This window comes from Hamadaea sp. (assembly GCF_013362815.1).
GTDB lineage: Bacteria > Actinomycetota > Actinomycetes > Mycobacteriales > Micromonosporaceae > Hamadaea.
Genome location: NZ_JABFVK010000061.1, coordinates 1 through 57,671 on the forward strand (window position 1 = coordinate 1; position 57,671 = coordinate 57,671).

Genomic DNA, 57,671 nt, shown 5'->3' on the forward strand with positions numbered 1-57,671 from the left:
CGCACGGCCCGCGCCGCACCGCGCTAGCACCAGATCCCTGATCTGCCCGGAAACAGTCCGGCACAGTACGGGCTATTGACATATGTCTTCGTAGGGACTTTTCTATCTCCATTCCATGACAACGTTGTCTGAAAGGAGTGGATCATGTCCCGCGGACCCCTCCCACGGTTCGGGCGTGTGTTCACCGCTTTCCTCGCCATCGTGACCGGAACGGTCGCAGCCGGTGTCGCGTACGCGCCAACGCCGGCGCACGCGGCCCTCAACCTCACCCAGTACGTGAACCCGTTCATCGGGACCGACGACAGCAACTCGCCCAACCCCGTCCCCGGCGGCGCCGGTGGCAGCACCGTGCCCGGTCCGGTCGCTCCGTTCGGGATGGTGCAGTTCAGCCCGGACACGCCGACTGCGTCCCCCTCCGGCTACCGGTTCTCCGACACCCAGATCCAGGAGTACGCCCTGACCCATTTCAACGGGGCGGGCTGCTCGAACAACGAGGACATCGGAATCCTCCCGATCACCGGCGCGATCGGATCGTCGCCGGGCACCAACTGGACGGCGTACCAGGCGACACAGGTAAAGGGCAGTGAAGTCGCCCAGGCCGGTTACTACAAGTCGGTGCTGTCCACCTACGGGAACACGCAGGTCGAGTTGTCCGCGACGAAGCGTACGGCGATCATGCGGCTCGCGTACCCGGCCACGGCGTCGGCTCGCGTACTGCTGAACACGAGCAAGAGCGCGACCGGCAGCCGCAGCGGCTCCATCTCGATCAGCGGTGCGACCGTGAGCGGCTCGGTCACCGGCGGCGGCTTCTGCGGGTCGTCGAAGACCTACCAGATCTACTACTACGGCCAGTTCGACCGTACGCCGACTTCGGTCGGCACCTGGCTCGGCAGCACGGTGAGCGCCGGTTCGACGAGCACGAGTGGCGCCAACTCGGGCGGCTACGTCACCTTCGACACCAGCAGCAATCCGGCGGTGAATTTCAAGATCGGAATCTCCTTCGTCAGCGTCGCCAACGCGCAGGCCAACCTGGCCGCCGAGCAGAGTGGCTTCGCTTTCGACACCGTACGCGCCAACGCCGACGCGGACTGGAACGCGATGCTGAACCGGGTGCAGGCGACCGGTGGCAGCGCAACTGATCTGCAGAAGTTCTACACCGCCCTCTACCACGTGCTGATCAACCCGAATATCGCCAGCGACGTCAACGGGCAGTACCGCGGGTTCGACCAGGCGGTGCACACCTCCAGCCGGACGATCTACCAGAACTACTCGGGCTGGGACATCTATCGGTCGTGGGCCGCGTTGGTGGCGTTGATCGCGCCCGGCGAGGCGGCCGACATCGCCAACTCGATGGTGCTCGACGGCCAGCAGGGCGGGCTCATTCCGAAGTGGTCGCACAACAGCAACGAGCATTTCGTCATGACCGGTGACCCCGGGCCGGTCATCGTGTCCAGCCTCAACGCGTTCGGCGTCACGAACTTCGACACCGCCGCCGCGCTGAACCTGATGAACAGCAGCTCCAACGGCGGAACGATCCAGGGCGGCGCCATTCGCGGCCGCCAGTCGGAGTACGTCAGCCAGCATTTCATCGACGAGGACTCGTCCGACTCCTTGGAGTACTCCGCGTCGGACTTCGCGGTGGCGCAGTTCGCCCAACGACAGGGCAACACCAGCCTGTACAACACGTACATGACACGGGCGCAGTGGTGGGCGAACGTGTTCTCCACCGAGTCGAGCTACATCCAGCAGCGCAACCCGGACAACAGCTGGACCTGGCCGCTCGACCCGGCCAGCAGCAGCAACTACACCGAGGGCAACGCCTCGCAGTACACCTGGATGGTCACCTACAACTTCGGCAGCCTGATCAACCTCATGGGCGGGCCGCAGACCGCGCGACAGCGGCTCGACCACCACTTCACCCAGCTCAACGGGGGCCTGACCCAGCCGTACTTCTACATCGGCAACGAACCCGAGCACGGAGTGCCGTGGGCGTACAACTGGGCGCAATGGCCGGCCGGGACCTCGTCGGTCGTCCGCCGGGTGATGAACGAGTCCTACACGACCGGAGCCGGCGGCCTGCCCGGCAACGAGGACCTCGGTGCGACCTCGGCCTGGTACGTGTGGGGCGCGCTGGGCATGTACCCGGCTACGCCCGGCGCGGACACGCTGGCGTTGCACGGCCCGCTGTTCCCGTCGATCCTGATCGACCGGCCGTCCGGCGACATCCAGATCACCGCCACCGGAGCCGGCCAGGGCTCGCAGTACGTGCAGAGCTTCAGCCGCAACGGCACCAGCCAGACCCGGAACTACCTGCGCTACCCGGACGTCGCGAACGGCGCCACCCTCGCGTACACGATGGGAAGCGCTGCGAGCAGCTGGGGCACCGGCGCGGGTGACGTGCCCCCGAGCTTCAACGACGGCTGGACCCCGCCCGCCGCGGCGCCGAATCTGGGCCCGAACCTGGCTCAGGGCAAGGCCGCGAGCGGCTCGACGACCTGCAACTCGAGCGAGACCGCGGACAAGGCCTTCGACGGGCAGATCTCGGCGGCTAGCAAGTGGTGCTCCAGCGTGAGCGGTACGAAGACGCTGCAGGTCGACCTCGGTTCGATCCAGAACGTGGGCGCGTTCGTGGTCAAGCACGCCGGGCTCGGCGGCGAGAACACCGGTTGGAACATCGGCGCGTTCACCATCTCCACCAGCACCGACAACAGCACCTGGAGCCAGCGGGTGTCGGTCTCCGGCAACCGTTCCAGCCGCACCTATCACCCCATCGGCACCGTCTCCGCGCGCTACGTGCGGCTCGACATCACCACACCCACGAACAACGGCAATGCCGCGGCACGCATTGCCGAATTCGAGGTGTACGCCGGAACAGGCGGACCGGTCAACCTCGCCTTGGGGAAGGCAGCGACCGCCGATTCGTCGTGTGCCACGAGTGAGGGCCCGGAGAAGGCCGTCAACGGCTCCTGGACCGGTGGCAACAGCGACAAGTGGTGTTCGCTGGGCAGCAGCAAGTGGTGGCAGGTGGACCTGGGCTCGACCCAGACCGTCTCGTCGTTCACGGTGCGGCACGCCGGCGCGGGCGGGGAGTCGACGACGTGGAACACGCGCGACTTCACGATCCAGACGTCGACCGACGGTTCGACCTGGACGACGCGGGCGACGGTCACGGGGAACACCGCCAGCGTCAGTACGCACCCGATCACTCCGGTCTCCGCCCGCTATGTGCGGCTGACCGTCCAAACCCCGGCCCAAGACACGAACACCGCCGCCCGCATCTACGAATTCGAGGTCTACTAACCCCTTCCCGTTGATCATGAACCTAGGGTCCACCTGTGCGGTGTGTCGCACCCCTAAGGTCGTGATCATCGACGCGGCGACGCCGCGTCGATCACGACCGAGGGTGCTCCGACACGCCGCCCACGCGGACCCTAGGTTCATGATCAACGGGGCTGGACGGGGTTAAGAGGCGAGGCGGAGCACCGACGGATAGCGCTCCGGTTCGAAGGCGAGCGCGGCCGCGCCCACGAGGCCGGCCGCGTTCCCCAGTTCCGCCGGGGCGACGGCGAGATCCCGCAGGAAGCCGAGTTTGGCGTGCTCGTCGATGGCCTGCCGCAGCGGCGGGAGCAGCACGTCGGCCGCCCGGGAGACGCCACCGCCGACGACCGCCAGGGACAGGTCGGCGATCGCCGCAGCGGAGACGATCCCGGCGGCCACCGCTTGGCCGGCGCGGTCGAAGGCCTGGCCGGCGATCTTGTCGCCCGCACGGGCGGCGGCGGCCAAGTCCACCGCGGACTCGCCGATCCAGCCTTGGCGGCGTGCCCAGGCCACCATGCTCGGGCCGCTGGCGATGCCCTCGACACAACCCCGGCCGCCGCACGGGCACGGGTCGCCGTCCAGGTCGACGACGGTGTGCCCGATGTGCCCGGCGTTCCCCGTACGCCCGCTCACCAACCGGCCGCGTTGAATCAGCCCGCCGCCGACGCCGGTCGACACCACCAGGACGATCACGTCGTCCACGGATCGGGCGGCGCCGCGCCAATGCTCCCCGACGGCGGCGCACATCCCGTCGCCGGCCATGCGTACGGGGGTGCCGGGAACCAGCTCGGCGACGCGCGGGGCCAGCGGAAAGTCTCGCCAGCCGAGGATGTTGACCGGGCTGACCGTGCCCTCGTCCAGGTTCATCGGACCGGCGGTGCCGATGCCGATGCCGACCACCGGGTGACCCGACGCCTCAGAAAGCGTGTCTTGGATGAGCCCAGCGAGCGGGGCGAACACCGTCTCGGCGTCCCCGGGCAGCGTCGGCACGCTCCGCGCGCCGAGCACCGTCCCGTCCGAGCTCACGAGAGAGGCCGCCATTTTGGTGCCGCCGATGTCGACGGCGAGGGCGAGCGCAGCACGATCCATGGCGGGCAGGATAGCCCGAGCGTCTTGTGACAACGTTGTCAGCCCCGCGTACCGTTGCCGTGACGTAACCTCCTCAGCGTGGTGGCGAGTCGGCACGAGAAGCAGCGGGACGGGCGGCCCACGATGGTCGACGTCGCCAAACGCGCAGGTGTCAGCCTGAAGACCGTCTCGCGGGTGGTCAACGGTTCCCCGCAGGTGCAGCCGGAACTCGCCGACCGCGTCCACGCGGCCATCGCCGAGCTCGGCTTCCGGCGTAACCACCTGGCCAGCGCCTTGCGTTCGGGGCAGCTCACCGCGACGGTCGGGCTGCTCATCGAGGAGATCGCCAATCCGTTCTACGCGACCATCGCCGGAGTGGTGGCCGAGACTGCGCGGGAACACGACACCCTGCTGTTCACCGCGAGCTCCGAGGAGGACCCCGTACGCGAGGAGCTGCTCCTCCGCGATCTCTGCGCGCGCCGAGTGGACGGGCTCATCGTGGTGCCGGCCGGATACGACCACGGTTTCCTGCGTTCGGAGGTGGAGCGGGGTCTCCCGGTGGTGTTCCTCGACCGGCCAGGCGGCGGGCTGGTGGCCGACACCGTCCTGCTGGACAACCGGGGCGGCACCCGGGCGGGGGTGGAGCGGCTCCTCGCCGGTGGCCACCGGCGGATCGCCGTCCTGCTCGACTCGGTCGGGGTCTACACGATGCGGGAACGCCTGGCCGGGGCCCAGGAGGCGCTGGCCGCCGCCGGGATTCCGTACGACCCCACGCTCGTTCGCGAAGGGGTCAAGGACCCTGCCACCGCCGCAGCGGTCGTGGCTGAATTGTCCGATGTAGACGCGTACGTGTGCCTCAACAACCGGATCACCGTCGGAGCGCTGCAAGAACTCGTACGCCGAGGCGGCGACGCCGAACTGCTCGGCTTCGACGACTTCGAGCTGTCCTACCTGATGCCGCGACCGTTCACGGTGATCGCGTACGACCCGAAGGAGCTGGCGCGCCGGGCGGCGGACCTGTTGTTCGCCCGGATCGCGGGGGACGAGACGTGGCCGCGGACGGAGGTGCTGCCGACGCACCTCATCGAGCGCGGCCTCCGCTGAACAGCCCCTCGAGGACGACGGCGACGCCGTCGTCGTCGTTGGCGGGGGCGCGCAGCGAGGTGGCGGCGAGCACTGCGGGATGCGCGTTGGCGACTGCATACGCCGTCCCGGCCCAGGCCAGCATCGGCAGGTCGTTCGGCGCGTCCCCGAACGCGATCACCTCGTCGGAGGTGACGCCCCACTGCTCGCACAGCGCGGCCAGCGTGGCGGCCTTCGAGACCCCGGCCGCGCCGATCTCCAGTGGCGCGCGCTCGGCCGACCAGGTGCATTCGATCAGCTCGCCGATCGCCGGGCGCAGCCGTTCCCAGGCACGATCCGGGTCGGAGTCGGGCAGCCACACCATGAGCTTGACGAACGGCTCGGTCAGCAGGTCCGCCACGCTTTCGACGAACTCACGCCGATAGTCGAGCGCGGGCTTGTACCGATAGCCCGGCTCGAACAGCACGCGGTGCCCGGTCTCCACCGCGAAGCCGGAGCCCGGCACGATCGCGGTGATCTCCTCGATCACCTTGCGCGCGACGTCCAGCGGCAGTGGATGCAGGATCTCCGGCGCCTCGCCGACGCGGTGAAGATTCGAGCCATTGCCACAGATCGCCAGGTCGATCAGCGTCTCGCCGCCGAAGAGCTCGTCGATCACGCGGGCCGGCCGGGCGGTCGCGGCCACCACGCGCGTTCCGGCTGAGCGGACCGCTTTCAATGCTGCTTTGGTACGCACAGAGAGCGTGACGTCGCTGCGGAGCAGTGTCCCGTCCAGATCCGTAGCCACGACTTTCGGCATGATCACGTCTTTCACCCTACCGGGTGGCCGTCAACATTCTTACATTGCGATGAATCGAATTCATCCGTGATGCTCGGCCGTACTGGAGGAAGGGGTAACAATGCCGCATCGCTGGCTGGTCACCGGGTGTTCGAGCGGAGTGGGCCGGGCCTTGGCCCGTCGCCTCGTCGACGAGGGCGAACAGGTGCTCGTCACCGCCCGGCGGCCCGAGACGATCGCCGAGTTCGCGGGCCTGCCCAACGTCGTCGTCGCACCGCTGGACGTCCGGGACGAGGAGCAGTGCCGCGCTGCGATCGAGCTCGCCGCCGACCGCTTCGGCGGGCTGGACGTCCTGGTCAACAACGCCGGATACGGGCAGTTCGGGGCGGTCGAGGAAGTCTCGCCGGAGCAACTGCTGGCTCAGTTCGAGACGAACCTGTTCGGGCCGTGGCGGCTGCTGCGCCTGGCCATGCCCCAGTGGCGGGCGCAGGGTGGCGGGCACGCCCTGTTCGTCTCCTCGACGGCCGGCTTCACGCCCTATCCGGGGCTCTCGGCGTACACGTCGAGCAAGTTCGCCCTGGAAGGGCTCGCCGAATCGCTCGCGCAGGAGGCGGCACAGTTCGGCGTACGCGTGACGATCCTCCAGCTGGGCGGATTCGCCACCGGCTACGGCCGGGCGCTGGTGCAGCCCGCGCAATCGGTCGACGCCTACGTTCCGGTGTACGGCGAGATGCGAACCGCCTTCGAGCACTTCGAGCAGTTGCCGGGGCTGAACGATCCCACGCTGTTCGCCGAGACGGTGGTACGCGTCGTCCGCGAACCGAATCCGCCGTTGCGCGTACCAGTCGGTCCTGATGCGCAGGCGCACCTGACCGCGGCGCTGGAGCAGCGGGTGAAGCAGCTGGCCGCGACCACGGACGGCGACGACTTCTTTTAGCCCCACCCGGCCTCGCGAAGCACGGTCGCTGGAGAACCGCGCGCGGCGGCAGCGGACCGCGGACATGGGGCGGCCCCGTGTCGCTTCGAGCGCGGCGACACGGGGCCTGGAATAACGTCAGCCGTTCGGGAACAGGGCGGCGTAGTCGCCGTAAGCCATGGCGATGTCGCTCTGTGCCCAGAACCGGTGATAGGTGAACGTCGGTACGGACCCACCGTTCAGGTAGGCCTGGACCGCCGGCCAGTTCGGGTCGTTCTTGTACCAGGACCGGATGTCCAGGAACGACTTGCCCGACGCGATCGGGTCACCGTTGGACATCGCCCCGGTCCAGCCGGACGGGATGTAGAGGCCCTGGTGGGTCGAGGCGTTGTAGACGTCGTCGAACCGGTTGTAGTCCGACCGGGTCTCCGGGATGCCCACGCCCTTGCTGTCGCTGTTGGCGTACAGCGCGTCGATCAGCGCCTTGGCGGTGCTCTTCGCCGAGGTGCTGCCCGACTTGGCGGCGTAGTACATGAGCAGACGAGCGTAGGCCGCCGCGACACCGGCGTCCGAGCCACGTGCGGTGATCGTCACGTGCAGGTTGGTGTTGGCCTGCGGCGACGTCGGGTTCCACGTGTTCGGCGCGCCGGACCACGACATGTCGGACGGGATGAGGAAGCTCGACCCGCTGACCGTCGTATTCGCGATCGCCCACGTCGTCCACTTGTCCAGGATGGACTTGGCCTTGGCGTCGTTGCTCACGTAGTAGTACTCCGCCAGCCGCTCGAGCGACCACGCCTGCATGCCGAACCACTGGTTCGACGGCGGGTCGTGGTAGACCGGCTGGTAGTCGTAGAACATGCCGTAGAACGTCGGGGTGCCGCTCGGCGGGGTGCCGTAGTTGCCACCCCAGCTGTTCGTGGCGCCACCGGCGATCGCGCCCTCCGACGACTGGAGCCACTGGTAGAACTCCAGCTGGCGCTGAAGGCTGGTGGTCCAGTCCGCGTTCGCGGTCGGCGAGGTGGGCTTGAGGCCCGCGACGTTCGACAGCGCGTACGCGGCCAGGGGGTTCTGGTAGCCGAAGTGGTTGAAGCTGGAACCGATGCGCCACGACCACTGGTCGCTCATGCCACCGCCCCAGGCGTAGTACCAGGAGAGCAGGTAGTGCTCCGAGTCCCGGCCGGTGCCCGCGGGACAAGCCGAGGCGCCGATGCAGTTCCCGATCTTCTTGAAGTACTTGTCGAACAGCGCGTACCGGAGGTAGTCGCCCATCTTGGCGGCCTTCGACACGGTCGTCGCGACGTCGGCCTGCTTGCCTTGAGCGGTCGACCACTGCAGCGCCCAGTACGCCGCCTCGACGGCGCGGGCGTCCGCGTCCGGCGCGTTGGTGTACTTCCACTGCTTGGACGGCGTACCCGACTCCTTGATGAAGAGGTCGAGGAAGCCGTACTGGCCACCGGCGGTGAAGTTCTCACAGCTGGGCTGCGGAACCGTCTCCCACACCGACTCCTGCGGACCGCGCTGGAAGGTGTTGATGTACGACACCCGCGTGGTCTTGTCACCGCAGTGCCCGTAGCCGTACTTGTTGTCGACGTCCAGCAGCCAGTGCATGCCGTAGATGTCGCCGGTGCCGTAGGTGCTGGTCAGCTCGGACTTCAGCGGGTCCACACCGACCGGCACGCTGGACTCCAGCGGCGACGGGTACTGGTCCGGGTAGTCGTGCTCCGCGGCGTACTGCGGGGTGCCGGAAGCGCCGGCCGTCGGCTGGTCGGCGTGGGACGGGATGATGTACTTCTCCATCGTCGCCCAGGCCTGGTTGAACGGGGTCCAGTTCTGCGACACCCGGCCGTACTGTGCCTCGAGCCAGAGCCAGAAGCTGAACGCCTCGGACGTCGTCTCGTGACCGTAGTCCGGCGCCTCGACGATCAGCGTCTCGATCGAGTGGTAGGGCACACCCTCGGGGGAGAAGTAGCCGTTCGCCGGGTTCTTGATCTTGTTGTACTGCTCCAGGAACCGCTGGACGTAGACCGGCTGGTCGTTGTCCGACTCGGTCACGGCGACCGTCGCCGCGGTGTATCCCGTCGCGGTGGCGGAGACCGTCGCGGTGCCGTTGGCGTTGTCCGCGTCCTCGGCCGCCGCGATCGTGATGTTCTGGTTCGTCGACCAGTTCGACGGGGTGAACGTCAGGGTCGCGGGCGTGACCGTGATGTCGGTGTCCCCGGCGCTCCGGGCGACCGCCACTGTCACGTTCGCCGTCGGCGCGGCCGACAACTTGACGCCGACCGTCGTCGAGGAGCCCTCAGGCACGGACGCCGAGGCGGCGCTCGCCACGATCGACGGCCCGGTCACCGCGTCCACGATCACCGTGATCTGGGCGGTAGCGGTACCGCCTTGGTTGTCGTACGCCTTCGCCTGGAAGGTGTAGGTGCCGGCGGGCAGCGCCGAGACCGACCAGGAGTACGGCGAGGTGGCGTCCGAACCGAGCAGGCTGCCGTCCCGGTAGAACTCGACGTTCGCCACCGTGCCGGGCGCGGTGTCGCTGGCCGAGGCCGCGATCGTGAACGCTGCGGGGGCGGAGAAGTGCGTGTTCGTCGCCGGGCTCGTGATGCTCACCGTGGGCGGGGTGTTCGCCCCGGTGCAGGCCACACCGTTGATCTTGAAGTCGGTGGGCTTGCCGTTCGACCCGTACCAGTTGGCGTTGAACCCGATCGAGGTGGTGCCGTTGGTCGGGATGCTGCCGTTCCAGGACATGTTCGTCGCGGTGACCACCGCGCCGGACTGCGACCAGTTGGCCGACCAGCCCTGGATGTTGTTCTGCCCGTTCGGGAAGGTGAACTGCAGCGACCAGGAGCTCCAGGCGTCGCCGAGGTTTCGCAACGTCACGCTGGCGGTGAAACCGCCCTGGTTGTTGCCGCCGTTCCAGTCGCTGGTCGCGTAGTCGACCGAACAGGAGACGGCAGCGTGGGCGGGTGCCGCGCCGGCGACGATGCCGGCGGCGGCCAGGACGGCCGACACGGCGAGCGCCAGGATGCGCCTGAGCCGGGTGCGGCGGGGGGTGAGCTTCATGCGTACTCCTCGCGGGGGATGGGCAGGCAGACCGCTGGGGATGATGCGGGGTCGGCACTGGGCGGTGCCGACCCCTGGGCGGTTTGCGTCTTATCCGGTGGAGCGGGTGGAGCCGGGTTCGGTGAAACGGTCGAATCCGTGGGGGCCGGACAGGCAGAAATCAGCCGCGATGTGAGATGCCCGGTCAGGGCTTCGCAGAATGTGGTGCTCGGGCATTACGATGTCTCCTGTCCGTGGAGCCGTGCGGCTTGCGTCGTGCGGGGGACACCGGGGCGGATGTGGGCGCATCCGCCCCGCCGCATGTCTGCAGGCAGGCACGGTGTATTCACTTCTGGGAGCGCTCCCATATTCGTATAGGGAACTCCGTTGTGTTAGAGATTTAACCCTCTGGTCGGCCAGTTGTGAAGACCCTGTTTCCCCAGGTCCACAGTGGACAAAAATATTGGCACACTCTTGCCTTGATCAACTGACCAAGTAGATCAGTGAGTGATCGGGCCGGTGGAGGAGCGTACGGTCAGGTTCGGGGCCAGCAGCGTCACGTTGGGCACGGTGACTCCGTCCAGCTTCGCCATGAGCAGTTCGACCGCCCGGCGGCCGACCTCCGACGCCGGGATCGGCACCGAGGTGAGCGCGGGGGTGGCCCGCTCGGCGATCTCGTCCGGGCAGATGGCCACGACCGAGACGTCGTCCGGTACGCGACGGTCCAGCTCCCGCAAGGCGGTCAGCACGTGATCGACGGCCGCCTCGTTGTGCACGATCAGGCCGGTGGCGTGCGGCACCGAGCGCAGCGCCTCCAGGGCGGCGGCGTACGTCGGCTCGCAGGGACGGGCGACCGCGGTCAGCCCGGCCGTCCGGGCGGCCTCCATCACGCCGTCCCGCGTACGCCGGGCGAAGCCGGTGTCCCGGTCGTAGACCACCTGTGGCGCACCGAGGAGGGCGATCTCCTGATGCCCGAGCGCAGCCAAGTGCTGTACGCACGCTGCCCCGGCGGCGGCGAAGTCGAGGTCGACACAGGTGAGCCCGTCCGCCGACGCCGGCAGTCCGATGAGGACGCTGGGCCGGTCGAGTTCCAGCAACGTCGGTACGCGGGGATCGTGCGTCTCGACGTCCATGAGGATCAGCCCGTCGACCAGCGCGCTCCCGGCGATGCGGCGTACGCCGGCCGCCCCTTCGTCCGCGGTCAACAGCAGCACGTCGTGCTCGACACTCCGGGCGCCGGTCAGCACGGCCATCGCGAACTGCATGAGGATGGGCAGGTGCATACCGGGGCGCAGAGGTAGCGCCAGGGCGATCACGTTGGCCTTGTTGCTGGCCAGTGAGCGCGCTCCGGCATGGGGATGGAAGCCCAGCGTACGGATGCTGGCCATCACCCGGGCCCGGGTCGTCGCCGAGATCGTCCGCTTGCCGCTGAGCACATAGGACACCGTGCTGGCCGCGACTCCGGCATGCTTGGCGACGTCCGTGATCGTGACGACGTTGCCGCGAGCCCGCCCAGAGGGGTTGGAAGTAGTGGTCATCGGGCGAACGCCAGTTCCTCGACGGTCGTGCCGACCGAGCCGTAGACGAGATAGAGGTCGTGCACGCCGTCCACGCTAGCGGTCGGCACGCGCTGACCGGGCACCACCTTCGCCAGCTCCGGACCGGAGAACGGATCGTCGACGCGGATGGACACCGCACCGCCGTGACCGTGGATCTGCGTCGTGCGTACCCCTGAGAGATCGACGCCCTGGAAGCACAGCCAGGCGCCGTCCTCGACGGCCTTGACCCCGTCGGCGGCGAGAGCGATCCCGCTGTACTCGTCGTTGTCCACGGCCCGGACCGGCTGGTCCACGGCCCGGCGGGTGCCGATGACCGTGCCTCGGACGGCGAGCGTCGCGGTGAGGCGGATGTCGGAGCTGGAGCGGCCCACCATGATCTTGTGCCGGGCGGCCTCGACCACCAGGCGGCCGGTGGTGACGTCCCAGAAGGCCAGGTCGTCGACGTGGACCGGCAGGCTGACCTCGCGGGACTCGCCCGGCTGGAGGGTGAACTTGGTGAATCCGCGCAGCTGGCGCAGCGGTTGCTTGACCCGCGACCGCTGCTGGTGCGAGTAGAGCTGGACGACCTCGGTGCCGGGCCGCGAGCCGGTGTTCGTGACGGTGCAGGTGACGGTCACGGTCTCGCCGGCCGCCGCACCTTCGGCAGAGATCCGCAGTCCCGCGTATTCGAAGGTGGTGTACGACAGACCGTGACCGAACGGGTACAGCGGGGTGCCGCGGTAGTAGAGGTAGGTCGCGTCGTTGGCGATGATGTCGTAGTCGAAGATGTCCGGCAGCTCGCAGGCGCTGCGATACCAGGTCTGCGGCAGCCGCCCGCCCGGGTCGGCCGCGCCGGTCAGCACGTCGGCGACGGCCCGGCCCAGCTCCTGCCCCGCGTGCGAACTCCACAGCACCGCAGGGAGATGGACCTCGGCCCAGCCGACCGCGTACGGGTAGCTGCTGACCAGCAGCAACGCGGTCGAGGCGTTGGCCGCGTACACCTCCTTCAGGAGGTTCTCCTGCCCCGGAGGCAGCGCCAGGTCCGCGCGATCCTCGGTCTCCCGGCCGTTGACCAGCGGGTGGTTGCCCAGTACGACCACTGCGGCATCCGCGCTCGCGGCCGCGGCGGCGGCCTGAGCCGCGCCGTCGACCACCAACTCGACCTCGAACGGCACCGGCTGCGCGCCGAGCGTCAGGTCCGCCTGCAGGCCGCCCAGCTCCTCGTTGCCCGGCGACGCGTGGTGGCGGATCACGACCGTGCCGTCCACCTGCTCGTCCAGCCGGAACAGCTCGCGTACCGTCCACTCCGACGGCCCGTCCGAGCCCGCGTCGAGCGTGCCTTTCGCCCCGCTCTGCGCGATGTCCGCGGCCGGTCCGCCGACCGGGCCGTCCTGGTCCGCGCTGGTGTTGACCCGCAGGAACCGCCCGGTCGCGGTCGAGCGCAAGGTCACCACGCCCTGGCCCCAGTCGAAGATGTCGTAAGCACACAGCGCGTCGTCGAGCCGTGCCCCGGTCTCGTCGACCACCAGGTATCGGCCGTCCTTCTTCAGCGCGACGCGATCGACGCCCTCCACGTGCAGGACGTTGGTCTTCTCCGCAAGTCCCTGCTTCACGGTGACGGCGTACGGGAGGGTGCCGCTGTACCAGTCGGTGTGGTTGCGGTCGGCCAGCGGCCCGATGACGGCCACCGTCTTGTGCCGGGCCGGGTCGAGCGGCAGCAGTTTGCACTCGGACTTCAGCAGCACGATCGACTGCCGGGCGGTCTCCAGGGCCAGCTCCTGGTGCTCCGCGGAGTTGATGACGTCGGCGCTCAGGCTGTTGTAGGGGTTGTCCTCGACCGGGTCGAACTCGCCCAGGCGGAAGCGGATCGTCAGCGCGCGCTTCACGGCTGTGTCCACATCAGACTCGTCCAGCAGGCCGCGCTGGATCGCTTCGCGCAGCCGGTCGATGGTGATGTGCGAGTTGGTGTTCTGGTCCGTGAAGCTGTCGATGCCCGCCCGGACCGCTGCCCCATGGCTGGCCGCGTGATCGGGGAAGTACGCCTGCTGCGCCGGGTCGGCGAGGTTGTTCGGCGCGAACGCGTCGGAGACGACGAACACCTCGTCCGGCGTCCACGTACGCAGGTCGTCGTTGATGTGCGGAGTGACGTGCGCCGGGACGCCGTTGACGAGGTTGTAGGAGGCCATGACCGCGACCGCGGCACCGGAGGCGATCGCGCGCCGGTACGCCGGAAGTTCGTACTCCCGCAGCACGCGCGGAGTCAGGTTGCTGGAACTGAGGCAGCGGTCGGTCTCGTTGTTGTACCCGAGGAAGTGCTTCAACGTCGGGGCCGTCTTGAGGAACCGGGGATGATCGCCGCGCAGCCCCTCGGCGTACGCCTCACCCAGCACAGCGGTGAGGAAGGAGTCCTCGCTGTAGCCCTCTTCGTTGCGCCCCCAACGCGGATCACGCAACGGATTGACGACCGGTGCCCACACGTTGAGGCCGCAGCGGGTCGGGTCCTTGTGGTGCAGTCCGCGTACCTCGTCCCCGGTCGCGTCGCCGACCCGCTTGACCAGCCCGGGGTCCCAGGTCGCGCCCAGGCCGACCGCCTGGGGGAAGACGGTCGCTTCACCGAGCCAGGCCAGGCCGTGCAGCGCTTCGGTGCCGGTGGTGAACCGCCCGATGCCCAGCCGCTCGATGGCGGGCTGGTGCTGGTGCAGCAACGCGAGCTTCTCCTCGAGCGTGAGCTGCCCGAGCAGGCCTTCGACGCGGCGCTGTAGCGGCGCCGTGGGGTCGCGGAAGTCGGTCATCGGGGGTCACCCTCCGTCGTGAGGGCGGGTTGTCGAAGCGCTTCAACAGTACGCGTTGTTAACGGTCGAAGCGCTTCGACAACTACGCCGAAGAGTTGATGTCGAATGTGTTTCGGGGACTTGTCCAAGAGGTCTACCGGAACCGCTCCCACGCCGTCAAGAGCCCGTGCACTAGACGCCGTGGGAGCACGCTATTGCGGGGAGCGCGCCCTTTTTCGCGCTGGATCAGGGTTCTCGGTCGAATCTTGACCCAAGATTCGACCCGAAACCCTGATCCAGCGCCGGGAACTAGGGGGTCGGGAGGCGACCGGAGTCGATCGTGTCGAGCACCCGGGCCGCGCCGCCGGTCGCCGCCGCGCCGAGTTCGAGCGTCGACGCGACGAGACGCGTACCGCCGGCTTCGGGGGCGATCGAACGGGCGCGCAACTCGGCCTCGGCGGCCGGGATGAGCCAGGGTGCCAGCTGCACGAAGTAGCCGCCGAGCACCACGACATCCGGGTTGAGCAGGTTCGCCACCGTGGCGACCCCGTGACCGAGGTGCTTACCGGTCTCGGCCAGGGCGTCGAGCACCTTCGGGTCACCGGCCTTGGCCCGGCGTACGACCTCTTCGACCTCGGGTTCGAGTTCGGTGGGGGAGGAGGTGGCCGCGTCCGGCAGCGTACGCGCGACGAGCGCCCCGACACCGGCGAGCGCCTCGAGACAGCCGCGTCGGCCGCAGCCGCAGACCGGTCCGCTCGGGTCGACGAGCAGGTGGCCGAACTCGCCGGCGAACCCGCGTTCGCCCCGCATGAGGCGGCCCTCGCTGATGATGCCCGCGCCGATGCCGATCTCGCCAGTGAGGTAGATCAGGTTGGCCGTCTCGGCGAAGCCGCCGTAGCGCTGCTCGGCGAGGACGGCCAGGTTGGCGTCGTTCTCGACCTCGATCGGGTAGGGCGGCTCACCGAGCGCCTTCCGCAGGGCCGACCGCAGGTCGACGTCATGCCAGCGCAGGTTGGGGGCCAGCCGGACGATGCCGTCGCCACCCACCAACCCCGGTACGCCCACCGTCAACCCCAGGGTGCGGCGGCCTTCCTTCTCGACCTTGCCGACGGCCCGCTTGGCCAGGGCGGCGATCGAGGCGGCGGCCTGACCGGGATTGGCCGAGGACCCGGCGAACGCCCGCCGCCAGGACAACAGCTTGCGCCCGGCGAGGTCGACGGCGACCACCGTCATGTAGTCCGCGTTGACCTCCATGCCGATCGCCGCGTACGGCGAGCCGTCGAGCACCAGCATGGTGGCCGGGCGGCCGATCCGCCGCTCCGTCATCCCGGTCTCGCGGACGAGCCGGCGGTCGATGAGATCGGCGACGAGGCTGGAGACGGTGGCCTTGTTGAGGCCGGTCGCCGCCGCGATGTCGGCCCGGGAGCAGGGCGCGTTCATCCGCAGGTGGCGCAGGACGACGGCGAGGTTCGTGGCCCGCACGTCGGCGAAGTCGGCCGGTTGCGGCCCGCTCTGCATGGTGATCACCGTCGGCTCCACAACGTGACTTCGTCGCAATTGACTGAACTCCTGGCGGCTCGCCCGAGCGGCTCCCCGGCGACTGCACTGGGACTGAACGCACTCGGACTGAACGCGCAGCGTGCCCCATCATGCCGTATCGCGGCACGTCGAGTCATCATCCAGCTCCTTGCGCTAGGGTTCCCCCGCCGCCGAGGACGCCTCGCCCGTCGCGACACCGTCCGGCGGCTCGAAGTAACAGCCTGGAAACGGCGCTTGTGGCGGTGGTCACCCGTCGGCTAATTTGTTTAGTCGGTAGACCAACTAACTGTACCGCACAACCCCCCGCATCCCATACCCTCTACCCCCTCCACACGAAGGGAGTGTGCCGTGCAAGACCCCCTCAAGGGCGCGGCCACGAACCGCCGTCAGTTCCTGTCGCTCGCGGGTCTCGGCGTGCTGTCCGTCGCCGGTGTCGGCGGGCTCGCCGGCTGCACCGACAAGAAGGCCAACGGACCGGGCACCACCAGCCAGAGCGATCTCAGCAAGATCCTGCCGAACTACATCCCGAACACCGCCGTCAAGCCGGACATGCCGGCCGTCGTCGGCGCCAACGGCGCCGTGTCCGACCCGGTCTTCCTGCGGTACCCGGACTCCCCGGTCAAGACCGTCGCGGCCATTCCCGGCAAGGGTGGCAGCTACACCACGATGACCCCGCTCTGGGGCGCGATCCCGCCGTCGGACGGCAACTCCTACTACGACGCCGTGAACAAGGCGCTCGGCGTCACGCTGAAGATCCAGCCGTCGGACGGCACGAACTACGGCAACGCGCTGCCCGCGCTGTTCGCCGCGGACAAGCTACCCGACTGGATCCAGATCCCGGGCTGGAACACCTCGACGCTCAACTTCGGCCAGGGCGTGAGCAAGTTCGCCGACCTGACGCCGTACCTGGCGGGCGACAAGATCAAGGACTACCCGAACCTCGCCAACATCCCCACCGGCGCGTGGCAGGCGGGCGTGTGGAACGGCAAGCTCTACGGCCTGCCGGTCTACCCGGGCGGCGCGATCATCTCCGGCACCTACTTCTACCGCCGGGACATCTTCGAGAAGCTGAACATCAGCCCCGACAGCATCAAGACGCCGGACGACCTCGCCGCCCTGGGAGCGCAGCTGACCAGCGCGTCGGCCGGCCAGTGGGCCTTCGACGACCTCTTCGGTGACGACGCCAACTACGTGTCGCAGCTGTTCCACTTCCCGCAGAAGTGGGGCATCGACTCCAGCGGCAAGCTCTTCCACAAATACGAGAGCCAGGAGATCATCGAGGCGCTCAACTGGTACCAGAAGATCGTCAAGGCCGGCCACGTCCACCCGGACGCGATCGCGGGCAACAACCAGAACGGCAAGCAGCGCTTCTGGAGTGGCAAGGTCTGCATCACCGCCGACGGCACCGGCGCGTGGAACGGTGACGACGCCAAGTCCGGCACCGCCGCGAACCCGAGCTACCGTCGGGCCGCCTTCAAGCTCATGTCCTCGAAGGGCACGCCGACAGTCGAGATCGGTCCGGGCGCGGGCATGTTCGGCTACCTCAACGCCAAGCTCTCCGAGGACAAGATCAAGGAGCTGCTGAAGGTCGCCGACTACATCGCCGCGCCGTACGGCTCGGCCGAGTGGCTCGTGGTCAACTTCGGCGCCGAGGGTGACACCTACACGATGAAGGACGGCAACCCGGCGCTCACCGAGAAGGGCGCCAAGGAGGTCGCGACGACCTTCCAATTCCTGGTCACGCCGTCCAACCAGACCACGGTCCAGCAGGGCTTCCCCGACGTCGCCAAGGACTACGGCACCTGGCAGGCAGAGATGGTCAAGTACGCCGTCAAGCCGGCCTTCTACGCCATGAACGTCACCGAGCCGTCGCAGTACTCCTCGATCGGCAAGGCCGTCCAGGACATGATCCAGGACGTCAAGTTCGGCCGGAAGTCGGTCGCCGACTACCAGGAGACCGTCAAGTCGTGGAAGTCGCAGGGCGGCGACGCGCTGCGGGCGTTCTACGAGGACATCCGGAACAAGTACGGCACCGGTCAGTGATCTGCCGCCCGGGTGCCGCCGCGAGCGGCGGGACCCGGGCCTTCGGCTGAACAGCGCTGAACAATCCAGCATCGAAGGAGTACGACGGTGGCAGCGATCGACGACGGTGTGGCGGCACCGCCCGCCCTGTCCTCGCAGCCGAGCGCCAAGGCGGCGAGCGGCGGCCGGGGACTGAACTGGTGGGGGAGGCTGAAGCGCGACCGAAGCTTGGTCATCATGACGTTGCCAGCCGTCATTCTGCTGGCCGTCTTCAGCTACGGCCCGATGTTCGGCCTCATCACGGCGTTCCAGGCGTATGACATCTACAACGGCGTGGCGGGCAGCCCGTTCGTCGGGTTCGATCAGTTCCAGCGACTGTTCAGCGATCCGCTGTTCTGGCACGCGCTGGAGAACACCCTGGTGCTGAGCGCCGTCCAGCTGGTCCTGTACTTCCCCATTCCCATCGTGCTGGCGTTGCTCCTCAACTCCATCATGAGCAGCAAGGTCCGCTCGTTCGTCCAGGCGATCGTCTACCTGCCGCACTTCTTCGGCTGGGTCCTCGTCGTCGTCGTCTTCCAGGAGATGCTGGGCGGAGCGGGCGCGCTCAACATGTTCCTGCGTCAGCACGACATGGCGACCTGGAACATCATGACCAACCCGGACACCTTCAAATACCTGGTCACTGCGCAGGCGGTGTGGAAGGAAGCCGGCTGGGGCATCGTCGTCTTCCTCGCCGCGCTCGCCGCCATCGACTCAAGCCTCTACGAGGCGGCGGCGGCCGACGGAGCGAATCGGTGGCGACGGCTCTGGCACATCACGCTGCCAGGTATGCGCGGCGTCATCGTCCTGCTGCTGGTGCTGCGACTGGGCAATGCGCTGTCGATCGGCTTCGAGCAGTTCATCCTGCAACGGCTGGCCGTCGGGCGGGACGCGGCCGAGGTGCTCGACACCTTCGCCTACAACTACGGACTGGTCGGCAACAACATCAGCTACGGCACCGCAGCCGGCCTGTTCAAGGGCATCGTCTCGGTCGCTCTGCTCCTGGCGGCCAACAAGGTCGCGCACAAGTTCGGCGAGGATGGGTTCTACCGGCGATGACTACTACGACACTGCCCCGCAATCGGCGTACCTCCAACCGGCCGCCCTGGGAGGAGAAGCCGACCGCCCTCGGCCAGGGTGCGAAGACACTGATCATCACGATCGTCCTCGCCGTCATCGCGGTGCCGATCTATTCGGTCGTGCTCACCAGCTTCTCGACGCAGGCCAGCATCAACCGGGCCGGCGGCCTCGTCATGATCCCGGACGAGCTGACGACGCAGGCGTACAAGGAGATCTTCAGCAACCAGCTGATCGTGCACTCCCTGTTGGTCAGCCTGACGATCACCGTCCTCGGCACCGCCCTGTCCATGGTGGTCAGCGTGCTCGCGGCGTACGGGTTGTCCCGGTCGCGATCGTTCGCCCACCGCCCAATCCTCATGTTCATGATCGTCACGATGTTCTTCGGCGGCGGCCTGGTCCCGACCTTCCTGGTCGTAGCGGGTCTCGGCGGTTATGACAACTACTGGTCGCAGATCCTCCCGGGTGCGGTCGCGGTGTTCAACATTCTCGTCCTGCGGTCCTTCTTCAGCAGCACGTCGCCCGAGCTGATCGACGCGGCGAAGATCGACGGCGCGGGGGACTGGCGCATCCTGTGGTCCATCGTGCTGCCCACCTCCAAGGCCGTCCTCGCGGTGATCACCCTGTTCTACGCGGTTGGCTACTGGAACAACTTCTTCGCCGCCCAGCTCTACCTGCCCGACAACGGCATGTGGCCGCTGCCGCAGGTGGTCAACACCTATGTCCTGCAGGGCAACTCGATGCCGGGCTCCGGCATCACCAACACCGGGCAGTACTTCGGCCATCAGCAGGTCTCCCCGCTGACGATCCAGATGGCGGTGGTGACGCTGACCCTGCTGCCGATCCTGATCGTCTACCCGTTCGTCCAGAAGCACTTCACCAAGGGCGTCATGATCGGCGCGGTCAAGGGCTGACACGCCGGCTGTCAGAACCGTGCCGAAGTCCGTTGACATTTTGTTTAGTCGAAAGAGAAACTAATTCCATGCCTTTCCGTCCGCCCCTGGTGGCACACGAATACTTCAGCGCCGACCCGCCGGAGCTGCCCCGCCGACGGCACGGGGACGGCGGGCCGCAGGAGATCACCCACGCCGAGCTGATGGCGACCGACCCCAACGGCATCAGCGTCAAAGCACACGCCACCTCGGGGGACCTGCTCACCGCACAGGTCACCGCGGCCGGTGAAGGCATCATCCGCGTACGCCTCTCGACCGACCCGGCAGCGCGTACGCGCAGCGCCCGGGTGCTGCCGTTGACCCACCCGGATCTCGGCTACTCCGCCGACGTGCAGGTGGCCGACGGCGTGATCCGGATCGTCGCCGGTTCGATCACCGCCGAGGTGACGCTGGAGCCCTGGGGCATCCGGTTCCTCGAGACCGGGACCGGCCGGGTTCTCACCCGGACAGCGCCCGGTGTCGTCGACATCTCCGGGCGGATGCGTACCGCACCGTTCGGTCTGTCGACAGTGGACGGCGGCGTGGTGGCGTACCACGAGACCTTCGTGTTGCCCGCGGACGAGGTCCTCGTCGGCACCGGCGAGCGGTTCCTGCCGCTGGACCTGCGCGGTCAACGCCCGGTGATCTGGAACTTCGACGCGTTCGGCAGCGAGGGCGACCGCGCCTACAAGAACGTGCCGTTCTACCAGTCCAGCCGCGGCTACGGTGTCGTCGTCGACTCCGGTATGCCGATCGAGTTCGACTTCGGCGCGAGTACGCAGAGCGTCGTGCAGATCGTGGTGCCGGACGACCTCATCGACTACTACGTCCTCGCCGGCCCGACGCCGACCGAGGTGCTGACCCGGTACGACCGGTTGACCTGCCGTCCGGTGACGCCGCCGAAATGGGCCTTCGGCTCGTGGATCTCCTCGGGCTTCTTCGTGGACACCCAGGAGCACGTCCTGCAGCGCGCGCGGACGATCCGGGAACACGGCATCCCTTGTGACGTCATGCATCTGGACACCTACTGGCAGCCCGACGGGAAGTGGTCGGAGCTGCGGTGGGATCCGGTGACCTTCCCGGACCCGGATGCGATGCTCGCCGAACTGGCCGCGCAGAACTTCAAGGTCTGCCTCTGGATGAACTCCTACATCAGCGTCAACTCCGACCGGTTCACCGAGGCGGCGGAGAAGGGGTACCTGCTCAAGCGGCCGGACGGGACGGCGTACGTGGCCGACTCGTGGCACGGATCGTTCCCCGAGTGCGGCATCGTCGACTTCACCAACCCGGACGCCACGACCTGGTTCCAGGACCTGCTGCGACCGCTGGCCCGGCAAGGCGTACAGGTCTTCAAGACCGACTTCGCCGAGGGCGTCCCCGCCGACGCCGTGGCGTACAACGGGATGACCGGCACCGAGCTGCACAACGTGTATTCGCTGCTCTTCAACGACGCCGTCAGCGCGGTCACCCGGGAGGTGCACGGGCACTCGATGATCTGGGGCCGCTCGTCGTACCTGGGTGGGCAGCGGCACGCGGCGCAGTGGGGCGGCGACACGATGTGCTCCTATCCGGCGCTGGCCAGCTCCATGAACGGCGGTCTCGCGCACGGTCTGTCCGGCGTGCCGTTCTGGTCGCACGACACGGGCGGTTTCTCCGGTACGCCCACCGACGACCTGTTTCTCCGCTGGGCCCAGTTCGGCGCGCTCTCGCCCCTGCTGCGCTTCCACGGCACCACGACTCGGGAGCCGTGGCGGTTTCCGGCGGTCGAGGGGCAGGTCATCGAGGCGCTCAAACTGCGCTATCGGCTGCTGCCGTACCTCTACTCGCAGGCACTGCGCTCGGGCGAGACCGGCGAACCGATCATGCGCCCGCTGATGGTGGATTCGCCGGAGGACCCGCTGGCCTGGCGGGCCGAACATGAGTACCGCCTGGGCCCGGATCTCCTGGTGGCCCCGGTGATCAGCGAGGAGCAGGAGCGGCACGTGTACCTGCCGGCCGGCGAGTGGGCCGATTGGTGGAACGGCGAGCTGGTGACTGGGCCGACTTCGGTTCACGTGAGCCCGGCCCCGCACCAGATTCCGCTGTACGCCCGGGTCGGCGCGCTCCTTCCGACGACTGCGACGGCGGAGTCGATCCCCGACGGGCCGTGGAAGTCGATCACGATTCTGAGCGTGGGAGGGTTGAGCGGAACCACCGAGATCCGCGACGATGACGGGGTCACTTCGGTCACCGCGGTACGTGAGGACGCCACGTTCACGGTCACCACGAGCGGCCCCGCCCGGATCGACCGGGTGGAGTTCGTTCAGGTGGCCGGCTACGCCGTGCCTGGCGTAGTCGTCCTCAACGGCACAGTGCAGGAGTAGACGCATGTCCCAGATCCAGTTCACCTTCGGCCTTTGGACCGTCGGCTGGCCGGCCCGCGACCCGTTCGGCGACGCCACCCGGCCTGATCTCGACCCGATCGAGAGCATCCACAAGCTGGCCGAGCTCGGCGCGGCCGGGGTCAGCTTCCACGACGACGACGTGATCCCGTTCGGCAGCTCCACCGCCGAGCGTGAGCGGCACATCGAGCGGCTGCGGAAGGCCCTCGCCGAGACGGGCATGTTCGTCTCGCACGCGACCACCAACCTGTTCACCCATCCGGTGTTCAAGGAAGGCGGCCTGACCGCCAACGACCGGTCGGTACGCCGTTTCGCGCTGCGCAAGGTGATCCGCAACGTCGACCTCGCGGCCTCGCTCGGCGCGCGTACCTATGTCCTGTGGGGCGGCCGGGAAGGCGCGGAGTCGGATGCCGCCAAGGACATCCGGGCCGCCCTCGACCGCTACAAGGAGGGCATGGACCTGCTCACCTCGTACGTGATCGAGCAGGGCTACGACATCCGGTTCGCCATCGAGCCCAAGCCGAACGAGCCGCGAGGTGACATCCTGCTGCCGACGCTCGGGCACGCGCTGGCGTTCATCAACGACCTGGAGCACCCCGAGCGGGTGGGCGTCAACCCCGAGACCGGGCACGAGCAGATGGCCGGGCTCAACTTCACGCACGGCATCGCCCAGGCCCTGTGGCACGGCAAGCTGTACCACATCGACCTCAACGGCCAGCGCGGGATCAAGTACGACCAGGACCTGATCTTCGGCCACGGCGACCTGCTCAACGCCTTCTCGCTCGTGGATCTGCTCGAGTTCGGCGGCCCCGACGGCGCTCCGGCGTGGGACGGTCCGCGGCACTTCGACTACAAGCCCGCGCGTACGGAGGACGTCGAGGGCGTGTGGGCGAGCGCTGCGGCCAACATGAAGACCTACACGCTGCTGCGCGACCGGGCCGCAGCATTCCGGGCCGACCCGGCGGTGCAGGAAGCCCTCGCGAACGCGCGGGTGAACGAGCTGAACACGCCGACGCTGGGCGCAGGGGAGACGGTCGCCGACCTCATGGCCGGCGACGCGGACTTCGATCCGGTTGCGGCCGGCGCCCGGGGTGCGAACTTCGTGCAGCTCACCCAGCTGATGGTCGAACACGTACTGGGCGCCCGATGACGTTGGTCGCCGGCGTCGACTCGTCGACGCAGTCGGTCAAGGTGGTCGTCCGCGACGCCGACACCGGTGTGCTCGTCCGGGAGGGCCGCGCGGCTCACCCGGACGGCACGGAGGTCCACCCGTCGGCCTGGCTCGACGCGCTGCACGGCGCGATCGGCCAGGCCGGCGGCCTCGACGACGTCGACGCGGTCAGCATCGCCGGGCAACAGCACGGCATGGTCTGCCTCGACGACTCCGGCGAGGTGGTCCGCCCGGCGTTGCTGTGGAACGACACCCGCTCGGCTGCGGCCGCGACGGACCTGGTCTCCGAGCTGGGGGCCAAGGCGTGGGCGGAGGCGACCGGCTCGGTGCCGGTCGCCTCGTTCACCATCACCAAGCTGCGGTGGCTGGCCACGCACGAGCCCGAGAACGCGGCCCGGGTGGCCGCCGTGTGCCTGCCGCACGACTGGCTGACCTGGAAACTCTCCGGTTCCACGGATCTCGCCGACCTGGTCACCGACCGGTCCGACGCCTCGGGCACCGGGTACTGGTCACCCCGGCTCAACGCGTACCAGATGGAACTGCTGGAACACGGCTTCGGACGGAGCGTGATCGTCCCGCGGGTCCTGGGGCCCACGGACCGGGTAGGCCGTTTCGGTGCGGGCGCGGGCGACAATGCCGGGGCCGCGCTGGGCCTGGACGCGCAGCCGGGCGACGTGGTGGTGTCGATCGGCACGTCGGGCACGGTATTCGGAGTGTCCACTGTGGCCGCTAGTGACGAATCGGGCATCGTGGCCGGTTTCGCCGACGCGACCGGTCACTACCTACCGCTGGTGTGCACGCTCAACGCCGCGCGGGTGCTCGACGCGACCGCCTCCTTGCTGGGCGTTTCCCACGCCCAACTGGCTTCGCTCGCGCTGTCGACGTCGTCTGACGGGCTCGTGCTCGTGCCGTATCTGGAGGGCGAGCGCACCCCCAACCGTCCAGATGCGACCGGCTCGCTGCACGGCCTCACCCTGGGCACATCCACGTCCGCGCATATCGCGCGGGCCGCGGTGGAGGGCTTGCTCTGCGGGCTCGCCGACGGTCTCGACGCCCTCGCGGCGCAAGGTCTGGCCGTGCGGCGCGTCCTGCTCATCGGCGGTGCCGCTCGCAATCAGGCGGTACGCGAAATCGCACCGGCCGTCTTCGGTCGGCCGGTAGCGGTGCCCTCAGCCGGCGAATATGTTGCCGACGGTGCGGCGCGACAGGCGGCGTGGGCCCTGACCGGGCAGCGTCCAACCTGGACCGACTCCGGCGTCGAAGTGTTCGAGGCCGATCCCGACCCCTCCGTCCGGGCCCGGTACGCCGAGGCCCGGGACCTCACCCTGGAGCGCATCTAGTGGCCTTCTTCGACCTGTCTCTCGAATCCTTGCGGGACTACCGTCCCGACGTCGCCGAGCCCGCCGACTTCGACGAGTTCTGGGCGGCGACCTTGAAGGAAGCGCGCGCCTTCGACCTGGATCCGGTGTTCGAGCAGGTCGAGACCGGGCTGACCATGGTCACCTCGTACGACGTGACCTTCCGGGGCTGGGGCGGCCACCCGATCAAGGCGTGGCTGACCGTGCCTCGCTTCGGCGACGGGCCGTTCCCGATCGTCGTGCAGTACCAGGGGTACAACGGCGGACGCGGCATCCCGCAACAGCAGATCGGCTGGCCGAACTACGGGTACGCCCATCTGATGATGGACACCCGGGGGCAGGGCAGCGGCTGGCTGATCGGGCATACGCCGGATCCGGTGGGCTCGGGGCCGCAGCACGCCGGCTTCATGACTCGCGGTATCACCGACCCGGCGGAGTACTACTACCGCCGGGTCTACACCGACGCCGTACGCGCGATCGAAACCGCTCGGGTGGCTCCCGGTGTCGACGGCACCCGGGTGGCCGTCGGTGGGGGCAGCCAGGGCGGCGGCATCACGATCGCGGCGGCGGGACTCGTCGGTGGCCTGGTGGGCGCGTTGCCGGACGTGCCGTTCCTATGCCACTTCGAGCGGGCGATCGGGCTCACCGACGCCGACCCGTACGCCGAGATCGCGCGCTATCTCACGGTGCACCGCCGGAACGAGGAACAGGTCTACCGGACACTGTCCTACTTCGACGGAGTGAACCTCGCCCGGCGGGCCACCGCTCCGGCGTTGTTCTCCACCGCGCTGATGGACCAGATCTGCCCGCCGTCGACGGTGTACGCCGCCTACAACGCGTGGAACTCGGCCGACAAGGACATCCGGGTCTACCGGTTCAACGGGCACGAGGGCGGCAGCTACGACCAGTCCGTCGAGCACGCTACCTGGCTGGGCTCCCGTGTACTTCGGGGGTGATTACAACCCGGAGCAGTGGCCCGCTTCGGTATGGGCTTCTGACTTCTCGTTGATGCGGGAAGCGTCGGTCAACCTCGTCACGGTCGGGGTGTTCTCGTGGTCACGCCTGCAACCCACGCCGGACACCTTCGACTTCGGTTGGCTGGACGAGGTCCTGGACGGGCTGCACGAGGCGGGGATCGGGGTGTGCCTGGCCACCCCGACCGCCTCACCCCCGCCCTGGTTCACCCGCCGTTACCCGGATTCGATGCCCGTCACGCGGGAAGGCGTACGCCTCACGCACGGGTCGCGGGACACCTATTGCGTCAATGCTCCGGCGTACCGGGCGGCCAGTGTGCGTATCGCGTCGGAGCTGGCCGCCCGCTACGGCACGCATCCGGCGCTCCGCCTCTGGCACGTGCACAACGAGTACGGCACCTGGTGCTTCTGCTCGCACTGCGCGCTGGAGTTCCGGGCTTGGCTGCGTACGCGTTATTCCACTGTGGATGTCCTGAACGACGCGTGGAGCACCGACTTCTGGTCGCAGCGGTACGCCGAATGGGACGAGATCGTCCCACCCCGCGCCACGCAGTACCTCCGGAACCCGGCGCAGGAACTGGACTATCGCCGGTTCATGTCCGACTCCTTCCTCCGCCATTTCCTGGAGCAGAAGGCTGTGTTGGCGGGAGCTCCGGTCACCACGAACTTCGTCCTCGGCGACTGGGTGCCGGTCGACCACGCCCGTTGGTCGTCCTTCGTGGACTTGGTGGCGATCGACGACTACCCGCCGGACCTCGCCGGTCGAGCCTTCTCCGCCGACAAGGCCCGGGGCTGGGCGCTCGCCGCCGGCCATCCCGCCGGACGGTGGCTTCTCATGGAGCACGCGCCGGGCTACTCGCACACTTCTTCCGGCTTGCGGCGCTCCACCGAGTCGCTGTCCTCCGTGGCTTCGGTGTATCTCGACCGGGGAGCCGTCGGGATCATGTACTTCCAATGGCGGGCCTCCCGGGGTGGGGCCGAGCAGTGGCATCCGGCCCTGGTCGGCTTCTCCTCCCCGGTCTTCGCCGAGGCTTGCTCCCTCGGCGCTTCGCTGGCCTCACGCTCGCCCGCCGACGTTTCCGCGGACGTGGCGGTGGTCTACGACGAGGAGAGCATGTGGGCCTGGCAGAGCCCTCACCTGCCCACCCGCGTCGACTACACCTCGCTCGTGCAGTCCTGGCATGCTTCGCTAGCTGCTCGCGGTCCCGTCGACGTCATCCCCGTCGGCGCTCCTTTGGGGGGTTATCGGCTGCTCGTCGTGCCGGCGTTGTACCTGATGTCCGCTTCGGCGCACGAGTGGCTGCGGTCCTACTCAGGTCAGCTCGTGATCACTGCTGGGACCGGGTTGGTCGACGAGCATCTTCGGATGACGCCTGATTCGCTGGCCGACCTCATCGGCGCTTCGGTCGTCGAACGGGACTTCTCGCCTTGGCTCGACACCCTTGCTCCGCTGGCGGCGGGGGCTCGCGAGGGCGTCACCTATCTCCCGACGCTGGACGTCGTCGACCTTGAACAGTTGACCTTGAACAGTTGACCTTGGAGAGTGGATCTAGGCGAGAAAGGGCTGCCCTGACCGCCATTTCTCGCCTAGATCGACTCGCGTCATCCACAGCCCCTCCCGATCAAGCGGCTTGCGGAGGACGCTGACGCGGTGCGGATTCCGGATGAGCAGGCTGGGTCGCTCGATTGGCTACTTTTCGACCAATGCGGCGTGATCACGACCGCTCAAGCGAGCCGCCTCATGACGCGCGCGCATCTGCGCCACCTGCTGGACGCGAAGCAATGGCGTCGGCTGTGCCACGGCGTACTGGTGAGTCATCGTGATCTGCTGGCTGAGGAGGCCGTCTGGTGGGCTGCGGTCTTGGCGGCCGGGCCGGAGGCGTACCTCGCGGGTATGGCTGCTGCCCGCGCGGGCGGGTTGCGCGGCTCATGGCGGCGACGCCAGATCGTGGACGTTCTGCGGCCTGGGACCAGCAGCGTGCCTCGCCTCCTGAAGCGGCTCCCGCTGGAGATGCCGGCGGTGAAGGTCCACCGCACCACACGGCTGCCGATCGAAGATCGCCAGGTCGGCCGGCCGCCCCGGACGAGCATGGCCCGGTCGCTGCTAGACGCGGCGGTGTGGGCGCTGAGCGACGAGGACGCCGTGTCGATCCTGGCCGCCGGATGCCAGCAACGACTCGTCCTCCCCGCTGAGGTACGCGCAGTCGCCGCCCGCTTTCCGCACTGCCGCCGGCACGCGCTGATCGTCGCGACGCTGGATCTGGCCGAGCTGGGCGCGACGAGCCCGGCCGAGATCGGGTTCCTCGAGCTGTGCCGACGGCATCGGCTACCCGAGCCGCAGCTCCAGGTGAAGCGACGCGACGCGAGCGGCCGTACGCGCTACCTGGACGCGTACTTCGCGGAGTTCCAGGTGCATGTCGAGATCGACGGTGCACAGCACATGGACGTTCGGGCCTGGGCATCGGACATGCTCCGGCAGAACGATCTCTGGATCGACGGTGATCGGGTCGTTCGGATTCCCGCGTTCCTCATCCTGACAAATCCGGATGAGGTGGTACGCCAAATCACCGCCGCGTTGCGGGCCGCCGGATGGCGTTAGTTGATCTAGGCGAGAAATGGCGGCCAGGGCAACCGTTTCTCGCCTAGATCAACTCGGCGAGGTGGACTAGCGGCCGGACGATTCCGACAAAGCCGGATATTCCCGAGTGGGCAGATCCATGAGCGGCGTATGCCCGTTCACCACCGGCCGAACAGGCCGAGCAGGAGCCGGCCGATGCGGCACGACGTCCGAAGGCGCAGGGACGTCAACGGGAGCGGACGACTCGGCCTGCGGCTCGGCGTACCGGGTGAGGGCGATCACGGAGCCGAGGGTGACGAGGAAGCCGAGGGCGGCCAGCCACGTGAGGCCGGGCCGGATGCGGTCGCCGAGCAGGAGCAGGCCGACCACGGCGGCGGGGACCGCCCCGGCGGCGTCCATGGCGGCGACGGCGGCGTTGGTGGAGCCGCGCTGCATCGCCAGGCCGAGGAGCAGCTGCGCGCTCAGTGAGTGGGCGATGACGAGGTAGAGCAGCGGGCTGCTGACGAACTCGAAGACCGAGTGCGAGGACGCGAGCGGCCGGGCCGCGACGGCGGCGCAGGCGAAGCCGAGGCCGGAGAGGGCGCCGAGGGCGACGCTGCCCGGCGCGCCCTTGATGCGTACGGCGAAGAAGCCCGCGCCTGCGATGATCAAGAGAGCCAGGACGAGACTGATCTTGCCGAGCAGCCCGAGGGGCCGGGAGGGCGCCGGCTCGGCCGCCAGGACCAGGCCACCGATGCCGAGCACGAGCGCGGCCAGCAGCAGGATCTCGCTTCGCGGGAGCTGCCATTTCAGTACGACCACACCGAGCACGGCGGTCACGCCGAGGCCGGCGGCGACGCTCGCCTGCACGAGGAACAGCGGCAGATCGCGCCGGGCGACGAGGGCGAGGAAGAAGCCGAGGACTTGGCAGCCGATGCCGTAGAGGTAGATCCGGTGCCCGAGGAGCCGGACGAGCAGGCCGGGGTCGAGCGTGTGATGCATCTTCGTCCGCGAGGCGGCGATCGATTGGAGCAGGTTGGCCACGCCGTACGCGACGATCATCGCCGCGAGGAACCACCACCCTGAGGACATCACCCAGCGATGGTAAACCCCTAAGGGTCGACTCCGCCCCACTGCGCCTGGAGGATGAGCCGAATCCTGGAGACCCAGCTCACGAGGGTGACAGGACGGTCACAGCGCGCGCAGGCCGCCGGGGGTCAGCTTGCCGAGGACGTCGGTGTGAAGTTTGCCGTTCGTCGCGATCGCGCTGCCGCCGCCCGGCCCGGGACGGCCGGTCAGGTCGGTGAACGTCCCGCCGGCCTCGGTCACGATGGGGATCAGCGCGGCGATGTCCCACAGCGAGAGCTCAGGTTCGACCATGATGTCCAGCGCGCCCTCAGCCAGCAGCATGTAGCCGTAGAAGTCGCCGTACGCCCGGGACCGCCAGCACTTGCGCATGAGGTCGAGCATCGAGGCCAGCCGTCCGGTCTGCTCCCACGATTCGAGCGAGGAGTAGCAGAAGCTCGCGTCGGCGAGCCGGCTGACTCCGGACACCTTGATCGCCGAGGCCGCGGCCTGGTGGCGACCGGCGAACGCGCCCAGCCCCCGGGCGGCCCACCAGCGCCGGCCCAGGGCGGGCGCGCTGACCAGGCCGACGACCGGCTCGTCGCCCTCCATGAGCGAGATCAGCGTCGCCCAGATCGGTACGCCCCGGATGTAGTTCTTGGTGCCGTCGATCGGGTCGATGACCCACTGCCGAGCGCCGGTCGCCCCGGTCGAGCCGTACTCCTCGCCGAGGACGCCGTCGCGTGGCCGGGTACGCGCGAGGGTCGCTCGCAGCGCTTTCTCGACCGCCGTGTCGGCGTCGCTGACGGGGGTCAGGTCCGGCTTGCTCGTCACGTGCAGGTCGAGAGCCCGGAATCGGGACATTGCCAGCGAATCGGCTGTATCAGCCAACACGTGGGCGAGGGCGAGATCGTCGGCGTACCGGGCCATGCGCAGAACCTATCGGATCACGGTCGCCAACGGTGCTCTAGTCTCGCTGGCTATGCGACAGCGGTGGCTCACAGACGTCGGGCTGACCGTCGTCGTGCTGCTCGCCCAATCCGCGCCATACCTGTTCACCCAGCAGCCGCCGGACACGATATGGGTCTACTGGCCGGTTCTGCTCACGTCGCTACCGACCCTGACCAGGCGCTGGCAGCCCGGCGCCAGCCTTGCGGTCGCGGCCGTCGGCATCGCCGCCTATGCCGCCGTCGACGCCGGACCGTCGCAGCCCATCTGGTACGGCCCGTTGGTGATCTTCTACACGGTCGCCCATCAGGCGGGACGCATCGAGCGAATCCTGTGCGTCATCGGGACGGCGGTCGGCGCCCTCAGCGTCATCGGTTCGGTCAACACGGCCGTTCGCGAGCTCGCCACCTGGTCGGCCGCCTACGCGATCGGCGCCCTTGGGCGTACCAGGAAGGAAATGGCCGCGCAGGCCGAGCGGAACCGGATAGCCCGCGACCTCCACGACATCCTGGGCCACTCGCTGGCCGTGATGATCGTCCAGGCCGAGGGTGGCGCGGCGGTCGCGCGGACCGATCCGGGGCGTGCGGAGGCCGCGTTCGACGCGATCTCCGCGAGCGGGCGCGAGGCCATGGGCCAATTACGGGCCGCGGTGGGCGAGCTCCGCGAGTCGCAACCGCAGCTTGCAGACCTTCATCAGCTTGTACGCACAACGCAGCGCACCGGTCTGTCGGTCCGGTTGACCGAACGGGGACGACCGCGGCCGACGCCGGCCGAGGTGCAGGTGGCGGCCTACCGAGTGGTCCAGGAGGCCCTGACCAACGTAGTGAAGCACGCGGGTGCGACATCGGCGGAGGTCCTCGTGGACTGGACCGCCGGCCTGCGGGTGAGCGTCTCCGACGACGGGCGCGGAGCAGGCACGACGGCCGGCGGGCATGGACTGACCGGGCTACGGGAACGCGTCGGCGCGGTCGGCGGGCGGATCAGCGTCGGCGCGGGCGACCAGGGAAAGGGCTTCCGAGTGGCGGCGGTGTTCTCGTGATTCGTGTTCTGATCGCGGACGACCAGGAGTTGGTCCGGGCCGGGTTCGCAATGATCCTGTCGGCGCAGCCCGACATGGACGTCGTCGCAGAAGTGCCCGACGGCGCTGCGGCGGTGCAGGCGGTCGCCGAGCATGCGCCGGACGTTGCGCTGCTGGACATCCGGATGCCGTTGCTGGACGGCATCGAGGCGGCCCGGCGGATCTGCGCTACGTCGGCGACTCGGGTGATCATGCTTACGACGTTCGGCTCCGACGACTACGTCTTCGACGCTTTGCGGGCCGGGGCGAGCGGGTTCCTGCTCAAGGACGTACGCCGGGACGACCTGGTCCACGCCGTCCGCGTCGTCGTCGCAGGTCAGTCCCTGTTGGCTCCGGGCGTCACGCGTACGCTCATCGACGATGTCCTCCGCCGTGGGGTCAGCCGCCCCGTTCCCGGCCTCGTGGACCGGTTGACCGACCGGGAACGGGAGACGCTCGTCCACTTGGGACGGGGACTGTCCAATGCGGAGATCGCCGCTGCCATGTTCGTCAGCGAGCACACGGTGAAGACGCATGTCAGCAACGTGTTGAGCAAACTCGGGTTGCGCGACCGGGTGCAGGCGGTCATCGCGGCGTACGAGTCGGGTCTCATCACTGCGGGGGAGTAGGTCCCTCCCTCTCGTCGGCGATGTTCCGGGAGTGCGTTCTCGGAAGGCTGCTGTCCATGCGAAAGCTCCTTCCCATCCTCGCGGCTGTGACCGCCGCTGGAGTCGCCGTGCTGGTTCCCGGCATCGGCGCGTACGCCGGACCGGCGGGTCCGATCCCGCCCTATTCCGCCCCGGCCGGTCTGACCGCGACCGAGGTGTCCTTCTCGAACGGCGACACCGTCCTGCACGGTTCCGTCGTACGCCTCGCCGCTGGCCAGGCCGCCTCCGCTTCGGGTGGCTCGGTGAAGCGACCGGGCATCGTACTCGTCCACGGTTCGGGCAACGCCGTCCGGCAGCAGCTGGCGCAGGAGGCGGAGGTCTTCGCCCGAGCTGGAATCGTCACCCTCATCTACGACAAGCGGCCGGACTACAACCGCAGCCATCGCGACTACGGCGACCTCGCGAACGACGCCCTCGCCGGGGTGGCGCTGATCCGCGGCCTGCCCGACGTCGATCCCGGCAAGGTGGGCCTGTGGGGGCTCAGCGAGGGCGGCTGGGTCGCCCCGTTGGCGGCGTCACGCTCCCGCGACGTCGCCTTCCTCATCACCATCGGCGGATCCGGACTGAGCCCTGCGCGTACCCAGGCGTGGAATCTGAACAACCGGCTGGCCGGCAATGGCGTCGCGGACGGCACCGCCGGTGAGCTGATCGCCTCGGGCATGGGTCTGGCCGTGAGCCTGGACCAGTTCCCGGAGGCCAAGCACGACCCGGTCGAGGTGCTGCGGCAGATCCGGCAGCCGGTGCTGGCCATCTGGGGCGAGCGGGATCTGCTGGTGCCGCCGGCCGAGAGCGCGGAGATCTTCCGGCGGGAGCTGATCGTCAGCCCGAGCGTCAGCATCCGCATCCTGTCCGGCAGCAGCCACGCTGCGCGCGTGACGACAAACGGCTTCGACCGGGTCGGCGGTCCCACCGTCGGCGGTTTCGTGATGGGCGAGCTCAGTCCCGGGTACGCCGACCTGATGACCTCGTGGATCGCGGCCGGCTTCCCGTCCACAACGGACGCACCGCCGACTCAGCGGACCACCTCGACGGCGATCGAGCCGATCGGCATCGTGGGCTACGGCCTGTTCGTCCTGCTGCTCCTGGTGCTGCTCAGCTGGCCGGTGACGGCAGTCGTCCGGCGAATCCGTGGCCGACGTGACCGTCCGGCCGGTGCCGTACCGGCTCGACTGCTGGTGCTGACCGGGCTGGCCGCGACGCTGCTGGGGACGGCGTACGCCGTCTTCGTGGTCGCCTCCGGCGGAACCTCGGTACACGCCGCGTTCCTCGGCCAGCCGTTGGTGTGGCTGCTGGCCCGGGTCTGCCTCGCCGTCGCCCTGACCTGCGGTGTCCTGGTGGCGCCGGCGTTCCGGTCGGCGCCGTCGATTCGGCTGGGAGCCGTGCTGGCGGGGGCCGTGCTGCTAGTCCCGTACGCCCTCGGCCTGGGCCTCCTGCTCCCCTGACCTGCCCTTTCAGGCGTTGATCATGAACCTAAGGTCCGGCTGGGCGGTGTGTCGCCGCCCCGAACCTCATGATCAACGCCGCAAAGGAGCGCGCGGAAACCTGCGCGACTCCGCGACCGTCCCCGGGTAGGTTCGGAAAGATGACGGAGCAGGTCGAGGAGGAGAAGCGCCGGGAGGCCGTGCTGCGCACGTTCTTCGGGCCGGACGGCCGTCTGGTCAGCATGCCGGCCCGGATGGGCAAGCGCCGGTTCGTCCTGGAACAGATCGCGTACGCCTTCGAGCCGGGCGTGAAGTACACCGAGCTCGAGGTGAACGCCATCCTGCGGGCGTTCTGGGACGACTACGTGACGATTCGGCGGTACCTGATCGACGCCGGGCTGCTCGGCCGGGAGCAAGGGCTCTATTGGCGTACCGGGGGATATGTCGACATCTAGCTAACTGTCGGCATCGGAGACGTCGGAGCTGGTACGCGAGGCGAGCAGCCGCCGGAACGAGGCCAGCCGCCGTTCGTCGGCATGCCCGGCGGCGACCCAGGCGTCCAGCGCGCACTCCGCGCCCGCCATGTGGTCGCAGTTCGGCGGGCAGTCGACCGTTCCCTCCACGAGGTCGGGGAAGCCGTGCAGCACGCTGTCGGCGCTGACCAGGGCCAGCCCGAAGCTGCGTACGCCGGGGGTGTCGATGATCCAGCCCGGGTCCTTGCGGGACTTCCCGATGGGAGGCAACCGCAGCGCCACGGCGCTGGTCGAGGTATGCCGTCCCTTGCCGACGGCGCTCACCTCCCCGACAGCCCGCCCGGTTCCGGGGATGAGCCGGTTGACCAGCGTCGACTTGCCGACCCCGGAGTGGCCGACGAGGACCGAGACGTGCCCGGCCAGCTCTTTGCGTACCGCGGTGAGGTCTGAGCCCGGTCCGGTCAGCAGGTGCGGCAGGTCCAGAGCGGCGTAGTAGTCGAGGATCTCGTGCGGCGTCGCCAGGTCCGACTTGGTGAGCAGCAGGATCGGTTCGATGTCGGCGTCGTACGCCGCGACGAGGCACCGGTCGATGAAGCCGGTTCGGGGCGGGGGATCCGACAGCGAGCTGACGATGACGAGCTGGTCGGCGTTGGCGACGACCACTCGTTCGATCCGGCCCTCGGTGGTCGTCTCGTCGTCGTCCGCCGTACGCCGGAGCACACTCACTCGGTCGGCGACGCGCACGATCCGGGCCAACGCGCCGGCGCTGCCGCTGACGTCGCCGACGATCGCCACCTGATCACCGACGACCACGGACTTGCGGCCCAGTTCGCGGGCGCGCATCGCCGTGACGACGGCGCCGTCCGCCATCGCCACCGTGTACCGGCCGCGATCCACCGCGAAGACGAAGCCCTCGGTCGCGTCGTCGTGCTTGGGCCGCGTACGCGTCCGGGGTCGGGATCCACGCGTGGCCCGGATGCGGACGTCGTCCTCGTCGTACTCGCGCCGTTTCGCCGTCAAGAGCTAGCACCCACCATGGCACTCCATAGTGCCGGGAAATCCGGGAGCGTCTTGGCTGTACACGCCACATCACTCAGGACGACTCCCGGCACCTTGAGGCCCAGGAGCGCCGCCGCGTGCGCCATCCGATGATCGTCGTAGGTCTCGAAGACCGTTCCGGTCAGTGGGTGCGGTTCGACGGTGAGCCCGTCCTCGTGTTCGGTGACCCCGGCCCCGAGCGCGGACAGCTCCCGGGCCAGCGCGGCGACCTGGTCGTTCTCCTGCGTACGCAGATGGGCGAGCCCGCGCAGGGTGGATGGACCGTCGGCTAGGGCGGCGAGCGCCGCGATGACCGGGCTCAGCTCGGCCTGATCGCGCAGGTCGACGTCGATCCCGCGGATCTGCGGCCCGCCGCGGACGGTCATGCCCTTCTCCGTGAGCCGGAACGAGCCGCCCATCCGGGTCAGCACCGCCCGTAGCCGGTGCCCGGCCTGCAGGGTGCTCCGCGGCCAGCCCGGCACGGTGACGCGACCGCCCACGACGAGGGCGGCCGCCAGGAACGGGGCGATCGTGGCGAGGTCGGGCTCGATCAGCCAGCTGCGGCCGGCGAGCCGGGCCGGTTCGACCCGCCACGCGTCCGGTGTCGCGTCGTCGACCGCGGCTCCGGCGGCCCGCAGCATCTCCACCGTCAGCCGGAGGTGCGGGGCACGGGGCAGCGCCGGTCCGGTGTGCTTCAGGGTGAGGCCGCGGTCGAAGTCGGGCGCGGCCAGCAGGAGTCCTGTCAGCAGCTGGCTGGACGGGGAGGCGTCGACGCTCACGTCGCCACCGCGTACGCGGCCTTGGCCGTAGACCGTGAGAGGCAGTCCGTCGGCGGCTCCGGCGTCCAGGCGTACGCCGATCGCCCGGAGCGCGGCGACCAGCGGGCCGAGCGGCCGCTGGCGGGCCCGGGCGGTGCCGTCGAAGGTGACCGCGCCGCTGGCCAGCCCGGCGAGCGGCGGCAGAAAGCGCATGACCGATCCGGCCGTCCCGACGTCGATGTGCGCCGGCCCGGTCAGCGGGCGCGGGCGGACCACCCACCGCTCGTCGTCGACGGTCGAGATGTTCACCCCTATCGATCGCAGTCCGGCGGCCATCAGTTCGGTGTCCCGGGCGCGCAACGGGTTGTCCAGTGTGGACGTCCCCGTGGAGATCGCGGCCAGGACGAGCGCGCGCGTCGTCATCGACTTCGATCCGGGTAACCGGACTCGGGCGTTGAGCGGATCGATGGCGGTCGGTGCAGTCCACGGCACGGCGCGCTTCGTCACCCGCTCATTCTTACCGTTCGAGGGCTCTGTCGGACCATGCGGGTAGGTTCATTTTCATGTGCGGGCGTTATGCGACGACGCGCTCCTCGGCCGATCTCAGCCGCCTCTTCGAGGCGTTCGACGAGACCGAGGGCGGCGTCACGGTGGACTACAACGTGGCACCGACCGACAAGGTGCCCATCGTCCGGGTCTCCGCGAGCCGGGAGGCGCGCGTGCTGACGGTGGCGCGCTGGGGGCTGGTTCCGCCGTGGGCCACCGATCCGCGCATCGGCTCCCGAATGATCAACGCTCGTGCCGAGACCGTCGCGAGCTCGCGGGCCTACGCGCAATCCTTCGAGCGCCGCCGCTGCCTCGTCCCGGTCGACGGCTGGTACGAATGGACCCGGTCGCCCACCGGAAAGCAGGCGTTCTACATGAATATGAATGGAGAAGGCCTCACGATGGGCGGCATCTGGAGCGTCAAAGGCGATCTGCTGACGTTCAGTGTCATCACCCTGCCCGCTCGCGGCGACTTGGCCAAGGTGCACGACCGCATGCCGCTGCTGCTCCCACCGGACCGGTGGTCGGAGTGGTTGTCTGCTACACCGAGTGACGACCTGCTCACCCCGGCCGACGACGACTACCTGTCCACAATCGAGATCCGGGCAGTGGGGTCAGCAGTGGGGGATGTCCGCAACGACGGTCCCGGTCTGATCGAACCCATCGAAGCCGGTCTACTTTTCTGATCGGCTGACATCGTGATCCGGTGACGCCGGGTAATCGATGCAGCGACACACAATGCGCCTGATTAACGCCATTTGACGGCGGATTGTCGGCAGGAATTTTTGCCGATGTCCAGACGAACTCTTGTCTCCGTACGCCTTTGTGCGATAGAACACAGCGCCGGTGCCGGTTCATCCAGCCGCCACCGGATGGTTTGCACCGTGCAGCTTAGAGCGCGGTGAGGCACCGGACCCACGGGGGAGGTGGGTGGATTTGACCCGGGCGCGTGTTCCACGCCCACATGAAGTCGCGGCCGCGCGTCGCGACCCGAGACTGTTGCGGGCCGCCACCGAGCGGCAGAACGACACTGCCTGGCGGACCAGGGGGGTCTGCCAATCGGTCGACCCGGAGACGTTCTTTCCGGCACCGACGGATCCGCCGGACGCGGCCATTGCGCTGTGCGGCACCTGTTCGGTGCAGGGGGCTTGTCTTGCCTGGGCTCTTGAGGCCGGCGACTGCCACGGCGTCTGGGGTGGCACCACCGCCCGGGAACGCCGGGCCATGGTGGTCGCCTGGCGAACCCCGGAGCAGCCCGAGGAGCAGCCGTACGCGGAGCAGGCGGACGCGACCAGTCCGGTCGTCGGGGGAACGATCCCCGCGCCGGGCTGGGCGGCGGCGGTCGCCCGGGCCGCGGAAGTGGCCCGAGCCTCGGGCGTACGCCCACCGAAGCGAACGGGCCCGACCCGGCGCCGGGGTGTGCCCGCCGTCACCGAGCTGGCGCTGGAGATCCATGAGCGCAAGCCGGAGCTGCGGGAACGCCGCGAACCACAGGTGCTGATCCCGCTTCAGCGCTTCGCTGAGCCCGCACCCGCGCTGGAGGCGCTGGTCGCGTGACCTTCATCACCGCGGTGGTGGCGCGGCATGGAATGCGCGGCGGTCGCAGAGCGTTGACCCGGCCGGAGGACCTGACCAGGTTTCCTCCGCGAAGGGGTGATTCAGTGCGTACTGCGACGAAGACGAGGCCTGACGACCAGATCAAGATCCTGATCGGGTCCCCGGACTGGTCGGCGGAGACGGCAGGGGACGACATGACCCGTCTGCCCGCCTCCGTTGTTGCGACGCCCATGCCCGCCACCCGCGTATCCTCAGCGGGACGGGCCGTGACCACACGGCCCCGGAAGGGCGAGGCCAGGGTGACCACGGAGTCGACGGAAGACCGGCGCGCACGGTTCGAGCGGGACGCCATGCCGTTCCTCGACCAGCTGTACCCGGCCGCCCTGCGGATGACCCGCAACCCCGCCGACGCGGAGGACCTCGTCCAGGAGACCTACCTCAAGGCGTACGCCGCGTTCCACCAGTTCGAAGAGGGCACCAACCTCAAGGCCTGGCTGTACCGGATCCTGACGAACACCTTCATCAACTCGTACCGTCGCAAGCAGCGGCAGCCCGTGCAGGCTCCCACCGAGGAGATCACGGACTGGCAGTTGGCCGAAGCAGAGTCGCACACCTCGTCGGGGCTGAAGTCGGCCGAGACCGAGGCACTCGACCGGCTGCCCGACAGTGACGTCAAGCAGGCCCTCCAGGCCCTGCCCGAGGATTTCCGCCTGGCGGTCTACCTCGCCGACGTCGAGGGCTTCTCCTACAAGGAGATCGCCGACATCATGGGCACCCCGCTCGGCACGGTCATGTCGCGGTTGCACCGCGGTCGCCGGGCCCTGCGCGGCATGCTGGAGAGCTATGCGGCCGAGCGCGGCATCATCGGCGCGTCGGCCGATCACGACGAGGTGACGGCATCATGAGCGACGAGTGTAAGGACGTGCTCGACGAGGTGTACCTCTACCTCGATCTGGAGTGCACCGACGAACGTCGTGACCTGATCAAGCAGCATCTCGACGAGTGCTCGCCGTGCCTGCGGGAGTACGGGATCGAGACCGAGGTCAAGGCGCTCGTGGCCCGCTGCTGTGGGGCGGAGAACGCGCCGGAGGATCTCAAGCGCCGGCTGCGCGCCAAGCTCGCCGAGCTCGTCGTGGACGACCGCGTCGTCTCCTGACTGCGACGGCACCGCGTCCGCCGCGACAGCACCGCGACGGGCGGGCGATGGCACTGCGACGGTGTGTCGGCGGTCGACGGCCGCGCCATGGTTGGATGACCCTCAGGGTCCGCAATGTGGCGGACGGCTGCTGGGAGGGGCACGATGGCCGACGAGATCCGTGCGGAGATGGTGGCGAACGTCTGGAAGGTCGTGGCCGCCGAGGGCGACCAGGTCGCGGACGGTGACACCCTCGTCATCCTCGAGTCCATGAAGATGGAGATCCCGGTGATGGCGGAGTCCGACGGCACGCTGACCAAGCTGGCCGTGAACGAGGGCGACGTCGTGCAGGAAGGCGATCTGATCGCCATCATCGGCTAGGGCCCGCGCGGGGGTCAGCCCTCGATCAGCTCGTCCGCCATCTCCAGGGCGGTCTTCATCCGCTCCTCGTCGCTGATCTTGTCCGGATCGAGGACGAACCAGCAGGCGTGCAGCGTGAACAGTGCCATCGAGGCGCGCAATCGCCGCCCTGGAGTGGCGTCGGCATCCACCAGATAGTCGATCATGGCCTGCATCCGCCCGCGGAAGTCCTTCGTCGGGCGGCGGTCCTTCATCGTGGCCTGATTGCGCTCGAAGAATCGCATGATCTTGTGGTGCTGGCCCTCCATCATGCTGTCGGCGTACCGACGCAGGAAGTCCTTGCGCGCCTCCAGGGTGCGCGGCTGATCGGCGGTCCACTCGATGAGCTTGTCGATCCGGGCGGACTGGTCGCCCATGAAGCTCTCGACGATCTCTTCCTTGCTCTTGAAGTGGTAATAGAGTGCGGCCTTCGTCACACCGAGCCGCTCCGCGATCTCCCGCAGGGACGTGGCGTCGTAGCCCTGTTCGGTGAAGAGTTCCAGCGCAACAGCTTGGATCCGCGATCGCGTATCCCGCCCTTCGACCTGCTGTTCGCTCATCTTCTGCTCCTGCGGAGATCCGAAATTCCATTGCACTTGACGCGCGGCTAGTAATCAACTTACCGTACGGCTAGTAAGTTTGCTAGCCGGTCGGCAAGTAAGCCTGGCTGGATCTGATCAAGACGCTGATCAAGGGAGCATCGCTCGTGTCCACCATCCCCGAACCGTCCATCGCGAAGCCGAATCTGCGGCTCGTGTTGCCGGGAATCATGCTGGCGATGATGCTGGCGATGCTCGACAACATGGTCGTCGGGACCGCCATGCCGAAGATCGTCGGCGAACTCGGCGGCCTGTCCAAGCTCTCCTGGGTCGTCACCGCGTACGTGCTGGGCACCTCGGTGTCCACCCCGATCTGGGGCAAGCTCGGCGACCTCTACGGGCGCAAGAAGGTCTTCCTGACCTCGGTCGTGTTGTTCATGATCGGCTCGATGCTCTCCGGCGCGGCCGGCGAGTTCGGCTGGCTCAACGACGCGATCAACCCGATGACCCAGCTCATCGCGTTCCGGGCCTTCCAGGGCCTCGGCGCGGGTGGTCTGATGGTGGGCGCGTTCGCCCTCATCGGCGACCTCGTCCCGCCTCGCGAGCGGGGCAAGTACCAGGGCCTCATGGGCGGCATCATGGCGATCGCGATGATCGCCGGCCCGCTGGTCGGCGGCCTGATCACCGACCACGCGTCGTGGCGCTGGATCTTCTACATGAACCTGCCGATCGGCGCGGTCGGCTTCGTCATGCTGCTGTTCTTCCTGCACCTGCCGGTGCGCAAGACCGAGCACAAGATCGACTGGCTGGGCGCCGGCCTCCTCGGCGTCAGCATCACCGCGATCGTGCTCATCACCACCTGGGGCGGCAAGGAGTACGACTGGGCCTCGGCGCAGATCTTCGGGCTCGGCGCGCTCGCGCTGGTCACGCTGGGCCTGTTCCTGCTGGTCGAGCGTCGTCACCCGGAGCCGGTCCTGCCGCTGCACATCTTCAAGAACCGCAACTTCAGCGTGGTGAGCGGCATCGGCTTCCTGGTCGGGTTCGCGCTCTTCGGCGCGGTCGCCTTCCTGCCGCTCTACCAGCAGACCGTCCAGGGCGCCTCGGCGACCAACAGCGGCCTGCTGCTCCTGCCGATGATGATGGGCGTGCTGGTCACCTCGTTCGCGATCGGCCGGATCATCACCAACACCGGCAAGTACCGGATCTTCCCGATCATCGGCGGCGCGATCATGGCCGTGGCCATGTTCCTGCTGACTCGCCTCGCCGACGACACGAGCAAGTTCGAGTCGTCGGTCTACATGGTGCTGCTCGGCCTCGGCATGGGCTTCCTCATGCAGACCACGCTGCTCATCGCGCAGAACAGCGTGGAGATGAAGGACCTCGGCGTGGCCAGCTCCACCGCCACCTTCGTCCGGTCGATCGGCGGTTCGTTCGGGGTGTCGATCTTCGGCGCCGTGTTCAACTCCCGGCTCAGTGACAGCATGACCGAGACCGCAGGCCCCAAGGCCGCGGCCATGATCGACCAGTTCGGTGGCAACCTGGGCACCGAGGGCATGGCCCAACTCGCCAAGGTCCTGCCGCCGGAGCAGCTCGAGCCGATGGTCAAGGCCATCAAGCACGCCATCGCGTACGCGACGTCGGGGCTGTTCTGGTGGGCGCTGGCGTTCGCCGTGCTGGTGCCGGTGCTGGCCTGGTTCGTCAAGGAGGTCCCGCTGCGGGGCGCCGGTCCGCAGAAGGCCGGGGAGGACTCGCCGGAGGCGGCGCTCGCCCTCGCCAGCGTGGAGTGATCGTCCACTAGGGACACCTCAAGACTCGATGCCCCCGGAGCTTTCCTCCTCCGGGGGCATCGCGCTGTCCAGCGCCTATCGGCCGGTCAGCCGGCGCAGCAGCGACCGCTTCTTCGGCTGTTCCGGAATCTCCGCGGCCGGTCGGTCGGCGTCGTCATCGGCCTCGTCGGCCAGCACGGTGTCGGCGAGGCGTCCGAGCTCCGGGTTCACGTCGGGGACCAGCCGGACGAGGTGGGCGAGCGACGACAGGATCGTGACCGGCCGCTGCTGCGAGGCCTCCGTCGCCGCCAGGAACCGGCGGCCGACGAGCTCGCCGACCTCTGTGCGGCAGCCGGGATCGAGCCAGGCCGCGACCACCAGCGCGAACAATGCCGCCTCGGTCGTCCAGTCCTCGACGCCGTACGCGATCTCCGCGAGCACGGCCCGCTGGGCGGTGGTGTCACCCGGCTCGGCGGCGAGTTCCCGGCAATGCAGGATGCCGAGCGCCGCGAACGTCTGCGCCGAGCGTTCCCACCAGCCGTCGGGGATGCCGGCCATCCGATCGGGCACCGGCGGCGGATACACGAGCAGTCCGAGCAGATCGCTCAACGGCAGTTCGCCGAGCGGCAGCGCGTGGTCGTACGCCGAGACCGGGTCGGGCCAAGTCCCGGAGGCGAGCTCGGCGAGCAGTGCGGTGGCGCGAGCGGACGGCGGCGGCACCGCCGGGTCGGCCCGGAAGCCGGCGTACTGCCAGAGGACCCGGCCCGGGCGCAACGGCTGCACCATGTCCGGCGGTGGATCACCGGCGATGGAGACCGAGACGTTCGGCATCTCCCGCCGGAAGATCGCCAGTGCGCTCGGCGGCTCCAGTCCGGAGATGCCGATCTCGCCCTCGCTGTCGCGTTGGTCCGCCGGGAACTGGCCGAGCACGTTGATGCACGACGCGCTCGGCCCGGCGACGATCCCCAACCAGGTACGCCCGTCGCAGCAGTCGGCGAGATCGGTGTGATCATGGCTGGTCTGCGGGGTGGTGCGGACGAAGTCCGACAGCGCGACGAGGTGTTGCGGATCGCCGTCGCGCTGGAACCGCAGCCGGTACGCCGTGTGCACGGCGCAGTCATAGGTGGGGTCGATCCGCATCGCGTCCTCGATCACCGACAGCGCCTCGTCGAGGCGCCCGGCGTCGCTGAGCCAGCTCGCCACATCGGCGTTGAGGTCCAGGTCGAGCGGGTTCTGTCGGCGTGCCTCGGCCATCACGGCCAGCGCGTCGGGCAGCCGGCCGGCGGCGCGGAGGGCGTAGGCGTACCAAACGGCGGTGAGCTTGGTGGGTTCCAGGCGGTACGCCGTCTCGCCCCACCGGGCTGCTTGGGCCGGGTCGCCTAGTCGCCGGCCGACTCCCGCGGCGGCGCCGTGCAGCATCGCGTGCTGTGGATGGGCGGCCATCACTCGGGTGGCCAGCTCCAGGTAGGCCGCGTTGGCTCGGCGTACTTCGGGGGCGGCGGGCTCGCCGAGTTCGCGCATCAGCGTCACGAGGACCTGGACGAAGGCGTCGGGGTCGACGCGGTCGCCGGGCAGTGCGCGTACCCAGCTCACGTCGGCCCACGGCTGAGCCGGGTCGAACGCCGTCGCCTTGGCCAGCAACGACAGCGCGCCATCCACATCGGACGCAGCGCGCAGGTGCGCGTGCGCGACGACCGCGCCGAGGAACGGGCGGTCGTCGAGCGGGAACAGGCTCAGGCCGCCGTCGGGACTCCGGGCGGCCAGCGCCGCGAGCAGTTCGTGCACCTCGGGCAGGCTCGGTGCGTGCGCGATCGCCCCGGCGAGATGGTTGGCGGCGTGGTGGAGGTCGTCTCCGGCGAGGGCGATCCGGGCCAGCGCCAGTTCGCCATGCGCCTCCTGGACGGGGTCGTGGACTCCTTCGGCTTGGGTCACCCGGGCAGGGTAGAGGAATGTGACTTCCAGCGCGGGACCTGCGTGATCCTGCTCGCCCGAGTTGAGTCGGCCGTCATTTCGTGCAAGACTGCGCACAGATCGAGCATAAATTGAGCACGAAGACTCAGGGAGTGGGCATGAGCGAGCGCGGCGTCGGCATGGCGACGGACATCGCGGAGCAGCCGGGCGTCTACGGTGCGCTGCTGGAGCCGGCGAGCGTACGCGAGATCGAGCGGGTCGCCGCCGCGATCGCCGAGCGCCGCCCGAAGCACATCGTGTTCACCGCCCGGGGCACGTCCGACCACGCCGCCCTGTACGCCGCGTACCTCACCGAGATCCGGCTCGGCGTGCCCGCCGGGCTCGCCTCGCCCAGTGCGATGACGGTGTACGGCGCTCGCCCGGACTTCTCCGAGGCGCTCGTCGTCGGAGTCTCGCAGTCCGGCGGTTCGCCCGACCTGACCGAGGTGCTCAAGATCGCCCGGGAGCAGGGCGCGCTGACGCTGGCCGTGACCAACAACCCGAAGTCGATCCTCAACGAGACGGCTGAGCTGACCGTCGACGTGGCGGCCGGGCACGAGCGGGCTGTGGCGGCGACCAAGACCTACACCGCCGAGCTGCTCGCCCTGCTGCTGCTCGTCGAAGCGATCCGCGGCGAGGGCAAGGTGCCCGCCGACGAGTTCGCCCAGCTCACGAGGTTGCCGGAGCTCGCCGAGCAGACGTTGCGCGACGACACCCCGGCGCAACTGGCCGAGCGTTATCGGTTCGCCGGGCGGGTCGTCACCACCGGCCGGGGGTACGCGTACCCGACCGCCCGGGAAGCGGCGCTGAAGCTCATGGAGACCTCCTACCTGGCGGCGCTCGCCTTCTCCGGAGCCGACCTGCTGCACGGCCCGCTGGCGATGGCCGACCCCGACGTCCCGGTGCTCGCCGTCGTCGGCACCGGCCCGGGCGGGACCGCGATGTCGGATGTGCTCACCCGGCTCGGCGAGCGGCGGGCCGACGTCGTCACCATCGGCTCCGGCCAGGTGGCCGAGGCATCGGCCCGGCTGGTGGTGCCCGACGTCGACGAGCGCTACTCGGCACTGCTCGACATCCTGCCGCTGCAAAAGCTGGCCCTGGCCATCGCGCTCAGCCGGGGCGAGAACCCGGACGCTCCCCGCGGACTCAAGAAAGTCACCGAGACTCTGTAGCTAGTGTGGTCGCGTGTCCACACTTCGCGATCTGGTCGAGGAGCACACCTCGCTCGGCCCGGACGACATCGACCACCTGACCCGGCTCGCCGGGGACTGGCAGTTGATCTCCGACCTCTCCTTCGCCGACCTGCTGCTCTGGGTGCCGGTCAGCACAGGAGAGGCGGTCGCGGGCGCTCCTTCGTTCCTCTGCGTCGCCCAGGTACGCCCGACGACCGCTCCCACGGCGTACCAAGATGATCAAGTGGGCCGGATGGTGAGCGGACCGGAAGTGGCCCACTTGGCCATCGCCCGCCAGCAGGGCCGGATCTGGCGCGAGGGCGACCCGGTCTGGTACGGCGACACTCCCGCGCGCCATGAGGCGGTGCCGGTCCGGCGGCGACGCGCGGACGGTGAGGCGAGCGAGGTGATCGCGGTCGTGGGCCGCGACACGAACCTGTCCACCGCGCGGACCCCGAGCCAGCTGGAGCTGAACTATCTGACCAGTGCGGACGACCTCGCGCAGATGGTCGCCGACGGCACCTTCCCGCCGCCGCGGCACCCGGGCGAGACGACCAGCGCGCCGCGGGTGGGGGACGGGCTGATCCGGCTAGACGGCTCGGGGAAGGTCACCTACGCCTCGCCGAACGCGCAGTCGGCCTTCCGCCGCTTGGGACACGCTTCCCACCTCGTGGGCGAAGACTTGGCCGCCTTGCTGGGCCGGATCGCCGACGACCCGCTCGAAGGCTCCGAGGCGTCGGCCCGGGTGCTGGCGGCGCTGCACGGCGATTCCCCGGCTCGCAAGGAGATCGAGGTACGCGGAGCGACCGTGCTGACCCGGGCGCTGCCCCTGATTCCGGCCGGAGTGCCGATCGGCGCGCTGATCCTGGCCCGCGACGTCACCGAGGTACGCCGCCGCGACCGGGCATTGATCACCAAGGACGCGACGATCCGCGAGATCCACCACCGAGTGAAGAACAACTTGCAGACGGTGGCTGCCCTGTTGCGGCTGCAGGCGCGGCGGGTCGACGCGCCCGAAGCGCGAGCCGCTCTCGAAGAGTCCGTACGCCGGGTGGCGTCGATCGCGTTGGTCCACGAAACACTTGCGATGTCGGCTGACGAGGCGGTCGAGTTCGACGGGATCGTCGACCGCGTGGCGACCGCTGCGGCCGAGGTAGCGGGCGGTTTCTCAGGCAGTGGCATCTCGGTGCGCATGCGCCGGGAGGGCAGCTTCGGCGTACTGCCGGCTGAGATCGCCACTCCGCTCGTCATGGTCCTCAACGAACTGCTGCTGAACGCGGTCGAGCACGCGTTCGCCGAGGATTCCGCCGACGCCGAGGTGGTGATCTCAGCTCACCGTTTCCGTAAGCAACTGCAGGTGGCGGTGGCCGACAACGGGCGCGGCCTGCCCGAGGACTTCGATCCGGCGGTCTCCAAGCGGCTGGGTCTCCAGATCATCCGTACGCTCACCACCGGTGAACTTCGCGGCAGCATCGAGATGCGTAACCGTCCCGAGGGCGGGGCCGAGGCGCTGCTCGAGGTTCCGCTCACGAAGCGCTGACCGGCCCGCTCAAGATCGCTGACCCCCCAAGATCAGCGCTGGATCACGGTTCGCGGTCGAATCATGGGGCAAGATTCGACCCGGAACCCTGATCCAACGCCAAGACCGACCCCCGCCAAGACCGACCCCGGAGGACGCGCATGACGGCCAGGCCGGCCCGATGGCTGCCGCTGATCGTGGCCTTCCTGGCGATGACGGCGTTGGTGCTGGCGGCGGGCACGCCGGTCGCGGAGGTGGCCCGGTATTGCGCGTATGCGGTGTGGGCGGTGGTCCTGCCGGGGACGCTGGTCTACCGCGCGCTTCGGCCGACCCCGCGGACGCTGGTCGAAGACGTAGCGCTGGGCACCGCTGTCGGGCTGACCCTGGAGCTGATCGCCTGGGCCCTCTGCGGAGCACTCGACGTGCGCTTCTTGTTGCCGGGGTGGCCGCTCCTCGTGGTCGCGGTGTTCCTGACCAAGCCACTGCGACGGCATTGGCGGCCCGCATACCCGGAGAAGATGCCGGTCGCCTGGTCGTGGTCGGTCGCCGCCATCGTGATCTTCTGGACTTACTACCTCTACGTGGTGTTCCTGGCCCGGAACCCGGTCCTGCCGACCTCCGAGTCCACCCGGCAATACCTCGATCTCGCGTATCAGCTGTCGCTCGCGGGCGAGGCCAAGAACCATCTTCCGCTGCACCTGCCCCAGGTCGCCGCCGAGCCGCTCAACTACCACTGGTTCGCCTACGCGCACATGGCGATGGCGTCCCTGGTGGGCGGGGTGGACCTCACCGCGGTGTCGTTGCGCTTCGCCATTCCCGCGCTCTGCGCGCTCACGATCGTGCTCACCGCAGTCGTCGGTGCGCGGGTGACTCGTCGGCCGTGGGCCGGAGTGGTCGCGGCCGTGCTCTTCTTCACGATCGGGGAGGTCAACTTCACCGATCCGGTCACCATGCCGTTCGGCACCCAGGCGACCTTCGTGATCTGGCACGGCATGTCGATGATCTACAGCTGGGCCCTGCTCGTCGCGCTGATCGGCGTACTGGTCACGGTGCTCACGGGCGAGGAGCGGTCGTGGCGCGGCTATCTGCTCGCGGCTCTGCTCATCGCCGCGTCGAGCGGAGCAAAGGCCAGCTCGCTGCCAGTGGTTCTGGCCGCGGTGCTGCTGGTCTTCTTCACCCAGCTGGTACGCACAAAGCAGATCCCCTGGCCGGTCGTCTGGCTCGGGCTGCTGGCCGCGGCGGGTCAGCTCTTCGCGACCGCAGTCCTCTACCGGTTCCACACCTACGCCACGAACATCGACGTCCTCGGCAGCCTCGGGGTCTTCTTCGATCCGCCGGCCGGCGAGCATCGGGGCTGGTGGGAGCAGTCGGCGATCACCGCAGGCGTGGTCGTGGCCTTCCTGGTGAACATGGAACTGCGGCAGGCGGGGATCATCCCGCTGCTCCGACGGCACCGTTTGCGGCTGGAACCGGCGCAGTGGCTGCTGTTGGGTGGCGCGCTCGGTGGCGTGGCGGCGTACCTGCTGCTCCGGCAACTCTCGGACGGCCAGCAGTACTTCGCCCGCGCCGGGTTCGCGTTCGGCGTGATCCTCTCCGCCTGGGGGTACGCCGAAGTCTTCGAACGCGCCCAGCTGTCCCGGCGCGGCCGCTGGTATCTCGGCGCGTTCGCCGGCCTGGTCGCGCTGGCGACGATCGGGGTTCAGCTGGCCTTCGCCGGGCCGGCCGAATGGCGGCGGCCGTTCGATCCGGCCGTGCCCATCCTCCGGTGGATCGCCCTGCTGTCGGTGTGTGGCCTGGCGGGTTGGGTGATCTGGGTCAGCCTGTCGCTGACCCGGCCCGGGATGCGCGGCAAGGGCGGGCTCGTGGTGCTCACGGCGATCCTGGTCGTGGGGGCGCCCGGGCTGGTCATGGACATGGCGAAGTCGGCCCGTTCGCCCAACGGAGGCGCGTACTACAACACGGCTATGCCCCGGTCGCGGGTGCTCGCCGCCCGCTGGGTCCGCGACCACAGCCGCCCTTCTGACGTGCTGGCCACCAACGTCCACTGCGGCCCCGTCCCGTACGCCGGGCGGTGCGATCCGCGATCGTTCTGGCTTTCGGCGTACGCCGAACGGCGGGTGCTGGTGGAAGGCTGGACGTTCGCCCCCCGGGTCGCCGGGGACGCCCTCACCCCGTTCTGGGATCAGGCTTTGCTCCAGCGCAACGACCGAGTCTTCACCGATCCCACGCCGGAGGATCTGACGGCGTTGAAGGCCGACGGCGTCCGCTGGCTCGTCGCCGACTCCCGGTCAGGCGCAGTCTCGCCGGAGCTGGCGGCGTACGCCGACCTGCGGCACACCGAGGGGGCCGTCTCGGTCTACGAAGTGCGCTGAGGCACCCGCCAGTACCAGACCCCGCCGCCGGTCTGGGCGGGCTGCTGGACGATGCCGGTGATCGTGTCGCGCATCGCGTCGGCGTGCGGCCCGCCCTGCTGGAGAACGACGCATTGGGCGCGCCAGTAGACGAGATCCGCGCGCGCGACGGTGAGCTGCCGAGGAGTCAGCTCCGGCGCGTGCCCGGTCTCCCGAGCGGTCATCACGGCGACGTCCATCGTCCGAAGTGGACGTCCTAACCGGCCCGCGCCGTCGTGATCCCGGCTGAAGTAGTAGCCGTTGGGTGAGGCGTAGCCGAGCTTCGCCGCCAGTTGCAGTCGCATCTGGTAGTGGATCACCCCGGCTCGGGTCGTGTCCCCGTACGCGATCAAGGTGCCGTGCTGCTCGGCACAGGACCGCCACTGACCCGAGCTGATGAACGCCGGGGCGGGTTTGGCGGCCGTCGCACCGAGCCCGCGCGGAAGGGTGGGGATCAGCGCCACGAGCACCATCGCCGGCCACGCCCAGCGCAGGACGCTCAGCCGGGCGGCGTGATCCCAGCTCACCGCGAGGAGCAGGCCGATCACCGGAACGGCGATGAGCGCCAGGCGTACGACGATGACGTCGCGGAACAGCGGGAGCTGGGCGACCAGCGTCCACGACCCCGGTACGCCGATCGCCCGCCCGTGCCACTTGGGCAGCACGCCGAGGGACGCGATACAGGCGAGCACCGCGGTCAGGGCGGCACTCCGGACCCAGACGAGCCGACGGAGCCACACTGCCGCCACCACGGCGACGAGGATCAGCGGTACGCCGAAGAACGCGGCCTGCTCGCTCGGGTTCGGCGCGACCTCGGCCGCGGCCGCCGGACTGCCCGCGATCGAGGCGCCGGCGTACGCCGTGAACGAGCCGAGGTCGGCGACGTACCGCCCGCTCGGCAAGCCGTGGTACGCCTCCGGCCCGAGGAACTGCACCCACAACGGGTAGCCGGCGATCGAGAGGGTCACCACGCCGGCGAGCACCACGCTGACGAGTGCGGCCTTCCACCGGGCGAAGACGATCGCGGGCCGCTGGACGGCGTAGAAGACGATGAATCCGCCGAGGCCGAGCGCGGCGAGGAACAGAGTCTCCTCGCCCAGCAGGATCTGCGCAGCGGCGACCAAGCCGAGTCCGGCTCCCCGCAACGGATGGGTCCACCATCGCCCGGGTACGCCGAGATTCAAGGTCAGCGCCACGAGCAGCGGCACGAAGAACTGAGCGGCGATATGCGGATGCCCGTTCGCCTGCGACACGATGCCGGGTGCGAAACCGCAGAACAGTCCGCCGACGAAGGCGGCCGGGGCGGACGTGCCGAGACGGCGGCGGAGAAAGGCGTACCAGGCGATCGCGGTGCCGGCCAAGGCGGCGGTCGCGAAGATCGTGAAGCTCGCGCCCGGGCCGGCCAGCCGAGTCACCGGGGCGAGCAGTACGCCGACGAGCACCACCGAGGTGTTGCCCGCCAGATTCGCCGCGGTCGGCGTACCGAGGATGGGGGCGAGGAATGGATCACGGGCGTGGGCGACGGCCTGGGCGGTGTGCTGGAGCATCCATTCGAAGAGGATCTGATCTTGGGGATTGGTGGCCAGGAGACGCTGGCCGGGGTGCGCCCACAGACCCCGGAGAACTAATACTGCCGCTAGGACGAAGAACGCGACTGCCATCAAATCCGGCCAAATCCTCCGCACGAGTGTCAGCATATTGTGATTCGCGCCGCATAACCGGCCCAATGGTTCCGAGGGCTGAGACGGCGGCCACGGCATCTTGGCCATCGGCGGCCGGACATGGCATTGTGAACGACATGAGTCCCGCCACGCTCCGTTCCGTGCCGCTGACTGCGCGGCGGCACGTCGACTACGGGCGTGTGCGGAGCGCCATCTGTCGGCTCGGCTGAGCGTCGCCCGAGGACTCCGTCTCGAGGAGTCACTTCTTGTCCGGGCGCGCAGGCGCCGGGAGCAATGATGCTTGATCGCGAATGATCGTCGCGATATTCGGCGTACAGCGCGCAATCCAAGCATCAGGAGGACGCCGCGATGGCGACCGATAATGCCGTGACTGCCAAACCCGCCGTCCGGCGGAAGCGCGGCGAGGGACAGTGGGCGCTGGGCCACCGCGAGCCGCTGAACCCCAACGAGCGGACCAAGAAGGACGACAACCCGCTCAACGTCCGGGCCCGGATCGAGTCGATCTACGCCCACCGCGGATTCGACAGCATCGACCCCGCCGACCTGCGCGGCCGGTTCCGTTGGTGGGGCCTGTACACCCAGCGTAAGCCCGGTATCGACGGCGGTCGCACGGCGATCCTCGAGCCGCACGAGCTGGACGACGAGTACTTCATGCTCCGCGTACGCATCGACGGCGGCCAGCTGAGCCTGGCGCAGTTGCGGGTGCTCGCCGAGATCTCGACCCGGTACGCCCGGGACACCGCCGACATCACCGACCGCCAGAACATCCAGTACCACTGGATCCGCATCGAGGACATGCCCGCGATCTGGCAGCAGCTCGAAGCGGTCGGCCTGTCCACCACCGAGGCCTGCGGCGACACCCCGCGAGTCGTGCTCGGCAGCCCGGTCGCCGGGGTCAGCGCGGACGAACTGGTCGACGCCACGCCCGCGATCGACGAGATCGTCGGCAAGTATGTGGGCGACCCGGCGCTCGCCAATCTGCCCCGCAAGTTCAAGACGGTGGTCTCCTGGCTGCCGGACGTCCCGTACGAGGCCAACGACGTCTCGTTCCTCGGTGTGGTGCACCCCGAGCACGGTCCGGGCTTCGATCTGTGGGTCGGCGGCGGCCTGTCCACCAACCCGATGCTCGCCCAGCGGCTCGGCGCCTGGATTCCGCTCGCCGAGATCCCCGAGGTCTGGAAGGGCGTCGTCGAGGTCTTCCGCGACTACGGCTACCGGCGGCTGCGGAACCGCGCCCGGCTGAAGTACCTGCTCGCCGACTGGGGCGCGGCCAAGTTCCGCCAGATCCTCGAGGACGAGTTCCTCGGGCGCAAGCTCGTCGACGGTCCGGCTCCGGAGCTGCCGGCCCAGCCGATCGACCACATGGGCGCGCATCCGCAGCGCGACGGCTCGTTCTACGTCGGCGCCTCGCCGCTCGTAGGCCGTGTCTCCGGGCCCATGCTCCACTCGCTCGCCGACGTGGCCGAGGCTCATGGATCGGCACGGGTACGCCTGACGCCCCACCAGAAGCTGCTGGTCCTCGACGTGGCGCCCGATCGGGTGGAGTCCCTCGCCGACGCCCTCGAAGGCATCGGGCTGCAGGCGCGTCCGTCGCAGATCCGGCGATCGACGATGGCGTGCACCGGCATCGAGTACTGCAAGCTCGCCATCGTGGAGACCAAGGCGACGGCGGCAGCGGTCGTGCACCACATCGAGTCCACCGGCCTCGACCTGCCGATCAGCGTCAACGTCAACGGCTGCCCCAACGCCTGCGCGCGTACGCAGGTCGCCGACATCGGGCTCAAGGGTCAGCTCGTCCCCGGCCCGGACGGCGAGCTGGTCGAGGGCTTCCAGGTGCACCTGGGCGGCGGCCTGACGTTGGCCAAGGGCCAGCAGTCGGGGTTCGGCCGGAAGCTGCGCGGCCTCAAGACCACGAGCGCCGAGCTGCCGTCCTATGTGGAGCGGCTCAGCCGGGCGTACCTGGACGGGCGTAAGGACGCGGACGAGCCGTTCGCGGAATGGGTCCAGCGGGCGGATGAAGATGTCCTCCGGTGATCGGGCGTTCCCCAGCTACTGCCCCTATTGCGGGGACGAGGACCTGCGTCCCCATTCCGATGTCCACGGCACCTGGGAGTGCCGGTCCTGCACCAGAGTCTTCTCGCTGAAATTCCTCGGCCTACTCAGTCACCCCTCGGAGGTCCGAAGTGAGCAGCACGCGAACCGTTGACGAACTAGTCGAACTGTCCGTCCGCGCCGGCAAGGCGCTCGAAGGCAAGCCCGCCGAAGAGATCATCGCCTGGGCGGTGGAGACCTTCGGCGACCGCTTCGCCGTGACCAGCTCGATGGCCGACGCCGTCGTGGCCCACCTGGCCTCCCGGGTCGCCCCCGGCATCGACGTCGTCTTCCTCGACACCGGCCTGCACTTCGCCGAGACCCTGCGCGTACGCGACACCGTGGCGCGCACGATCCCGGTGACGATCCGGTCGGTGCGGCCGGAGTTGACGCTGGCCGAGCAGGACGCCGAATACGGCCCCCGGTTGTACGCCCGCGACCCGGACCTGTGCTGCTCGCTGCGCAAGGTGCAGCCGTTGGAGAAGGTGCTCGCCGAGTACGACGCCTGGGCCGCCGGGCTGCGCCGCGACGAGTCGCCCACCCGGGCGAAGACCCCGGTCGTGCACTTCGAGTACGCCCGCAACAAGGTCAAGGTGAACCCGATCGCGGCGTGGACCGACGAGGACGTCAACGCGTACATCGAGCGCTATGACATCCCCGTGAACCAGTTGCTCAGCAACGGTTACGGCTCGGTCGGCTGCTGGCCCTGCACTCGGCGTACGGCGGCGGGGGAGGACCCGCGAGCCGGGCGCTGGGCGATGTTCGACAAGACCGAGTGCGGTCTCCATACGCCGGGGAGCCTCTTGGGCGAGCCGCAAGAAGTGCAGTCAGTGTCCTGATGACGCCGTTGCTGCTGGTCGCGCACGGTTCCCGGGATCCGCGCGCCAACGCCACGACCCGAGCCCTGGCGAGGGTCGTGGCGGCGGCGCGGCCCGGCCTCGACGTCCGGGTCTCCTTCCTGGAACTCGCCCAACCCAGTCCGGCCACCGTGCTCACCGCCTTGGACGAGTGCGCCGTCGTCGTGCCGTTGCTGCTGACCAACGCGTACCACGGGCGGATCGACCTGCCGGCCCAAGTCGCCGGGTTCGACGTCGCGGTCGCCACCCCGTTGGGCGGAGTGTCCGATCATCTGCTCGCCGGGCTGCGCAAACGGCTCGACGCGGCGATCGGCCGCGACGCCTATGACGGCCTGGTCCTTGCCGCCGCCGGTACGCGCATGGCCGAAGCCCGGGTGGTCGTCCACCAGACCGGTGATGCCCTGAGCGCTGCTTTAGGCGTACCAGTGGAAGTGGCTTATGCCGCCGGCGCGACCCCTTCGGGCGGTGAGGCGGTCGCGGCCTTGCAGGCTCGTGGCGCGCGGAGAGTGGCCGTGGCGAGCTACTTCCTGGCCTGCGGACGCCTTTTCGACCTGGTCACAGACAGTGCGGTACGCGCGGGCGCGGTGGCCGTGGCCGAACCGCTCGGCGCGTCGTGGGACCTGGCGCGGCTGATCCTGGACCGCTACGAGTGCGTGAGCACCAGCTTGCCGAAGACGTCGCCGGTGGCGAGCTTCTCGAACGCCTGACGCACGTCGGCGAAGGGAAGGACCTCGTCGATCACCGGTTTCACCTGGCCGGTGGCGACCAGCTCGATCAGGGCCCTGAGCTCGCCGGCGGTGCCCATGCTGGAGCCGAGGATCTGCAGTTCCATCATGAACACCCGGGCCAGGAGCAACTCCGCGCTGCGGCCGGAGGTGGAGCCGGAGACGACGATCCGGGCGCCGGGCGCGGCACACTTCAGCGAATGGTCGAAGGTGGCCGGGCCGACGGTTTCGATCACGACGTCCACCCGCTCGGGCAGCCGCGCGCCGGATTCGACGGCGATCGCGCCGAGAGCGGCGATCTTCTCGCGCTTCGCGGCGTCGCGGCTGGTGGCGTAGACGCGTTTGCCCATCGCGTGGGCGAGGACGACGGCAGCCGTCGCGACTCCGCCGCCCGCGCCCTGGACCAGCACCGACTCGGCCTCCTGGACGCGTCCCTTCGTCGTCAGCATCCGGTACGCCGTGAGCCACGCCGTCGGCAGCGCAGCAGCGTCCTCAGTGGATACTCCGGCGGGCAACGGCAGCAGGTTCTCGGCGGGAACCGTCACGTAGTCGGCGAGCGTCCCCTGATGCTTCTCGCTCAGCAGCGAGAAGCCACGGGGATCCTTGGCGTCCGGGATCACCGCGTGCACCAGTACGCGCGTCCCGTCTTCGCGTACGGCGACCGCGTCGCAGCCGAGGATCATCGGCAGCTGCGCCTCGGACAGGCCGACTCCGCGCAGCGACCAGATGTCGTGGTGGTTGAGGGCGCTCGCGACGACCTTGACGACTTCCCACCCCGGTTGCGGCTGCGGCTCGGGGCGCTCTCCGATCGCGAGACCGTCGAGCGGCGCGTTCGGGTGGATGGACTGGGCGAAGACGGCGCGCATGGGTCTCAACCTACCCGTTGGTAGCTACCTCTTCCGTGCTGGATCAGGGTTCTGGGTCGAATCATGGCGCAAGATTCGACCCAGAACCCTGATCCAGCACGCGGGAAGGGCGTCAGGCGGCGGCGATGACGGCGGCCGCGACGGCGGGAGCCACCCGCGGATCCAGCGGACTCGGCACGATCTGGTCGGCCCGCAGGTCGTCGGCGACGATCCCGGCGATGGCGTCGGCCGCGGCCAGCTTCATGGCCTCGGTGATCCGCTGCGCCCCGGAGTCGAGCGCGCCCCGGAAGATCCCGGGGAACGCCAGCACGTTGTTGATCTGGTTGGGGAAATCGCTGCGGCCGGTCGCGACGACGGCGGCGTACTTGCCCGCGATGGCGGGCGGCACCTCCGGGGTCGGGTTGGCCAGCGCGAAGATCATCGAGTCGGGGGCCATCGCGGCGACGGCCGACTCGGCGATCTGCCCGCCGGACACCCCGATCAGCACGTCCGCCCCGGCGAGGGCGGCCTCGATGCCGTTGGCGACGTGGCGAGCGTTGGTGATCGCGGCCAGCCCCGCCTTCTCCGAGCCCAGCGCGAGGTCGGGGCGGCTCGCGTACAGGGTGCCCTTGGAGTCGCAGACGATCACCCGGCCGGCGTCGACCCCGCCTGCGATCAGCATCTTCGTTACCGCGATGCCGGCGGCGCCCGCCCCGGAGACGGCGACGCGGAGGTCACCGAGGTCGCGGCCGAGCAGCCGGGCCGCGTTGCGCAGAGCGGCCAGCACCACGATGGCGGTGCCGTGCTGATCGTCGTGGAAGACCGGGATCGGCAGCTCGGCGTCGAGGCGTCGCTCGATCTCGAAGCAGCGCGGCGCGGCGATGTCCTCCAGGTTGATGCCGCCGAACGAGGGCGCGAGCGCCTTGACGACCGCGATGATCTCCTCGGTGTCCTGGGTGTCGAGGCACACCGGCACCGCGTCCACCCCGCCGAACTGCTTGAACAGGACGGCCTTGCCCTCCATGACGGGCATCGCCGCGCGCGGGCCGATGTTGCCGAGGCCGAGGACCGCCGATCCGTCGGTCACCACCGCTACGGTGTGGCCGACCCAGGTGAGCTCCCGGGTCAGGGCCGGGTCGGCGGCGATCGCCTCGCACACCTGAGCCACGCCGGGGGTGTAGGCCAGGGAGAGGTCCTCCCGGCTGGAAAGCGGAACGGTGCTCGCCACGGCCATTTTGCCGCCGCGGTGCCGGGCGAAGACGGGATCTTCCACGATTGGGCTCCCAGAGAGAACTTCACAATGCCGGGCGGCGGTCGTCGAACGGGTGCACTGACCGGACTCGGCGGGCTACGAACGGGAGGTTACCCGAGGAAGGGGCGATCGGGGATGACCCGCACGCGTCGCGAACTGGGCAGTTTCCGAGGTGCCGGAGAGGCCGAGGGACGCCAGTGTAGTTCAGTGCCCCGGGCGGCCGACCAGTCGGGGCCGAGGCCAGTAGCGGGCGACGACCCGGGCCTCCACCAGGGCGACCCCGTACGCCCGCGAGTCGTCGGTGACGAAGGCGTTGTCACCCTCGATCCACCATCCGTCGCCCGCGCGGCGTACGGCGCGTTTGACGACCAGGCCGATGTCGGGGCGGGCCGGGAACCGGGCGACGACCACGTCACCGGGGCGTACGCCCCGCCCGCCCCGGCGGGCCAGAATCGCGTCCCCGGAGCGCAACGTGGGGGCCATCGAAGGGCCGGACACCAGCACCGGCCACCACCCGAACACGCCACGCCACCGCCTTCCACCGTGTTTGAATCCGAGAGTAGGGTCAAGATTGCAACGCAAGCTGCACAGACCTATCTGGAGGATCTCATGCGCTTCCGCATGCCGCGTTTCCTCACGCCGGCCACCGTCGCCAGCGCCCACTGCGACCTGCCGTGCGGCGTGTACGACCCGGCTCAGGCCCGCATCGAGGCGGAGTCCGTCAAGGCGATCTGCGAGAAGTATCAGGGCAACACCGATCCGGAGTTCCGGACCCGGGCGCTGATCATCAAGGAGCAGCGCGCCGAGCTGGTGAAGCACCACCTGTGGGTGCTGTGGACCGACTACTTCAAGGCTCCGCACTTCGAGAAGTACCCGCAGCTGCACCAGCTCTTCAACGAGGCCACCAAGCTGGCCGGGGCGAGCGGCGCGAAGGGCTCGGCCGACCCGGCCACGGCCGAGCAGCTCCTGGCGAAGATCGAGGAGATCTCGAAGATCTTCTGGGAGACCAAGCAGGCCTGATCGACAGCGGGGGCGGGTGGTCGTGGAATACACGGCCACCCGCTTTCGGCTAAAGTCCCTCCCCGGGGGGAGGCTCCTTGCCGCTGAGCGACGCATACGACGAGACGAACGTCCATGACGACGTCGTCACCCTTGTGGTGCCCGCCGACGGCGGCTACCTCAGCGTTCTGCGTACGGCCACGGCCGGGCTCGCCGCACGCCTCCACTACACCCTCGAACGCATCGAGGACC

46 protein-coding genes and 1 pseudogene (1 of these 47 running past the window's edge) are annotated in these 57,671 nt (G+C 69.1%); 31 read left to right on the top strand and 16 right to left on the bottom strand.

The window, feature by feature from the left end:
• Nucleotides 1-144: 144 nt before the first annotated feature.
• Nucleotides 145-3,300 (top strand): GH92 family glycosyl hydrolase, encoded by a 3,156-nt coding sequence (locus tag HOV77_RS25850; RefSeq protein WP_290866015.1) that lies wholly within the window; start codon nt 145-147, stop codon nt 3,298-3,300.
• 162 nt (nt 3,301-3,462) lie between these two features.
• Here HOV77_RS25850 and HOV77_RS25855 read toward each other — a convergent pair whose 3' ends face one another.
• Nucleotides 3,463-4,407, bottom strand: a complete 945-nt coding sequence (locus tag HOV77_RS25855) for an ROK family protein (RefSeq protein WP_290866017.1) — start codon at nt 4,405-4,407, stop codon at nt 3,463-3,465.
• A gap of 123 nt (nt 4,408-4,530) precedes the next feature.
• On the opposite strand from HOV77_RS25855, the gene HOV77_RS25860 reads away from it, so the two are divergent.
• The gene (locus HOV77_RS25860) at nt 4,531-5,490 is read left to right on the top strand and encodes a LacI family DNA-binding transcriptional regulator (protein ID WP_290866129.1); all 960 of its coding nucleotides are present in this window, start codon (nt 4,531-4,533) and stop codon (nt 5,488-5,490) included.
• On the opposite strand, the gene HOV77_RS25865 is transcribed toward HOV77_RS25860, so the two are convergent.
• Nucleotides 5,468-6,268 (bottom strand): HAD family hydrolase, encoded by an 801-nt coding sequence (locus tag HOV77_RS25865; RefSeq protein WP_290866131.1) that lies wholly within the window; start codon nt 6,266-6,268, stop codon nt 5,468-5,470. The two genes, HOV77_RS25860 and HOV77_RS25865, sit on opposite strands and share 23 nt — an antisense overlap.
• Before the next feature lie 100 nt (nt 6,269-6,368).
• Here HOV77_RS25865 and HOV77_RS25870 point away from each other — a divergent pair, with 100 nt between their 5' ends.
• Nucleotides 6,369-7,184: an SDR family oxidoreductase gene (locus HOV77_RS25870; protein ID WP_290866019.1), complete on the top strand. Its 816-nt coding sequence runs from the start codon at nt 6,369-6,371 to the stop codon at nt 7,182-7,184.
• A gap of 117 nt (nt 7,185-7,301) precedes the next feature.
• Here the strand turns inward: HOV77_RS25870 and HOV77_RS25875 are convergent, their stop codons facing one another.
• The 4 genes from HOV77_RS25875 to HOV77_RS25890 form a co-directional block, all read right to left on the bottom strand.
• Nucleotides 7,302-10,229, bottom strand: coding sequence for a glycoside hydrolase family 48 protein (locus HOV77_RS25875; RefSeq protein WP_290866020.1), 2,928 nt, complete (start codon nt 10,227-10,229; stop codon nt 7,302-7,304).
• Nucleotides 10,230-10,708: 479 nt separating this feature from the next.
• Complete coding sequence (locus HOV77_RS25880; RefSeq protein WP_290866022.1) at nt 10,709-11,746, bottom strand: LacI family DNA-binding transcriptional regulator; 1,038 nt, start codon at nt 11,744-11,746, stop codon at nt 10,709-10,711.
• The gene (locus HOV77_RS25885) at nt 11,743-14,538 is read right to left on the bottom strand and encodes a glycoside hydrolase family 3 protein (protein ID WP_290866024.1); all 2,796 of its coding nucleotides are present in this window, start codon (nt 14,536-14,538) and stop codon (nt 11,743-11,745) included. Before HOV77_RS25885 ends, HOV77_RS25880 begins: the two co-directional genes overlap by 4 nt.
• Nucleotides 14,539-14,826: 288 nt before the next feature.
• Nucleotides 14,827-16,035 (bottom strand): ROK family transcriptional regulator, encoded by a 1,209-nt coding sequence (locus HOV77_RS25890; protein ID WP_290866133.1) that lies wholly within the window; start codon nt 16,033-16,035, stop codon nt 14,827-14,829.
• 369 nt (nt 16,036-16,404) lie between these two features.
• Here HOV77_RS25890 and HOV77_RS25895 point away from each other — a divergent pair, with 369 nt between their 5' ends.
• From HOV77_RS25895 to HOV77_RS25935, 9 genes are all read left to right on the top strand, one after another.
• Complete coding sequence (locus HOV77_RS25895) at nt 16,405-18,099, top strand: extracellular solute-binding protein (protein WP_290866026.1); 1,695 nt, start codon at nt 16,405-16,407, stop codon at nt 18,097-18,099.
• Between the two features lie 87 nt (nt 18,100-18,186).
• On the top strand, nt 18,187-19,176 hold the full coding sequence (locus tag HOV77_RS25900; RefSeq protein WP_290866028.1) for an ABC transporter permease subunit: 990 nt from the start codon (nt 18,187-18,189) through the stop codon (nt 19,174-19,176).
• A complete protein-coding gene (locus tag HOV77_RS25905; protein WP_290866030.1) occupies nt 19,173-20,108 on the top strand; it encodes a carbohydrate ABC transporter permease in 936 nt (311 codons plus the stop codon). Before HOV77_RS25900 ends, HOV77_RS25905 begins: the two co-directional genes overlap by 4 nt.
• Before the next feature lie 68 nt (nt 20,109-20,176).
• Nucleotides 20,177-22,489 (top strand): TIM-barrel domain-containing protein, encoded by a 2,313-nt coding sequence (locus tag HOV77_RS25910; RefSeq protein WP_290866032.1) that lies wholly within the window; start codon nt 20,177-20,179, stop codon nt 22,487-22,489.
• A 4-nt stretch (nt 22,490-22,493) separates the two neighbouring features.
• Complete coding sequence (gene xylA / locus HOV77_RS25915; protein ID WP_290866034.1) at nt 22,494-23,657, top strand: xylose isomerase; 1,164 nt, start codon at nt 22,494-22,496, stop codon at nt 23,655-23,657.
• Entirely contained in the window at nt 23,654-25,018 is a 1,365-nt protein-coding gene (gene xylB, locus HOV77_RS25920; protein WP_290866036.1) for a xylulokinase, read from the top strand. The genes xylA and xylB overlap by 4 nt, the downstream gene beginning before the upstream one ends.
• Nucleotides 25,018-25,992 (top strand): acetylxylan esterase, encoded by a 975-nt coding sequence (locus HOV77_RS25925; RefSeq protein ID WP_290866038.1) that lies wholly within the window; start codon nt 25,018-25,020, stop codon nt 25,990-25,992. The genes xylB and HOV77_RS25925 overlap by 1 nt, the downstream gene beginning before the upstream one ends.
• Nucleotides 25,976-27,544: a beta-galactosidase gene (locus HOV77_RS25930; protein ID WP_290866040.1), complete on the top strand. Its 1,569-nt coding sequence runs from the start codon at nt 25,976-25,978 to the stop codon at nt 27,542-27,544. The genes HOV77_RS25925 and HOV77_RS25930 overlap by 17 nt, the downstream gene beginning before the upstream one ends.
• 207 nt (nt 27,545-27,751) lie before the next feature.
• Nucleotides 27,752-28,609, top strand: a complete 858-nt coding sequence (locus HOV77_RS25935) for a DUF559 domain-containing protein (protein ID WP_290866042.1) — start codon at nt 27,752-27,754, stop codon at nt 28,607-28,609.
• Nucleotides 28,610-28,675: 66 nt separating this feature from the next.
• Here the strand turns inward: HOV77_RS25935 and HOV77_RS25940 are convergent, their stop codons facing one another.
• Both HOV77_RS25940 and hisN read right to left on the bottom strand, forming a co-directional pair.
• Entirely contained in the window at nt 28,676-29,629 is a 954-nt protein-coding gene (locus tag HOV77_RS25940) for a hypothetical protein (protein WP_290866135.1), read from the bottom strand.
• Nucleotides 29,630-29,758: 129 nt separating this feature from the next.
• Nucleotides 29,759-30,562: a histidinol-phosphatase gene (gene hisN, locus HOV77_RS25945; protein ID WP_290866044.1), complete on the bottom strand. Its 804-nt coding sequence runs from the start codon at nt 30,560-30,562 to the stop codon at nt 29,759-29,761.
• Between the two features lie 52 nt (nt 30,563-30,614).
• On the opposite strand from hisN, the gene HOV77_RS25950 reads away from it, so the two are divergent.
• The 4 genes from HOV77_RS25950 to HOV77_RS25965 all read left to right on the top strand — a co-directional run bounded on the left by HOV77_RS25950 (nt 30,615) and on the right by HOV77_RS25965 (nt 34,181).
• The gene (locus HOV77_RS25950) at nt 30,615-31,619 is read left to right on the top strand and encodes a histidine kinase (protein WP_290866046.1); all 1,005 of its coding nucleotides are present in this window, start codon (nt 30,615-30,617) and stop codon (nt 31,617-31,619) included.
• Nucleotides 31,616-32,266, top strand: coding sequence for a response regulator transcription factor (locus HOV77_RS25955; RefSeq protein ID WP_290866048.1), 651 nt, complete (start codon nt 31,616-31,618; stop codon nt 32,264-32,266). The genes HOV77_RS25950 and HOV77_RS25955 overlap by 4 nt, the downstream gene beginning before the upstream one ends.
• 56 nt (nt 32,267-32,322) lie before the next feature.
• Nucleotides 32,323-33,747 carry a hypothetical protein gene (locus HOV77_RS25960; protein WP_290866050.1) on the top strand — a complete coding sequence of 475 codons (1,425 nt, stop codon included), beginning with the start codon at nt 32,323-32,325 and terminating at the stop codon, nt 33,745-33,747.
• Nucleotides 33,748-33,887: 140 nt separating this feature from the next.
• The gene (locus HOV77_RS25965; RefSeq protein ID WP_290866052.1) at nt 33,888-34,181 is read left to right on the top strand and encodes a DUF2087 domain-containing protein; all 294 of its coding nucleotides are present in this window, start codon (nt 33,888-33,890) and stop codon (nt 34,179-34,181) included.
• On the opposite strand, the gene rsgA is transcribed toward HOV77_RS25965, so the two are convergent.
• Together rsgA and aroA are read right to left on the bottom strand one after the other, a co-directional pair.
• The gene (rsgA, locus tag HOV77_RS25970) at nt 34,182-35,219 is read right to left on the bottom strand and encodes a ribosome small subunit-dependent GTPase A (protein WP_290866055.1); all 1,038 of its coding nucleotides are present in this window, start codon (nt 35,217-35,219) and stop codon (nt 34,182-34,184) included.
• Nucleotides 35,216-36,502, bottom strand: a complete 1,287-nt coding sequence (gene aroA, locus HOV77_RS25975) for a 3-phosphoshikimate 1-carboxyvinyltransferase (RefSeq protein ID WP_290866057.1) — start codon at nt 36,500-36,502, stop codon at nt 35,216-35,218. The genes rsgA and aroA overlap by 4 nt, the downstream gene beginning before the upstream one ends.
• A gap of 56 nt (nt 36,503-36,558) precedes the next feature.
• Here aroA and HOV77_RS25980 point away from each other — a divergent pair, with 56 nt between their 5' ends.
• The 5 genes and pseudogenes from HOV77_RS25980 (at nt 36,559) to HOV77_RS26000 (ending at nt 39,614) form a co-directional block, all read left to right on the top strand.
• Entirely contained in the window at nt 36,559-37,227 is a 669-nt protein-coding gene (locus HOV77_RS25980) for an SOS response-associated peptidase (protein ID WP_290866059.1), read from the top strand.
• Between the two features lie 250 nt (nt 37,228-37,477).
• A pseudogene (locus HOV77_RS25985) lies at nt 37,478-37,810 on the top strand (WhiB family transcriptional regulator); the annotation flags it as partial.
• A 392-nt stretch (nt 37,811-38,202) separates the two neighbouring features.
• Nucleotides 38,203-39,003, top strand: coding sequence for a sigma-70 family RNA polymerase sigma factor (locus HOV77_RS25990; protein WP_290866061.1), 801 nt, complete (start codon nt 38,203-38,205; stop codon nt 39,001-39,003).
• Nucleotides 39,000-39,254 carry a mycothiol system anti-sigma-R factor gene (gene rsrA, locus HOV77_RS25995; protein ID WP_290866063.1) on the top strand — a complete coding sequence of 85 codons (255 nt, stop codon included), beginning with the start codon at nt 39,000-39,002 and terminating at the stop codon, nt 39,252-39,254. The genes HOV77_RS25990 and rsrA overlap by 4 nt, the downstream gene beginning before the upstream one ends.
• A gap of 144 nt (nt 39,255-39,398) precedes the next feature.
• Nucleotides 39,399-39,614 (top strand): biotin/lipoyl-binding carrier protein, encoded by a 216-nt coding sequence (locus HOV77_RS26000; protein ID WP_290866065.1) that lies wholly within the window; start codon nt 39,399-39,401, stop codon nt 39,612-39,614.
• Between the two features lie 14 nt (nt 39,615-39,628).
• Here the strand turns inward: HOV77_RS26000 and HOV77_RS26005 are convergent, their stop codons facing one another.
• Entirely contained in the window at nt 39,629-40,192 is a 564-nt protein-coding gene (locus tag HOV77_RS26005) for a TetR/AcrR family transcriptional regulator (protein ID WP_290866067.1), read from the bottom strand.
• A gap of 209 nt (nt 40,193-40,401) precedes the next feature.
• Between HOV77_RS26005 and HOV77_RS26010 the strand changes: the two genes are divergently transcribed.
• Nucleotides 40,402-41,958, top strand: coding sequence for an MDR family MFS transporter (locus tag HOV77_RS26010; protein WP_290866137.1), 1,557 nt, complete (start codon nt 40,402-40,404; stop codon nt 41,956-41,958).
• A gap of 75 nt (nt 41,959-42,033) precedes the next feature.
• Here the strand turns inward: HOV77_RS26010 and HOV77_RS26015 are convergent, their stop codons facing one another.
• Nucleotides 42,034-43,869, bottom strand: a complete 1,836-nt coding sequence (locus HOV77_RS26015; protein WP_290866069.1) for a tetratricopeptide repeat protein — start codon at nt 43,867-43,869, stop codon at nt 42,034-42,036.
• Nucleotides 43,870-44,027: 158 nt separating this feature from the next.
• On the opposite strand from HOV77_RS26015, the gene HOV77_RS26020 reads away from it, so the two are divergent.
• The 3 genes from HOV77_RS26020 (at nt 44,028) to HOV77_RS26030 (ending at nt 48,950) form a co-directional block, all read left to right on the top strand.
• Nucleotides 44,028-45,059: an SIS domain-containing protein gene (locus HOV77_RS26020; protein ID WP_290866139.1), complete on the top strand. Its 1,032-nt coding sequence runs from the start codon at nt 44,028-44,030 to the stop codon at nt 45,057-45,059.
• 13 nt (nt 45,060-45,072) lie between these two features.
• Nucleotides 45,073-46,599, top strand: coding sequence for a PAS domain-containing sensor histidine kinase (locus tag HOV77_RS26025; protein WP_290866071.1), 1,527 nt, complete (start codon nt 45,073-45,075; stop codon nt 46,597-46,599).
• Between the two features lie 140 nt (nt 46,600-46,739).
• The gene (locus HOV77_RS26030; protein WP_290866073.1) at nt 46,740-48,950 is read left to right on the top strand and encodes a hypothetical protein; all 2,211 of its coding nucleotides are present in this window, start codon (nt 46,740-46,742) and stop codon (nt 48,948-48,950) included.
• Here the strand turns inward: HOV77_RS26030 and HOV77_RS26035 are convergent.
• Nucleotides 48,935-50,653 carry a hypothetical protein gene (locus tag HOV77_RS26035; protein ID WP_290866075.1) on the bottom strand — a complete coding sequence of 573 codons (1,719 nt, stop codon included), beginning with the start codon at nt 50,651-50,653 and terminating at the stop codon, nt 48,935-48,937. The genes HOV77_RS26030 and HOV77_RS26035 overlap by 16 nt on opposite strands.
• 345 nt (nt 50,654-50,998) lie before the next feature.
• Between HOV77_RS26035 and HOV77_RS26040 the strand changes: the two genes are divergently transcribed.
• The 4 genes from HOV77_RS26040 to HOV77_RS26055 are packed head-to-tail and all read left to right on the top strand — an operon-like array spanning nt 50,999 to nt 54,305.
• Nucleotides 50,999-52,684, top strand: coding sequence for a nitrite/sulfite reductase (locus tag HOV77_RS26040; RefSeq protein ID WP_290866077.1), 1,686 nt, complete (start codon nt 50,999-51,001; stop codon nt 52,682-52,684).
• Nucleotides 52,671-52,856 (top strand): hypothetical protein, encoded by a 186-nt coding sequence (locus HOV77_RS26045; RefSeq protein ID WP_290866079.1) that lies wholly within the window; start codon nt 52,671-52,673, stop codon nt 52,854-52,856. Before HOV77_RS26040 ends, HOV77_RS26045 begins: the two co-directional genes overlap by 14 nt.
• Nucleotides 52,834-53,580, top strand: a complete 747-nt coding sequence (locus HOV77_RS26050; protein WP_290866081.1) for a phosphoadenylyl-sulfate reductase — start codon at nt 52,834-52,836, stop codon at nt 53,578-53,580. Before HOV77_RS26045 ends, HOV77_RS26050 begins: the two co-directional genes overlap by 23 nt.
• A complete protein-coding gene (locus tag HOV77_RS26055; protein WP_290866083.1) occupies nt 53,580-54,305 on the top strand; it encodes a sirohydrochlorin chelatase in 726 nt (241 codons plus the stop codon). Before HOV77_RS26050 ends, HOV77_RS26055 begins: the two co-directional genes overlap by 1 nt.
• On the opposite strand, the gene HOV77_RS26060 is transcribed toward HOV77_RS26055, so the two are convergent.
• From HOV77_RS26060 to HOV77_RS26070, 3 genes are all read right to left on the bottom strand, one after another.
• Nucleotides 54,242-55,189, bottom strand: a complete 948-nt coding sequence (locus HOV77_RS26060; RefSeq protein ID WP_290866085.1) for a zinc-binding dehydrogenase — start codon at nt 55,187-55,189, stop codon at nt 54,242-54,244. The genes HOV77_RS26055 and HOV77_RS26060 overlap by 64 nt on opposite strands.
• Nucleotides 55,190-55,301: 112 nt before the next feature.
• Nucleotides 55,302-56,402 carry an NADP-dependent malic enzyme gene (locus HOV77_RS26065; RefSeq protein WP_290866141.1) on the bottom strand — a complete coding sequence of 367 codons (1,101 nt, stop codon included), beginning with the start codon at nt 56,400-56,402 and terminating at the stop codon, nt 55,302-55,304.
• Between the two features lie 222 nt (nt 56,403-56,624).
• The gene (locus tag HOV77_RS26070; protein WP_290866087.1) at nt 56,625-56,942 is read right to left on the bottom strand and encodes a S26 family signal peptidase; all 318 of its coding nucleotides are present in this window, start codon (nt 56,940-56,942) and stop codon (nt 56,625-56,627) included.
• Between the two features lie 87 nt (nt 56,943-57,029).
• Here HOV77_RS26070 and sodN point away from each other — a divergent pair, with 87 nt between their 5' ends.
• Together sodN and HOV77_RS26080 are read left to right on the top strand one after the other, a co-directional pair.
• Entirely contained in the window at nt 57,030-57,440 is a 411-nt protein-coding gene (sodN, locus tag HOV77_RS26075; RefSeq protein ID WP_290866089.1) for a superoxide dismutase, Ni, read from the top strand.
• Between the two features lie 83 nt (nt 57,441-57,523).
• Nucleotides 57,524-57,671 carry the beginning of an anti-sigma regulatory factor gene (locus HOV77_RS26080; protein WP_290866143.1) on the top strand. The gene runs 257 nt beyond the window's last position, so only the first 148 of its 405 coding nucleotides appear in the window; the start codon lies at nt 57,524-57,526; its stop codon lies beyond the right edge, outside the window.

What these genes read in the sequence shown, in the direction of transcription:
- HOV77_RS25850 (WP_290866015.1), top strand. Translation starts at nt 145, where the DNA reads ATGTCCCGCGGACCCCTCCCACGGTTCGGGCGTGTGTTCACCGCTTTC.
- HOV77_RS25855 (WP_290866017.1), bottom strand. Translation starts at nt 4,407, where the DNA reads ATGGATCGTGCTGCGCTCGCCCTCGCCGTCGACATCGGCGGCACCAAA.
- HOV77_RS25860 (WP_290866129.1), top strand. Translation starts at nt 4,531, where the DNA reads ATGGTCGACGTCGCCAAACGCGCAGGTGTCAGCCTGAAGACCGTCTCG.
- HOV77_RS25865 (WP_290866131.1), bottom strand. Translation starts at nt 6,268, where the DNA reads ATGCCGAAAGTCGTGGCTACGGATCTGGACGGGACACTGCTCCGCAGC.
- HOV77_RS25870 (WP_290866019.1), top strand. Translation starts at nt 6,369, where the DNA reads ATGCCGCATCGCTGGCTGGTCACCGGGTGTTCGAGCGGAGTGGGCCGG.
- HOV77_RS25875 (WP_290866020.1), bottom strand. Translation starts at nt 10,229, where the DNA reads ATGAAGCTCACCCCCCGCCGCACCCGGCTCAGGCGCATCCTGGCGCTC.
- HOV77_RS25880 (WP_290866022.1), bottom strand. Translation starts at nt 11,746, where the DNA reads ATGACCACTACTTCCAACCCCTCTGGGCGGGCTCGCGGCAACGTCGTC.
- HOV77_RS25885 (WP_290866024.1), bottom strand. Translation starts at nt 14,538, where the DNA reads ATGACCGACTTCCGCGACCCCACGGCGCCGCTACAGCGCCGCGTCGAA.
- HOV77_RS25890 (WP_290866133.1), bottom strand. Translation starts at nt 16,035, where the DNA reads ATGCAGAGCGGGCCGCAACCGGCCGACTTCGCCGACGTGCGGGCCACG.
- HOV77_RS25905 (WP_290866030.1), top strand. Translation starts at nt 19,173, where the DNA reads ATGACTACTACGACACTGCCCCGCAATCGGCGTACCTCCAACCGGCCG.
- HOV77_RS25910 (WP_290866032.1), top strand. Translation starts at nt 20,177, where the DNA reads ATGCCTTTCCGTCCGCCCCTGGTGGCACACGAATACTTCAGCGCCGAC.
- xylA (WP_290866034.1), top strand. Translation starts at nt 22,494, where the DNA reads ATGTCCCAGATCCAGTTCACCTTCGGCCTTTGGACCGTCGGCTGGCCG.
- xylB (WP_290866036.1), top strand. Translation starts at nt 23,654, where the DNA reads ATGACGTTGGTCGCCGGCGTCGACTCGTCGACGCAGTCGGTCAAGGTG.
- HOV77_RS25935 (WP_290866042.1), top strand. Translation starts at nt 27,752, where the DNA reads ATGACGCGCGCGCATCTGCGCCACCTGCTGGACGCGAAGCAATGGCGT.
- HOV77_RS25940 (WP_290866135.1), bottom strand. Translation starts at nt 29,629, where the DNA reads ATGATCGTCGCGTACGGCGTGGCCAACCTGCTCCAATCGATCGCCGCC.
- hisN (WP_290866044.1), bottom strand. Translation starts at nt 30,562, where the DNA reads ATGGCCCGGTACGCCGACGATCTCGCCCTCGCCCACGTGTTGGCTGAT.
- HOV77_RS25950 (WP_290866046.1), top strand. Translation starts at nt 30,615, where the DNA reads ATGCGACAGCGGTGGCTCACAGACGTCGGGCTGACCGTCGTCGTGCTG.
- HOV77_RS25960 (WP_290866050.1), top strand. Translation starts at nt 32,323, where the DNA reads ATGCGAAAGCTCCTTCCCATCCTCGCGGCTGTGACCGCCGCTGGAGTC.
- HOV77_RS25965 (WP_290866052.1), top strand. Translation starts at nt 33,888, where the DNA reads ATGACGGAGCAGGTCGAGGAGGAGAAGCGCCGGGAGGCCGTGCTGCGC.
- HOV77_RS25980 (WP_290866059.1), top strand. Translation starts at nt 36,559, where the DNA reads ATGTGCGGGCGTTATGCGACGACGCGCTCCTCGGCCGATCTCAGCCGC.
- rsrA (WP_290866063.1), top strand. Translation starts at nt 39,000, where the DNA reads ATGAGCGACGAGTGTAAGGACGTGCTCGACGAGGTGTACCTCTACCTC.
- HOV77_RS26000 (WP_290866065.1), top strand. Translation starts at nt 39,399, where the DNA reads ATGGCCGACGAGATCCGTGCGGAGATGGTGGCGAACGTCTGGAAGGTC.
- HOV77_RS26005 (WP_290866067.1), bottom strand. Translation starts at nt 40,192, where the DNA reads ATGAGCGAACAGCAGGTCGAAGGGCGGGATACGCGATCGCGGATCCAA.
- HOV77_RS26010 (WP_290866137.1), top strand. Translation starts at nt 40,402, where the DNA reads ATGCTGGCGATGATGCTGGCGATGCTCGACAACATGGTCGTCGGGACC.
- HOV77_RS26020 (WP_290866139.1), top strand. Translation starts at nt 44,028, where the DNA reads ATGGCGACGGACATCGCGGAGCAGCCGGGCGTCTACGGTGCGCTGCTG.
- HOV77_RS26030 (WP_290866073.1), top strand. Translation starts at nt 46,740, where the DNA reads ATGACGGCCAGGCCGGCCCGATGGCTGCCGCTGATCGTGGCCTTCCTG.
- HOV77_RS26040 (WP_290866077.1), top strand. Translation starts at nt 50,999, where the DNA reads ATGGCGACCGATAATGCCGTGACTGCCAAACCCGCCGTCCGGCGGAAG.
- HOV77_RS26045 (WP_290866079.1), top strand. Translation starts at nt 52,671, where the DNA reads ATGTCCTCCGGTGATCGGGCGTTCCCCAGCTACTGCCCCTATTGCGGG.
- HOV77_RS26055 (WP_290866083.1), top strand. Translation starts at nt 53,580, where the DNA reads ATGACGCCGTTGCTGCTGGTCGCGCACGGTTCCCGGGATCCGCGCGCC.
- HOV77_RS26060 (WP_290866085.1), bottom strand. Translation starts at nt 55,189, where the DNA reads ATGCGCGCCGTCTTCGCCCAGTCCATCCACCCGAACGCGCCGCTCGAC.
- HOV77_RS26065 (WP_290866141.1), bottom strand. Translation starts at nt 56,402, where the DNA reads ATGGCCGTGGCGAGCACCGTTCCGCTTTCCAGCCGGGAGGACCTCTCC.
- sodN (WP_290866089.1), top strand. Translation starts at nt 57,030, where the DNA reads ATGCGCTTCCGCATGCCGCGTTTCCTCACGCCGGCCACCGTCGCCAGC.